Source organism: Myxococcus llanfairpwllgwyngyllgogerychwyrndrobwllllantysiliogogogochensis, from assembly GCF_006636215.1.
GTDB lineage: Bacteria > Myxococcota > Myxococcia > Myxococcales > Myxococcaceae > Myxococcus > Myxococcus llanfairpwllgwyngyllgogerychwyrndrobwllllantysiliogogogochensis.
On the sequence record NZ_VIFM01000029.1, the window covers coordinates 1 to 57,237 of the forward strand.

At 67.2% G+C, this 57,237-nt stretch carries 48 protein-coding genes (1 of these 48 only partly in view); 34 read left to right on the forward strand and 14 right to left on the reverse strand.

Going from position 1 to position 57,237, the window contains the following annotated elements; all coding sequences use genetic code 11:
• Positions 1 to 183 precede the first annotated feature (183 nt).
• Positions 184 to 678, forward strand: a complete 495-nt coding sequence (locus FJV41_RS09855) for an SgcJ/EcaC family oxidoreductase (protein WP_371746186.1) — start codon at positions 184 to 186, stop codon at positions 676 to 678.
• A 22-nt stretch (positions 679 to 700) separates the two neighbouring features.
• Here FJV41_RS09855 and FJV41_RS09860 read toward each other — a convergent pair whose 3' ends face one another.
• Complete coding sequence (locus FJV41_RS09860; protein WP_141642185.1) at positions 701 to 2,053, reverse strand: sigma-54-dependent transcriptional regulator; 1,353 nt, start codon at positions 2,051 to 2,053, stop codon at positions 701 to 703.
• Positions 2,050 to 3,261 (reverse strand): sensor histidine kinase, encoded by a 1,212-nt coding sequence (locus FJV41_RS09865; protein WP_141642186.1) that lies wholly within the window; start codon positions 3,259 to 3,261, stop codon positions 2,050 to 2,052. The genes FJV41_RS09860 and FJV41_RS09865 overlap by 4 nt, the downstream gene beginning before the upstream one ends.
• Before the next feature lie 137 nt (positions 3,262 to 3,398).
• On the opposite strand from FJV41_RS09865, the gene FJV41_RS09870 reads away from it, so the two are divergent.
• The 3 genes from FJV41_RS09870 (at position 3,399) to FJV41_RS09880 (ending at position 8,098) form a co-directional block, all read left to right on the forward strand.
• Positions 3,399 to 4,547, forward strand: a complete 1,149-nt coding sequence (locus tag FJV41_RS09870) for a hypothetical protein (protein ID WP_141642187.1) — start codon at positions 3,399 to 3,401, stop codon at positions 4,545 to 4,547.
• A 14-nt stretch (positions 4,548 to 4,561) separates the two neighbouring features.
• Positions 4,562 to 6,730: a bifunctional alpha,alpha-trehalose-phosphate synthase (UDP-forming)/trehalose-phosphatase gene (locus tag FJV41_RS09875; RefSeq protein ID WP_141642188.1), complete on the forward strand. Its 2,169-nt coding sequence runs from the start codon at positions 4,562 to 4,564 to the stop codon at positions 6,728 to 6,730.
• Between the two features lie 159 nt (positions 6,731 to 6,889).
• Positions 6,890 to 8,098, forward strand: coding sequence for a serine hydrolase domain-containing protein (locus tag FJV41_RS09880; protein WP_141642189.1), 1,209 nt, complete (start codon positions 6,890 to 6,892; stop codon positions 8,096 to 8,098).
• Between the two features lie 53 nt (positions 8,099 to 8,151).
• Here FJV41_RS09880 and FJV41_RS09885 read toward each other — a convergent pair whose 3' ends face one another.
• Entirely contained in the window at positions 8,152 to 11,811 is a 3,660-nt protein-coding gene (locus FJV41_RS09885) for a DUF3857 domain-containing protein (RefSeq protein WP_141642190.1), read from the reverse strand.
• A 302-nt stretch (positions 11,812 to 12,113) separates the two neighbouring features.
• Between FJV41_RS09885 and FJV41_RS09890 the strand changes: the two genes are divergently transcribed.
• Positions 12,114 to 13,085 (forward strand): DUF6624 domain-containing protein, encoded by a 972-nt coding sequence (locus tag FJV41_RS09890; protein WP_141642191.1) that lies wholly within the window; start codon positions 12,114 to 12,116, stop codon positions 13,083 to 13,085.
• A gap of 13 nt (positions 13,086 to 13,098) precedes the next feature.
• On the opposite strand, the gene FJV41_RS09895 is transcribed toward FJV41_RS09890, so the two are convergent.
• The 4 genes from FJV41_RS09895 to FJV41_RS09910 form a co-directional block, all read right to left on the reverse strand.
• Positions 13,099 to 13,842, reverse strand: coding sequence for an arylamine N-acetyltransferase family protein (locus FJV41_RS09895; RefSeq protein ID WP_141642192.1), 744 nt, complete (start codon positions 13,840 to 13,842; stop codon positions 13,099 to 13,101).
• 116 nt (positions 13,843 to 13,958) lie between these two features.
• Positions 13,959 to 16,682, reverse strand: a complete 2,724-nt coding sequence (locus tag FJV41_RS09900; RefSeq protein ID WP_141642193.1) for a M1 family metallopeptidase — start codon at positions 16,680 to 16,682, stop codon at positions 13,959 to 13,961.
• Positions 16,683 to 16,780: 98 nt separating this feature from the next.
• Positions 16,781 to 18,052, reverse strand: coding sequence for an SBBP repeat-containing protein (locus tag FJV41_RS09905; RefSeq protein ID WP_141642194.1), 1,272 nt, complete (start codon positions 18,050 to 18,052; stop codon positions 16,781 to 16,783).
• Between the two features lie 253 nt (positions 18,053 to 18,305).
• Positions 18,306 to 18,701: a ComF family protein gene (locus FJV41_RS09910; RefSeq protein WP_181790531.1), complete on the reverse strand. Its 396-nt coding sequence runs from the start codon at positions 18,699 to 18,701 to the stop codon at positions 18,306 to 18,308.
• 209 nt (positions 18,702 to 18,910) lie between these two features.
• Between FJV41_RS09910 and FJV41_RS09915 the strand changes: the two genes are divergently transcribed.
• Complete coding sequence (locus FJV41_RS09915; protein WP_246137119.1) at positions 18,911 to 20,008, forward strand: site-specific integrase; 1,098 nt, start codon at positions 18,911 to 18,913, stop codon at positions 20,006 to 20,008.
• 247 nt (positions 20,009 to 20,255) lie between these two features.
• Here the strand turns inward: FJV41_RS09915 and FJV41_RS09920 are convergent, their stop codons facing one another.
• The 3 genes from FJV41_RS09920 to FJV41_RS09930 form a co-directional block, all read right to left on the reverse strand.
• Positions 20,256 to 20,639 (reverse strand): hypothetical protein, encoded by a 384-nt coding sequence (locus FJV41_RS09920; protein WP_246137120.1) that lies wholly within the window; start codon positions 20,637 to 20,639, stop codon positions 20,256 to 20,258.
• A gap of 232 nt (positions 20,640 to 20,871) precedes the next feature.
• Positions 20,872 to 22,884, reverse strand: a complete 2,013-nt coding sequence (locus tag FJV41_RS09925; protein ID WP_141642197.1) for a DNA polymerase — start codon at positions 22,882 to 22,884, stop codon at positions 20,872 to 20,874.
• 78 nt (positions 22,885 to 22,962) lie between these two features.
• Complete coding sequence (locus FJV41_RS09930; protein WP_141642198.1) at positions 22,963 to 23,493, reverse strand: hypothetical protein; 531 nt, start codon at positions 23,491 to 23,493, stop codon at positions 22,963 to 22,965.
• 275 nt (positions 23,494 to 23,768) lie between these two features.
• Here FJV41_RS09930 and FJV41_RS09935 point away from each other — a divergent pair, with 275 nt between their 5' ends.
• On the forward strand, positions 23,769 to 24,503 hold the full coding sequence (locus FJV41_RS09935) for a hypothetical protein (protein ID WP_141642199.1): 735 nt from the start codon (positions 23,769 to 23,771) through the stop codon (positions 24,501 to 24,503).
• On the opposite strand, the gene FJV41_RS09940 is transcribed toward FJV41_RS09935, so the two are convergent.
• From FJV41_RS09940 to FJV41_RS09950, 3 genes are all read right to left on the reverse strand, one after another.
• Positions 24,463 to 26,343 (reverse strand): DEAD/DEAH box helicase family protein, encoded by a 1,881-nt coding sequence (locus tag FJV41_RS09940; RefSeq protein WP_246137121.1) that lies wholly within the window; start codon positions 26,341 to 26,343, stop codon positions 24,463 to 24,465. The genes FJV41_RS09935 and FJV41_RS09940 overlap by 41 nt on opposite strands.
• An 11-nt stretch (positions 26,344 to 26,354) precedes the next feature.
• Entirely contained in the window at positions 26,355 to 27,821 is a 1,467-nt protein-coding gene (locus FJV41_RS09945; protein WP_246137122.1) for a PD-(D/E)XK nuclease family protein, read from the reverse strand.
• 310 nt (positions 27,822 to 28,131) lie between these two features.
• Positions 28,132 to 30,393 carry a virulence-associated E family protein gene (locus FJV41_RS09950; RefSeq protein WP_497812657.1) on the reverse strand — a complete coding sequence of 754 codons (2,262 nt, stop codon included), beginning with the start codon at positions 30,391 to 30,393 and terminating at the stop codon, positions 28,132 to 28,134.
• Positions 30,394 to 31,051: 658 nt separating this feature from the next.
• Between FJV41_RS09950 and FJV41_RS09955 the strand changes: the two genes are divergently transcribed.
• From FJV41_RS09955 to FJV41_RS10010, 12 genes are all read left to right on the forward strand, one after another.
• Complete coding sequence (locus FJV41_RS09955; RefSeq protein WP_141642201.1) at positions 31,052 to 31,819, forward strand: sigma-70 family RNA polymerase sigma factor; 768 nt, start codon at positions 31,052 to 31,054, stop codon at positions 31,817 to 31,819.
• Positions 31,819 to 32,127 (forward strand): hypothetical protein, encoded by a 309-nt coding sequence (locus FJV41_RS09960; RefSeq protein ID WP_141642202.1) that lies wholly within the window; start codon positions 31,819 to 31,821, stop codon positions 32,125 to 32,127. Before FJV41_RS09955 ends, FJV41_RS09960 begins: the two co-directional genes overlap by 1 nt.
• Before the next feature lie 219 nt (positions 32,128 to 32,346).
• Positions 32,347 to 32,817 carry a hypothetical protein gene (locus FJV41_RS09965; protein ID WP_246137124.1) on the forward strand — a complete coding sequence of 157 codons (471 nt, stop codon included), beginning with the start codon at positions 32,347 to 32,349 and terminating at the stop codon, positions 32,815 to 32,817.
• Positions 32,807 to 34,222, forward strand: a complete 1,416-nt coding sequence (locus FJV41_RS09970) for a terminase large subunit domain-containing protein (protein ID WP_141642203.1) — start codon at positions 32,807 to 32,809, stop codon at positions 34,220 to 34,222. Before FJV41_RS09965 ends, FJV41_RS09970 begins: the two co-directional genes overlap by 11 nt.
• 8 nt (positions 34,223 to 34,230) lie before the next feature.
• Positions 34,231 to 35,535, forward strand: a complete 1,305-nt coding sequence (locus FJV41_RS09975; RefSeq protein ID WP_141642204.1) for a phage portal protein — start codon at positions 34,231 to 34,233, stop codon at positions 35,533 to 35,535.
• Between the two features lie 75 nt (positions 35,536 to 35,610).
• A complete protein-coding gene (locus tag FJV41_RS09980; RefSeq protein WP_141642205.1) occupies positions 35,611 to 36,822 on the forward strand; it encodes an HNH endonuclease in 1,212 nt (403 codons plus the stop codon).
• 101 nt (positions 36,823 to 36,923) lie between these two features.
• Positions 36,924 to 37,586 (forward strand): HK97 family phage prohead protease, encoded by a 663-nt coding sequence (locus tag FJV41_RS09985; protein WP_141642206.1) that lies wholly within the window; start codon positions 36,924 to 36,926, stop codon positions 37,584 to 37,586.
• Positions 37,583 to 38,686, forward strand: a complete 1,104-nt coding sequence (locus FJV41_RS09990; protein WP_141642207.1) for a phage major capsid protein — start codon at positions 37,583 to 37,585, stop codon at positions 38,684 to 38,686. The genes FJV41_RS09985 and FJV41_RS09990 overlap by 4 nt, the downstream gene beginning before the upstream one ends.
• Positions 38,687 to 38,713: 27 nt before the next feature.
• Positions 38,714 to 39,157: a hypothetical protein gene (locus tag FJV41_RS09995; RefSeq protein WP_141642208.1), complete on the forward strand. Its 444-nt coding sequence runs from the start codon at positions 38,714 to 38,716 to the stop codon at positions 39,155 to 39,157.
• Between the two features lie 3 nt (positions 39,158 to 39,160).
• Complete coding sequence (locus tag FJV41_RS10000) at positions 39,161 to 39,826, forward strand: hypothetical protein (protein ID WP_141642209.1); 666 nt, start codon at positions 39,161 to 39,163, stop codon at positions 39,824 to 39,826.
• The gene (locus tag FJV41_RS10005) at positions 39,826 to 40,149 is read left to right on the forward strand and encodes a hypothetical protein (protein ID WP_141642210.1); all 324 of its coding nucleotides are present in this window, start codon (positions 39,826 to 39,828) and stop codon (positions 40,147 to 40,149) included. The genes FJV41_RS10000 and FJV41_RS10005 overlap by 1 nt, the downstream gene beginning before the upstream one ends.
• On the forward strand, positions 40,146 to 40,580 hold the full coding sequence (locus tag FJV41_RS10010) for a minor capsid protein (RefSeq protein ID WP_141642211.1): 435 nt from the start codon (positions 40,146 to 40,148) through the stop codon (positions 40,578 to 40,580). Before FJV41_RS10005 ends, FJV41_RS10010 begins: the two co-directional genes overlap by 4 nt.
• A 24-nt stretch (positions 40,581 to 40,604) precedes the next feature.
• Here FJV41_RS10010 and FJV41_RS10015 read toward each other — a convergent pair whose 3' ends face one another.
• A complete protein-coding gene (locus FJV41_RS10015) occupies positions 40,605 to 41,378 on the reverse strand; it encodes an AlbA family DNA-binding domain-containing protein (RefSeq protein ID WP_141642212.1) in 774 nt (257 codons plus the stop codon).
• 107 nt (positions 41,379 to 41,485) lie between these two features.
• Between FJV41_RS10015 and FJV41_RS10020 the strand changes: the two genes are divergently transcribed.
• The 15 genes from FJV41_RS10020 to FJV41_RS54935 all read left to right on the forward strand — a co-directional run.
• On the forward strand, positions 41,486 to 41,899 hold the full coding sequence (locus tag FJV41_RS10020) for a hypothetical protein (RefSeq protein WP_141642213.1): 414 nt from the start codon (positions 41,486 to 41,488) through the stop codon (positions 41,897 to 41,899).
• A 13-nt stretch (positions 41,900 to 41,912) separates the two neighbouring features.
• Positions 41,913 to 42,338, forward strand: coding sequence for a phage tail tube protein (locus FJV41_RS10025; RefSeq protein ID WP_141642214.1), 426 nt, complete (start codon positions 41,913 to 41,915; stop codon positions 42,336 to 42,338).
• A 34-nt stretch (positions 42,339 to 42,372) separates the two neighbouring features.
• Entirely contained in the window at positions 42,373 to 42,756 is a 384-nt protein-coding gene (locus tag FJV41_RS10030) for a phage tail protein (protein ID WP_141642215.1), read from the forward strand.
• A gap of 14 nt (positions 42,757 to 42,770) precedes the next feature.
• Positions 42,771 to 42,953 (forward strand): hypothetical protein, encoded by a 183-nt coding sequence (locus FJV41_RS10035; protein ID WP_141642216.1) that lies wholly within the window; start codon positions 42,771 to 42,773, stop codon positions 42,951 to 42,953.
• A gap of 39 nt (positions 42,954 to 42,992) precedes the next feature.
• On the forward strand, positions 42,993 to 45,578 hold the full coding sequence (locus FJV41_RS10040) for a phage tail family protein (RefSeq protein WP_141642217.1): 2,586 nt from the start codon (positions 42,993 to 42,995) through the stop codon (positions 45,576 to 45,578).
• Between the two features lie 11 nt (positions 45,579 to 45,589).
• Positions 45,590 to 46,426, forward strand: a complete 837-nt coding sequence (locus FJV41_RS10045; RefSeq protein ID WP_141642218.1) for a hypothetical protein — start codon at positions 45,590 to 45,592, stop codon at positions 46,424 to 46,426.
• 2 nt (positions 46,427 to 46,428) lie between these two features.
• Entirely contained in the window at positions 46,429 to 48,831 is a 2,403-nt protein-coding gene (locus FJV41_RS10050) for a fibronectin type III domain-containing protein (RefSeq protein WP_141642219.1), read from the forward strand.
• Between the two features lie 98 nt (positions 48,832 to 48,929).
• Entirely contained in the window at positions 48,930 to 49,436 is a 507-nt protein-coding gene (locus tag FJV41_RS10055; protein WP_246137125.1) for a hypothetical protein, read from the forward strand.
• Positions 49,433 to 49,732 carry a hypothetical protein gene (locus FJV41_RS10060; RefSeq protein ID WP_141642220.1) on the forward strand — a complete coding sequence of 100 codons (300 nt, stop codon included), beginning with the start codon at positions 49,433 to 49,435 and terminating at the stop codon, positions 49,730 to 49,732. The genes FJV41_RS10055 and FJV41_RS10060 overlap by 4 nt, the downstream gene beginning before the upstream one ends.
• 66 nt (positions 49,733 to 49,798) lie before the next feature.
• Entirely contained in the window at positions 49,799 to 50,746 is a 948-nt protein-coding gene (locus tag FJV41_RS10065; protein WP_246137128.1) for a DUF2381 family protein, read from the forward strand.
• A 10-nt stretch (positions 50,747 to 50,756) separates the two neighbouring features.
• Positions 50,757 to 52,568 carry a serine/threonine protein kinase gene (locus tag FJV41_RS10070; protein WP_181790537.1) on the forward strand — a complete coding sequence of 604 codons (1,812 nt, stop codon included), beginning with the start codon at positions 50,757 to 50,759 and terminating at the stop codon, positions 52,566 to 52,568.
• A 163-nt stretch (positions 52,569 to 52,731) separates the two neighbouring features.
• Positions 52,732 to 53,988, forward strand: coding sequence for a serine/threonine protein kinase (locus tag FJV41_RS10075; protein WP_141642222.1), 1,257 nt, complete (start codon positions 52,732 to 52,734; stop codon positions 53,986 to 53,988).
• Between the two features lie 120 nt (positions 53,989 to 54,108).
• On the forward strand, positions 54,109 to 55,527 hold the full coding sequence (locus tag FJV41_RS10080) for a hypothetical protein (RefSeq protein ID WP_141642223.1): 1,419 nt from the start codon (positions 54,109 to 54,111) through the stop codon (positions 55,525 to 55,527).
• 256 nt (positions 55,528 to 55,783) lie between these two features.
• Positions 55,784 to 57,142 carry a Tox-REase-5 domain-containing protein gene (locus FJV41_RS10085; protein WP_438616736.1) on the forward strand — a complete coding sequence of 453 codons (1,359 nt, stop codon included), beginning with the start codon at positions 55,784 to 55,786 and terminating at the stop codon, positions 57,140 to 57,142.
• A gap of 14 nt (positions 57,143 to 57,156) precedes the next feature.
• Positions 57,157 to 57,237: the 5' end (the start) of an immunity 52 family protein gene (locus FJV41_RS54935; protein ID WP_141642225.1), read on the forward strand. 687 nt of this gene lie beyond the right edge of the window; the window shows 81 of its 768 coding nt (coding positions 1-81); its start codon is at positions 57,157 to 57,159; its stop codon lies off the right edge, out of view.

A 57,237-nucleotide genomic window follows, 5' to 3' on the forward strand; every position in this document is an offset into this window, starting at 1 on the left:
GGGCGGCTCTTCCTGAAGGGGCGACCTGGGGGTGGGTCCGGAGGGATTATCGCACCCAGGGCTTTCGGGGTTTCCTGCTCGCTGAGAATCGCGCGGGGAGTGCGGGTGCGGGTGACTCTGGAACCCGGCTTCACTCGGGCTTGTGGCAGGCTGCCGGGCCCTCTTCCAGCAAGGAGCTTCACCGTGAATCGCAGTGTTCCCACCCGGTTGGCCCTGGCGTGCGCGTTGCTGCTCATGCCCTTGGGCTGTGCGCATGTCGACCATGCGAGGGACGAGCAGGCCATCCGCCAGATGGTGGACGTGCAGACCCAGGCGTGGAACCGCCAGGACGCGGTGGTGTGGTCCCAGGACTTCGCGCCCGACGCGGACTTCATCAACATCGTCGGGACGCTGTACGAGGGCCAGCCGCAGATTCAGGAGCGCCACGCGGCCATCTTCCAGACGCTCTTCAAGGGCAGTCAGAGCAAGGTCACCATTCGTCGGGTCGCCTTCCCCGCGAGCGACGTGGCCGTGGTGGACACCACGCACGAGGTGACGGGGCATCAGGGCCTGCCTCCCGGCGTGCAGAACACGGAGCCAGGACTGCTGCGGACCCAGATGCGGTACGTGATGAATCGCGTGGGCGGCACGTGGCGCATCGTCGCGGCGCAGAACACCGACGTGAAGCCCCGGCCGTAGCGCGGGGAAGGTGTCGAGGCGCTCAGCTCACCGGGAGCCCGAGCGCCTTGATGCGTCGGTAGAGGTTGCCCCGGTCCACCTGCAACAGCCGCGCGGCCCCGGCGATGCTCTCGCCTTCGAGGAGCGCGGCGCGGATGAGGTCCCGCTCGAAGTCCTCCACGTGCTCGCGGTAGCTCTTCTCTCCGAGGCTGGGGCGCGCGGCTGTCGCGGGGGCCTGGGGCGCGGAGACTGCCTCGGGGCCGAGCGTCAGCGGTCCGCCGCCTCGCAGCAGGTTGAGCCGCTCGATGACATTGCGCAGCTCGCGCACGTTGCCCGGCCACGGGTACGCACGCAGCGCGGTCTCCGCGCCGGGAGCCAGCACCAGCGGTGCTTCCGGTCCGGCGAACTCGGCCGCGAAGGCGCGCGCCAGCGGGAGCAGGTCCTCGGGGCGCTCGCGCAGGGGAGGGATGTGCAGGGGCATGACGTTGAGGCGGAAGAAGAGGTCCTGACGGAAGCGGCCCTCCTTCACCGCGCGGGCCAGTTCCTGATGGGTCGCCGCGAGGATGCGCGCGTCCACGGGCACGGGCACCGAGCCACCGAGTCGCTCCACTTCGCGCGTCTCCAGCACGCGTAAGAGCTTGGCCTGGAGCTCCAGCGGCATGTCTCCAATCTCGTCGAGGAGCAGCGTGCCGCCGTGGGCCTGCTCGATGCGCCCCGCGCGTCGATTCACGGCGCCGGAGAACGCGCCCTTCTCATGGCCGAACAGCTCGCTCTCCAGCAGCGTGGCGGGAATCGCGGCGCAGTTGACGGCGACGAGCCGGCCCTTGCGTCCCGACGCCAGGTGCAGCGCCCGCGCGACGCGCTCCTTGCCTGTGCCTGTCTCGCCGGTGATGAGCACCGCCGTGTCGCTGGGACCCACGCGTGTGATGAGCTGCCGCAAGGCCCCCATGGCGGGGCTGTCGCCCACGAGATGACCGGGGCGCGCGAGCGCATCCAGCAGTCGCTCGCGTTCCTCCTGGAGCGCGCCGAGCGCCAGGGCATTGCGCAGCGCCGTGACGAGTCGCTCGGGGGACGGCGGCTTCTCCACGAAGTCCGTGGCGCCAAGCTTCAGGGCCTGTGCGGCCTCTGATGGTGACGCCTCGCCCGACAGCACGACGACGGGCACGGGCAGCGGACGCGGCAGCCGCGCGAGGAACTCCAGGCCCGTCTCGCCCGGCATGCGCAGGTCGAGCAGCATCATCGCGGGGAGGCCCTCGGGGGCTTCGAGGACGCGGGTGGCCTCGGCGGCGGAGCGGGCCTCCACGGAGGTGAAGCCCTCGTCGCTCAAGAGGCCGCGCAGGGCCTTGAGGACGCCAGGGTCGTCGTCGACGACGAGGATTCGGGGGCCGGGCTTCATGTCGTGGGCACGGGGGACGAAGGAGGGAGGAGGGGCAGCTCCACGCGCGCGAGCGTACCGCCGCCGGGCGCGGGCTCCAGTCGGAGCGTGCCGCCATGTTCGTGGGTGATTTTCTGGGAGATGGGCAGCCCCAGCCCACTGCCTTCGGGCTTGGTGCTGAAGAGACCGCGCGTGAGGGCCGCTCCCTCCAGCACGGTGGGCACGCCGCTGCCACCATCGGTCACGGTGATGCGCACGGCGCTCTCCGTCGCGGGCTCCAGCGCGACACGGACGGGTGGCGCGCCTTCGGGGGAGGCCTCGGTGGCGTTCTTCACGAGGTTGCCGAACAGCCGGCGCAGGCCGTCCGGGTCCGCGCGCAGCGAGACATCTGGACCGGGCACCAGCTCCACCGGCACGGGCGAGGTCTCCGCATACAGCGCGCAGATTTCCGAGAGCAGCGGGCGCAGAGGCACGTCCTGGAAGCGCGGCGCGGGCAGGCGCGCGAAGGTGGAGAAGCTCTGCGTCATCCGCATCAGCAGATCCACTTCCTCCTGGAGCAGGGCGACGGACTCGGTGACGCGGGTGGCGTCAGAGGGGGAGCCTGTGTCCGCGCGAGACAGCCGTGCGAGCGAGAGCTTCATCGCGGTGAGTGGGTTCTTCAGCTCGTGGGCGAGTGAGCGGGCGACGTCCTGCCACGCGGCGATCTGCTCGGCGGACTTGAGCCGCTCGCGCTGGGCGACCAGTTCCTGGCCCATGCGGTTGAACTGGCCCAGGAGGAACTGGAGTTCGTCGCGAGGCGGGTCCGTGGCGGGCAGTCGCATGGAGAGGTCGCCTCGTGCATAGGCCCACATGCCCTCGGTGAGCGTCGTCACAGGGCGGGTCAGCGCACGGCCGAGCAGCACGGCGGCCACCGCCAGCACGCCGCCCGATACGAGGACGAGGAGGGTGATGAACGCGGGCACGCGCCGCACCAGGGCCCGACGTGTCAGCTCCGCCTGGGCCAGATGCAGCCGCGCTTCATCCAGGGAGCCGCGAGGCAGGCCCCGGCGCTCCAGGTCCAGGGACACGTCATCCAGCACTGCTTCCACGGGAGCCACGGAGACGGACAGCACCCGCTCCAGCGCGCCCTGGGCCACGATGCCCAGGAGCACCAGTGGGACGAGCCCCGCGAGCAGCATCACCGCCAGCAGCCGGCGACGGAAGCGAGGGGGCGGGGGAGTCGAGGACATGGCGGACGCGGGTGGGCTCACGGCAAGAGGGCGACAGGCGCACTACGCGGGACGCGCGCCGCGCTTGCCTCGGGTTGTACCGCTCCGGCGGCCCGTCGCCCAACCTGGGCTTGAGTGCTGATAGCCTCACGGGCCGGATGCCCCGCTTCCTCGCGCCCTCTCAGAGCTGGTTGTTCGGTCCGCGCGTGGACCTCGCCGTCTTCGCCGGCAGTGCGCTCGTCTCCGTGGCCATGGTGCTCGCCGCGCCCTGGCTGGGGGCCGTGGGTGACACGCCTCTCTGGGCGTGGCTCCTGCTCGTCGTCTGCGTGGACGTGGCCCACGTCTGGTCCACGTTGTTCCGCACCTACCTGGACCCGAACGAACTGCGCCAGCGGCCCGGCCTGTATCTGGGCGCCCCCCTCGTCGCCTGGGTGGTGGGCGTGCTGGCCCACCACGTGTCACCGGGCGCGTTCTGGACGCTGTTCGCCTACGTGGCCTTGTTCCACTTCGTCCGTCAGCAGTACGGCTGGGTCGCGCTGTACACGCGCAAGGCGCGAGCCTCCGACGTCGAGCGTCGCCTGGACGCCGCCGCCATCTACGCGGCCACCGTGGGCCCCGTCGTGTGGTGGCATGCGAACCTGCCGCGCGCGTTCTGGTGGTTCGTGGAGGGCGACTTCCTCCCGGGCCTTCCCGCATGGATGGGCACGCTCGCGCTGGCGCTGCACGCGGTGGTGCTCGTGGCGTGGGTCGCCTTCCAGAGCCTGCGCGTGTCGCGCGGCGAGGGACTCCAGGTCGGCAAGGTGCTCCTCGTCGGCGCCACGTGGGTGACGTGGTTCGGCGGCATCGTCCTCGCGCGCGATGACTTCACCTTCACGGTGATGAACGTGGTGCTGCACGGCGTGCCGTACTTCGCGCTGCTGTTCCGCTACTCGCGCGGGCGCGGAGAGGAGGGCGGATATGGCGCCGCGGGCACCGTGCTGCGCGCGGGGCTGCCCGGCTTCCTCCTGTTCCTCGTGGCGCTGGCGTTCACCGAGGAACTGTTGTGGGACCGCTTCATCTGGCATGACCGCCCCGGCTTCTTCGGAGGCGCGGACGTGGGGCTCTCGCCGGACCTGCTGGCGCTGGTGGTGCCGCTGCTCGCGTTGCCGCAGGCCACGCACTACGTGCTGGATGCGTTCATCTGGAAACCGGGCCGCCAGCCCGCGTTGTTGGCCCGGCTCGGTTGGGCGCCGCGCTCCGTGCAAGAGGGTCCACCAATCGCCACCTCGCGCGATTCGACGATGGTCATTCGCGGAGGGAGTGAATAAGGGTCAGAGGCTCTATGCCTCGACTCCTGCTCGTCTCCAATCGTCTCCCTGTCACCGTCAAGGTGGAGAAGGACAGCGTCGCCGTGGTGCGCAGTGCCGGCGGACTGGCCACGGGATTGCGCCGACCCCATGAGCGCTCCGGCGGCCAGTGGATTGGCTGGCCCGGGGACATGTCCCGGCTGTCGGAAAGCCAACGGACGCGCGTGGAGGAACAGTTCGCCGAGCAGCGCTACGTGCCCATCCACCTCACCGCGAGCGAGGTGAGCCGCTACTACGAGGGCTACTCCAACCGGGTCCTCTGGCCGCTGTGCCACTACATGCTGGACCGCATCCCCCGTCAGGACCGTGACTGGGAGGTGTACCGCAAGGTCAACGAACGTTTCGCGGACCTCACCGCGAAGCAGTACCAGCCGGGCGACACCATCTGGGTGCATGACTACCAGCTCATGCTGGTGCCGGGGATGTTGCGCGAGCGGCTCCCCGAAGCCCGCATCGGGTACTTCCACCACATCCCGTTCCCCTCGTCGGAAATCTTCCGGACGCTGCCCCGCAGGGAGGCGCTGCTGAAGGGCCTGCTCGGCGCGGACCTCATCGGCTTCCACACGGTGAGCTACGTGCGGCACTTCTCCGGCTCGCTGTTGCGGCAGCTCAGCCTGGACACGGATGTCGACAGCATCATGTGGCAGGGGCGGCAGGTGCGGGTGGGCGCCTTCCCCATGGGCATCGACTCCGACTCCTTCGACTCGCTCGCGAAGGAGGTGAGCGTGCTGGAGGAAGTGGCCTCGCTGCGGCGCACCGCGGAGGGACAGCGCATCCTGCTGGGCATCGACCGGCTCGACTACACCAAGGGCATCCCCCGCAGGCTGCTGGCGGTGCAGCGCCTGCTGGAGCGCGAGCCCGCGTGGCGCGGACGCCTGCGGTTCATCCAGGTGGCCGTGCCCAGCCGCACCCAGGTGGAGGCGTATGCCACGTACCGCGAGCAGGTGAACGAGCTGGTGGGCCGAATCAATGGCCAGTACGGCAGCGTGCAGAACGTGCCGGTGCATTACCTCTACCGCTCCTTCAACGAGAAGCAGCTCGCCGGGCTGTACCGCGCCGCGGACGTCATGCTGGTGACGCCCGTGAGGGATGGCATGAACCTGGTGGCCAAGGAGTTCTGTGCCTCCCGGCCGGACGAGGACGGCGTGTTGGTGCTCAGCGAACTCGCCGGTGCCGCCGACGAGCTGAACAAGGCGCTCACCGTCAACCCTTACGACGTGGAGTCGACGGCGGACGCCATCGAGCAGGCGCTGGAGATGGGCGAGCACGAGCGCCGCGAGCGCATGCGCGCCCTGCGCGCGCAGGTGAAGGCCCACGACGTGCACTGGTGGGTGTCCCACTTCCTGGGCCGGCTCCAGGGGCTGCCCTCGGTCTCCGTGCGTGACGTCAAGGGCGGTGATGAGGCGCTGGAGGTGATGAAGTCGGCGGAGCGCCTGTCGCTGATGCTCGACTATGACGGGACGCTGGTGGGCTTCGCGCCCCGGCCGGAGCTGGCCGCGCCGGATGATGCCCTGCGGGAGTTGCTGGCGAAGCTGGTGGCGAGGCCGAACACCACGGTGAGCGTGGTCAGCGGCCGGCCCAAGGAGACGCTGGAGTCGTGGTTCGGGACGCTGCCCATGGGGCTGCACGCGGAGCACGGCCTGTGGTCCCGCTCGAGGCCGGGGGATGCGTGGCGGATGCTCGACGGGGTGACGGCGGAGTGGAAGGACGCCGCGCGCCCCATGCTCGATGAGTTCGCCGCGCGCGTCCCCGGTTCGTTCGTGGAGGAGAAGTCCGCGTCGCTGGCGTGGCACTACCGCCAGGTGGACCCGGAGTTCGGCGCGCTCCAATCCCGTGAGCTGCGATTGAAGCTGGCGGAGACCTTCGCCCGGCGGCCCGTGGACATCCTCCCCGGTGACAAGGTGGTGGAGGTGCGGCCTCATGGCGTGAACAAGGGCCGGGTCGTGGACGCGGTGACTCGCCAGTTGTCGCCCGGCACGCTGGTGGTGGCCGTGGGTGATGACCGCACGGATGAGGACATGTTCGCGGCCATGCCCGAGGGCGGGCTCACGATTCACGCGGGCAACAAACCCTCGCGCGCCACGTACCGCGTCAGCGGCCCGGAGGAAGTGCGCAAGTTGTTGGCCGCGCTCGTGGAGACCTGACCGCGCGGCCTCCGCACCCGGGGGCGACGTCGAGGCCGGGGCTCGACGGTTTCGTTGGCAAGTCGTAGGACATTCCACGAAATGCCGAGGAGTCGGGTGACAGGCTCCCTCTCCGCTGGTGTTCTGCTTCCGGGCCGGATTTTCACGGGGAGATGGAACATGGATGTCCCGCGCCGTGGTCTGCGGGTGGGTGCAGCGGTGCTGGTGGTGAGCTTCTCCGGGGCGGGATGTGGCCCGGGTGACGATGCCGTCGCCAACGAAGTGGAGACCAGTGAACAGGGCCTGGACTGGGAGCAGTCGCTCCTGGCCCCCCTGGACCGGGATGCGCTGCGGCAAGCCATCGCCGGCTTGCCGGACGCGAAGACGACAGCGGCGCAGGTCCGCATCAATGGCACCGCGGGACGCTGGCTCGGCGCGTCCGGTGTCGCGGATGTCCACGCGGGCACGCCCGTGCCCACGGATGCGCGCTTCCGCATCGGCAGCATCACCAAGACGTTCACCGCCACCGTGGTGTTGCAGCTCGCCGCGGAGCGCCGCGTGGACCTGGACCGCCCGGTGCAGCACTACCTGCCCGGGTTGCTGCCTCCCAACTTCGGCCTCATCACCGTGCGTCAGCTCTTGAATCACACGCACGGCCTGCCCAACGTCCCGCTGCCGTCCAAGGACCCGGAGTGGTTCTTCGACAACCGGTTCCGCCGCTGGTCGCCCCGCGAGCTCGTCGCGCTGGCGCTGCCACCCGGGCCCCGCTTCGTGCCGGGCACCCAGCAGGAGTACGGCAACATCGGCTACCTCGTCGCGGGGCTGCTCATCGAGAAGGTCACCGGCAGGCCCTACAGCCACGCGGTGCGCGACCGCATCCTCGCGCCGCTCGACCTGCGGGACACGTCCGTGCCCGGCAATGACCCGACGATTCCCGGCCCTCATGCCAGGGGTTACGAGGCCGTCACCAAGGCCGACGGTACGGTGCACCTGGTCGACATCACCGAGGCGAACCAGTCCATCCCCTGGGCCGCCGGGGAGATGATCTCCACCACGGCCGACCTGGACACGTTCCTCTCCGCGCTCTTCCGGGGCCGGCTGCTGCCACCCGCGCAGCTCCAGGAACTCTTCACCGTGCCGGACGTGCCCACCCTGGGCGGAGGGCGCGCGAGCTACAGCGCGGGCCTGACGCGCTTCGAGGTCAACGGCCTGACGCTGTGGGGCAAGAGCGGAGACCGGCACGGCTACAACAACGGCATGGGGGCCACGCGGGACTTGCGCCGGCGCCTGGTCTACTCCGTCAACACGCTGCACATGGGACAGGAGCGGCCGGCCATCGCCGACCGCATCGTCGCCACCACCTTCGCCGCCCGTTCCCCCCGTCCTTGAACGAAGCGAACGGCCTCCGCGCGCGTGAAGCGAGCGGAGGCCGCGGCGGATAACTACCGCACGAGGGACGCGGTGCGACCGCCGGGGCCCTGGATGATGACCCGGCGCGCGAAGGCGCGGTCCACGCGGCCGAGGAAGTCCCTGAACGCCGGGTACTCGTCCGCCTTCACGCGCGCGACGGAGAGCTTCACCTCACCCTCGGCGACGAGCTTGCCCTCCTCCACGCGGTAGGTGAGCTTGAGGCGGCCGAACGCGTTCGTCTCCTCCACCGCCTGCGGCAGCTCCGTCACGGACCAGCCCGCGGGCAGCGTGTAGCGCAGGTTGAAGCTGTTGACCCACGGGCTCTGCATCACCAGGTCGAACCGGCGCTCCGCCAGCGGGGCGAAGGCCTGCTGGTAGGTGCGGCCCGTGCCGAAGGGCAGGAAGCGCACCGCGTTGGGCATCACCTCCGCGTAGCGGGGGATGCTCATCCGGAAGTCCATGGACACGTCATCGTCCAGCTTCGTGGTGTCGCTCAGCGACACCTCGTTCACCGTCAGGCCGGGGAAGCTCTGCGCCCACGCCCGCTCGAAGGTGGACTTGCGCGTGGCCTCCGGACGGTACGCCCGGCGGTACTCCGGCGCGCTCTGGCCGCTCACCGTGCTGGCGCCCGTCACTTCCGCGCTGCCATCCGCGCGCAGCGCCACGTCCATCTTCAGGCCCGTGGCGTTGTCCTCCGCCCTGGCCTCCGGCGTGGTGAGGAAGGTGCTCTTGCCGTCCGGCTCCACCACCAGCACGTTGGCGACGCGGTCCGCGCTGGGCAGCTCCTTCGCCCCGTGGAACTCCGCCGTGCCATCCAGGTACAAGTCGAACTTGGGGACATACGCAATCGCGTGGTTGAAGGCCGCGAGGCTCGCGGGCTCCGCGTCCAGCGCGCCCAGGTTGCGCATGCGCAGGAGCACCAGCCGGCTGTCCACGCCCGCCACCCGCAGCATGGCGTGGATGAGGCTCGCCTTGTCCTTGCAGTCACCGAAGCGCCGCGACAGCACCCGGTCCACGCGGTACGGCTTGAAGCCGTGGATGCCGAACTCCAGCGCGACATAGCGCGTGTTCGTCACCACGAAGTTGTAGATGGCGCGCACCACCGCCAGCTCGTTCTTCCGGTCCACGCCCGTGAGCACCTGGTCCACCGTCTGCTTCAGCTCCGAGTTCGGCTGGAGCTGGTCCCTCACGAGGCCCCACCAGTAGCGGCCCACCTGGTCCCACGTCTGGTAGGTGGAGACGTGGAGGTTCTGGGCGACCTCCGCCCAGCCCGGCATGCCCGGCTCCGGCACCACCTTGGCCACGTGCTTCGCGTTCCAGCGGTACAGCACGCGCCCGCCGTCCACCGACTCCTGCGCGCTCTCCACGCCCTGCAGCCGGCTCTTGTTCCAGTAGAGCGGGCGCTCCTTGGGCATCTCCACCAGGTACTGGAAGCGCAGCTTGGGATAGACGCCCTGCACGCTCTCCACGTCACCCCAGTAGTCCGACAGGAGGTTCTCCTGCGCGGTGTCGTCCAGGCGGTACGTCACCTCCAGCGTGTCGCCGGCGGCCAGGGACGGGAAGGAGAGCACCTTGGCGCGGGCGTCGTAGTACATGCCCGTCCACGGCTCGTTGATGTTGCGGTCGTTCTCCCCGTAGCTCTCCACCACGGAGCCGTCCGTCTTCGTCACCCGGGCGCGCAGCACGCGCACCTCCTGGCGGTCCGGCGAGTAGGTGATGGGCATGGTGCGGAAGGCGTCCACGCCCCGCGCGTTCTGCACCTTCACCACCATCTGCATCAGCCGGCTGGACAGGCCGCTCTTCTGGACGTGCACGAAGGTGTTGTCGACCAGGTAGATGGCGTCCTCGTGGACGTACGCCTCGGCCTCCTTCGCCAGGGGCCTGGCGTCCACCACGTGCTGCATGCCGGCGCCGGCGCCCTCGCCCTTGAGGGCGCGCAGTGCCTCCTTCAGGCCGGGGTTCTGCGGACGCAGCACCAGCGAGCGCTCGAAGGCGGCCAGCGCGGGCTCCCGGCGGCCGGCGGCGAGCAGCGCGCGACCCTCGCGCTCGTAGACCTCCGGCTCATCCGGGGACAGGGCACGGGCCTCCGCGAACAGGGCCACCGCCGGCTCCACCGCGCCGTTGCTGGCCTTCAGCTCCGCGAGCCTCACGCGGGCGCCGTTGTCGAACGGGTTGAGGGCGACCAGCTGCGAGTACTCGCGCTCGGCGGCCTCCACCTGACCGGAGTCCGCCAGCAGCGCGGCCAGCGCGCGGCGCGTGCCGGTGTCGTCGAAGCGCAGCGCCAGCACCACGCGCATCCGGTCCATGGCCTCGCGATGGCGGCCGAGCTGCCGGGAAATCTGCGCCGCGGTCCGCACCGCGCGCGGCTGCCGGGGCTGATGGCGGAAGGCCTCCTCCACCAGCGCGTGCGCGCGCGGACGCTCACCCAGGGCCTCGTAGGCGCGGGCCAGCGCCAGCCGGGCGGAGGCCTCCTCGGGCGTCTTCTCCAGCACGGGCGCCACCAGCGCCATGACGCGCTCCGGGTGTCCGCGCTCCATCTCATGGTCCGCCAGGGCCACGCGGGCCTCGGGCAGCGTGGGGTCGGCGGCCACGGCGGCCTCCAGGAAGCGGCGGCGCTCGTTCAGGTCATCCCGCTGCAGGCTCGCCGCGAGCATCTGCAGGCGCGCGTCCTTGGGCGCGAGCTCCGCGGCGCGCGTGGCCTCCACCGTGGCGGTGTGCTCGCGGTCATCGAAGCCCCGGTAGAAGCCGAGCACCCGCGCGTAGTCCCCATGCAGGGTGGCGTCGTTGGGGTTCTTCTCCACCAGGGTGCGCAGCGCGGAGGTCAGCGTGGGCAGCGTCTGCGGAGCGGGGGCCGCGCCGCGCTCGATGGCGGGCGCCCTGGCCGGCAGCGACGCGCGCACGGACGGCGACTCCTGGCGCAGGTAGAATCCCAGCGGGCCGGTCTCCTGGCACACCTTGAGGAGCACGCGGTTGAGGCCCTTGCGCAGCTTCACGGACACGCGGGACTGGTCCGGGCGCGGCAGGTTGTAGCGGTCCTCCTTCGCGGCCAGCTGCCCGTTCACCCACAGGCGGAAGGCGCCGGAGGTGCCCAGGCCGAGCGCCACGCGCGTCTCCTGTGAGGACTCCAGCCAGGTGACGGCGTAGGCCACGGCCTCGCGGTTGGGGCGCACGGCGGTGGCCAGGTCCACGTAGCCGTCCGCGGTGGTCGCGGTCAGCTTGCGCCAGGACACCTGACGGCCCTTGGCGCCCGCGTAGTTGGCGGCCAGGTCCAGGTTGGCGGCCTCCGGGCCGAAGTCCGTGTCACACCCGGACTTGCCCTCGTTGTCGAAGCCGCCGACGACGTAATAGTCGCCGAGGAAGCCCATCCACTGCTTCACCTCGCCCGCGCGCGTCAGCCGGCCCCGGGCGCGCTCGGTGTCCAAGAGGAGCAGCTGCGCGGTGGCGCGCGTGTTCGCGTCGAACTGCCGCCGCGAGGCCACGTAGGAGTAGGTGCTCACCAGCGGCGTGAGGTCTTCCACCTCGTCCACCAGCGAGTGCAGCCGGAGGAGACCCGCGGCGCCCCGGGGCGAGGAGGCCTGCTTCAGCGCCTCGGCCGCGTACAAGCGGGCCGTCTCGTCCGCCGCGGGCCGGGCCTGCACCCAGAGGGGGCAGGTGAGCACGAAGACTGCGGCCAGCCATGTGAAGCGGGACATCCGTTCTCCTCGGTGCGACATGCGTGTAGGGCGAAGGCCCCGCGCATTCCGGGGCCGCCGACGCCGATGAACAGGCGGGCCCTTTGGGGCCTTCCCCTGCATGCGGCCCTGGATGGCGGACAGGCAACCGAAAACGTCACCCAGCGTGCGGAGGGGAACGGGGTAGGTGCGGGTGGGTTTGGAGTGGCGCGGGGCAAGTCAGGGGCTTGGGGTCTCGAAAACCCCGCCTACACTGCGGTTCCCGGCGCCCCCGAGGAAGCCCCTGGAGCGCCCGACTTCGTCCTCACACCCCCCGGAGCCCCATGCGTCGTCTCGTCATCCTGCTCACCGCGCTGAACCTCATGGCCTGTGCCCACGGAGGGAGCGCCTCGGAGCCTGCTGCTCCGGAGGCCGCCTCCGCGAAGCCCCCGGCACCCAAGCCCGTCGCCACGCCGGAGGCGATGAAGGCGGCCTCCGAGGGGTATGCGCTGTCCCGGAAGGGCGACAACGCGGGCGCGCTGGCCCTGTTCCGGACGGCCTGGGAGGGCGGGGCGCGGGGCAAGAGCCTGGCCTACACCGCGGCTTGCGTGGCCTCCCTCGCGAAGGTGAACGAGGAGGGGCTGGTCTGGTTGGAGCGCGCCGTGGACGAGGGCTTCAATGACGCGAAGCACCTCGCGAAGGACCCGGACCTGGACAACCTCCGGAGCCTGCCTGGCTTCGCGCCGCTGGCACAGCGAGTCGCCGCGGCCGACGCGAAGCAGTACGAGGCCGCGGACCCGGCGCTGCGCGACGAGCTGCTGAAGCGCGCGGACGAGGACCAGGACGTGCGCAAGCTCCTCGTGGCCTCGAATTTCAAGGACGAGGCCGTCAAGACGAAGATGCGCGAGGTCGACGCCAGCAACACCGCCTTCCTCAAGGACGTCATCGCGAAGCGGGGCTGGCCGGGCAAGGCCCTGGTGGGCGCGCGCGCCACCTTCAGCGCGTGGCTGATGGTGCAGCACGCGGACCAGGACGTGGCGTTCCAGGAGCAGGTCCTGCCGATGCTGGAGCAGGCCGTGGCGCGAGGCGAGGGGTCGGCCAAGGAGCTCGCGTACCTCACCGACCGGGTGCTGGTGAACACCGACAAGCCGCAGCGTTACGGCACCCAGTTGGAGCCGGTGGACGGGAAGATGGTGCCCAAGCAGTTGGAGGACCCGGCGAACGTGAACGCGCGTCGCGCCGCCGTGGGCCTCGACTCGGTGGAGGAGTACATCCAGAGCGTCGAGCGGATGAAGGCCGCGATGAACAAGCCGTAAGCTCGCGCGGGCCCTAGAGCACGACGCCGAAGTATTCCGCGAGCGCCCGCCGGCGAGAGTCCTCGTCCAGCACGGTCAGCTCGCGGCGCTCCTTCCCCTCGGTGATGACGAGGGCGCCTTCCTTGAGGGTGACGCGGCCCTTCGGCGTCGCCTTCGTGCACAGCCGTCGCTGCGTGAAGATGGACTCCGGCGAAGTCTGGTGGTGGTGGCACATGCCGGTGAAGTCCTCCAGCGCGCGCGGGACGAGGGAGAGCGCGTACTGCGCCTCCCAGCCCTGCTCCGAGTCGCGCCACAGCAAGAGCCCCGCGCCGTCGGCGGCCAGCCGGTAGTCGCGTCCGGCGCGTGTCTGCACGCCGCGCTCGTCCAGGCGCAAGGGCTCCAGGAAGCCCTCTCCGAAGCCGACGTCGACGAGCCACTTCTCGCCCCCGTCCTCCACCTGGAGCGTCAGGTGGTCGAACTCCGGGCCGAACGTCCCGTCCCTGGCGTCGGAGGCGACACGCGCGGACAGCGGCGTGACGCGGTAGCCACGCGCGGTGAGCAGCCGTGAGAACAGGCCGTTGAGCTCGTAGCAGAAGCCGCCGCGGCGGCGGGTGACGACCTTGTCGAAGAGGGCGTCCGTGTCGAGCCGGATGGGGCGGCTCAGGTGGATGTCCAGGTTCTCGAACGGCACCGACTCAAGATGCGCCCGGTGCAGCGTGGCCAGCGACGCGTCGGCGGGGGCCTGGATGCGTTCCATGTATCGCGCGGCGTCGAACATGGCGCATGTCTAGCGCGGTCCACCCGGTGGGTGGAACGGGCTTTCCGGACGGGGCGTTGTCGGCCTGACGCGGCGGGAGGCTCCCTCCACCGACGAGGGAGCCTCTGCGGTGAATCCTACTTCGCCGGGGTGCTGGTGACGGGAGGCGGGCGGCGCAGGAAGGACCGCACGCTTTCGAGCTGCAGGCGGTCCGACTCCACGCACAGGCGGATGGACTCCAGCGCCCGGGCGTAGGCGCGCGGCGCGCCCTCCAGCTTGTCGACGCGGGGGCCGAGGAAGGCCTCCAGCTCCGCGCGGTGCTTGTCGTCACAGAGCGAGCCCGTCATCGCGATGAGCCAGCCCAGTTCGTCCGAGCGGACGCGGGTGGCGAGCGTGTCGAAGTGTTCGCGGTAGAAGCTCCACGCCACCTCGCGCGTCTCCGGCTCGGAGAAGGCCCCGGCGAACAGCGGGCGCGCGTCGCGCACGTCGAACTCCGTCATGGCCAGGGTCAGGTTCTCTTTCACCAGGGCCGGGTCCCGGAAGCTGGCGAGCACGTTGATCATCTGGCTGCGCTCGTTGCGGTCCTCCGCCTTGCGCGCGCGGGCGAGCAGCGTGTCGTGGAGGGCGCGGTCGGCGTTGCGCGCGGCCACCGACAGCACCAGCGGCACGGCCTCCGGGTCCACGCTGTCGCGCTTGGCGAGCCACTGGGTCGCCAGGCCCTGGGCCTCGCGCACCAGCGCGGGGTGGTGTCCCGTCATCGTCGCCAGGGCGAGGTGCAGCGAGCGCGTCTGCTTCAGTTCGTCGCTGTCGTTCTTCTTGGGCAGCCAGCCCAGCGCCTTGGCGCGAGCGCCGTAGAGCTGCCCCACCCAGGTGCGGAAGCGCGCGCGCTCGGCCGGGGTGAGGTGGTCCTCGTTCACCAGGTAGAGCAGGCGGGCGCCGCCCATGACGAGGGAGCGGCTCGCATCGGACGCGGTCGCCGGCACCATCTTCAGCGCCTCGCCGAGCGGCAGGTCACCCCGGCGCACCGACGCCTCCACGTCCGCGAGGAGCGCCAGCCGCTCCGGCACCGACAGCGTCTTCTGCGTCGCCGCGAGCACCTGGGTGAGCTGCTGGGACGAGTAGCCCGCGCGGTAGTAGCCCATGCCGCCCGCGTTGAGCAGGACCCACTGGGGACACTTCTCGAGCGGCAGGTCCAGCTCTCCCGTGCTCTCGGAGAGCAGCTGGCAGACGCGCACGTCCTCCGCCCCGACACCCGCGCGCACGCACACGGGGACGGACCAGGTCTGGTCCTTGGAGGCGTTGGAGCCCGCGGGCAGGTAGCGCTCCTGGGACAGCTTCAGCTTCGGCCGCTTGCCGGCGTCGCACTGCACCTGGGCGGAGACGCGGGGGGCGCCCGGCTGGTCGATGAAGCTGCGGAAGGAGCGGGCGACGTCGGGGCCGGCGGTCTCCGAGAGCGTGGTGGCGAAGTCGTCGGACGTCGCGGTGCCCCACTCGTGCTTGCGCACGTGGGTGCGCAGCATGTCGCGCATCTTGTCCGGTCCCAGCCAGGACTCGAACATGCCGATGATGGCCGAGCCCTTGGCGTAGGTGGTGGAGTTGTCGAAGGAGCCGATGACCTCGTCATGCGTCGTCGCGGGCTTGCGCACCGGCAGCGCGGCGGCGAGCTCGTCCGCGCTCATGGCTCCGGACAGCGCGTGGGTGCTGGCGTCCTGGCCGAAGCCCCAGCTCGGGTCGAACCCGTCCATCTGCTTGCGGTCCAGCCACGACGTCAGCGACTCGTTCAGCCAGATGTCGTCCCACCAGCGGCAGGTGACGATGTTGCCGAACCAGTAGTGGCCCAGCTCATGGCCCGCGATGTTGACGTACCACTTGCGGCGCTGGAGCGTTTCCTCGCCGGGGCGGATGAGCGTCAGGGGCTGGCCCAGGGCGACGAGGCCCGGGTGCTCCATGGTGCCCCAGTAGCGAGGCACCACCGCGACGTCGAGCTTCTCGTACGGGTAGGCCTGGTCGAAGAAGTCCTCGAGCACGGTGACGATGCGCGGGGTGACGCTGGCCGCGTACGCCGTCTCAGGGCCGCGACCCTTGGGGACGATGAAGCGCAGCGGCACCTTGTTGCGGCCAGTGGTGCCCGCGTCCACCACGTCGAAGGGCCCCACAACGAAGGCCACGAGGTAGCTGGGCATGGGCTTGCTGTCGCGGAAGGTGATGCGCTGGAGCCCGTCGGGCAGCGTCTCCTTCGCCTCGATGGCGTGGTTGGCGAGCGCCACGTCACCGGCCTTCACGGTGAAGCGCAGCCGCCAGGGCACCTTGAAGGTCGGCTCGTCGAAGCAGGGGAAGGCGCGGCGCGCGTCCACCGGCTCGAAGAAGGTGTAGAGGTAGTTGTTGCCGCCTTCCTCCTGCGAGTAGATGCCCCGGCTGCGCTCGGCATCCACCTTGCCGGAGAAGGTGATGACGATGCGCGCGCGTCCGGGCGCGAGCGTCTCCGGCAGCAGCAGACCGAGTCGTCCGTCGCTCGCGGTGACGGCCCGGGCCTCCAGCGTGCGCGCGTCCTTCTCCACGCGGGCCGCGCTCACGTCCAAATCCTGTCCGTGCAGCCAGACCTGGCGCACCGGCTCGCGCACGTCCACGTCGATGGTGACGGTGCCCGAGTACGTCGGCTCCGAGGACAGCAGCTTCAGGTCCAGCGTGTAGTGGGTGGGCTGGATGGTGTCCGGGAGCCGCAGCGCGGGGGGCTGGGCTTCGGGCCACTCGGGCGTCGCCGCCGCCGTGGCCTCGGGCTTGGACGGGACGGTGGTCTCGGTGGCGTGGGTACAGTGAAGCGAGACCAACGCGGGGACGAGGAGGAGGAGGTGCCTGCGCATGCCGCGAGGCTACCGCGCCCCTCGCGTTTGGCTACCGAGAAGGGCACGGCGATGCGTGTCTATGAATTCCGCGTGGGTTCCGGCAGAGCCGGATTCCTTCAGAAGCGGCAGAGGAACGCGTCGTAGCCGCCGGCGCTGGGGTTGCCCGCCAGGCCGCCGAAGGTGAATCCGGTGACGTACGTATTTCCCGAGGCATCCACGGCCACGCCCCGTCCGATGTCCGAGCGGTTCGTGCCGAGCGTGCGGGTGCCAATCTTGCTGCCGAGGGCGTCGAAGCGGGAGAGGAACACGTCCTGGGAGCCCGCGTAGGCGTTGCCGTCCAGTGAAGCGGTCGTGTAGCCCGTCACCTGCACGGTGCCATTGGGGGCGACGGCGACGCCGAACGCGTAGTCGGTCTGCGTCCCGCCGAGCAGGCGGCTCCACTCGCGATTGCCGGAGGCGTCATAGCGCGCGAGCAGCACGTCGATGAGGCCATTGTTGGTGTTGCCGTCGAGCGTGCCGAACGTCTCACCCGCGATGTAGACACCGCCGTCCGCGCTCACGGCGACGCCCTTGGCGTCGTCGAGGTCGGAGCTGTCGACCTGGCGGACCCACTGCTGGGTGCCGAGGATGTCGAGCTTCATGAGGAAGATGTCGGTGCCCACGGGCGTGGTCACGCCGTCGAGGCTGCCGAACGTGTTGCCCACCACGTAGACTTCATAGGTGGACGTCACGGCGATGCCGCGCGCCATGTCGCTGCTGGGCGAGCCGAGCTGCTGGAGCCAGTACGGGTTGCCGCCGTCGTCGTAGAGCGCAACGATGATGTCGTAGTTGTTGGGGTTGCCGCCGTTGGCGAAGCTGCCGCCGGTGTAGCCGGAGATGAAGACCTTGTCGTTGTCGGCGACGGCGATGCCGGTGGCGAAGTCATCCATCTGCGTGCCGTTCTGCCGCAGCCACTGCTGGTTGCCCTGCGCGTCGTACTGGGTGACGAAGTAATCGAGCCCGCCCGCGTTCACGTAGAAGCCGAAGCCGCCGAAGGTGTGGCCGGTGACATAGACGTTGCCGGCCGCGTCGGTGGCCACGGCCGTGGCGCGGTCATCCTGCGCGGTGCCCAGCTGGTGCACCCACTGCAGCGTGCCGGCGGTGTCGTACTTCGCGAGGAAGACGTCCAGGCCACCGGCCTTCGGCTCCGGGCCGAGCTGGCTGGAGGTGTGGCCCACGACGTAGACGCTGTTGCCGGAGACGGCGACAGCCTGGGCCTGCTCATCGATGTTGGCGCCGAGCTGGCGGACCCAACTCGGAGGAGGGACCTGGGCCTCGGCGGAGGAGGGGGCGCCCAGCGCGCAGACGGCACCAGCCACGGCGAACGTGCTCAACAGGGGGTGTTTCATCTCGGACTCCATTCTCAGTGGGGGAACTGAGCCGTGGAGCGGATGGGAAATCTGTCACCACGGCAAGTATGCAAGACCACGGGACGCGTGCGCGTGGAAGATGGGTAATGAAAGACAGCCCGAAGCTGTGTTTGACCCGGGCGTGAGTTGTTGTTGACCCCGTTGCAGATGACGCGGTGTGACAGCTTCAGCACGTGGTGGTCTGGTGACGTGCGGGTGTCTCAACGTGACACGTGGGTTTCGGGCGGCTCGCTCAGGTGAGGGTGAAGGCGCGCGCGAGCGTCAGCACTTCGACGCGGGTGGCGCCAGCCGCGTGCAGGGCGATGGCCGCGGCGCGGGCCGTGGCGCCAGTGGTGAAGACATCGTCGAGCAGCAGCACGTCATGTCCCGTGACGTCGGACGACGCGGTGAAGGCCTCCGCGACGTTGTCGGCGCGCTCCGCTTCGGTGAGACCCACCTGTCGCTGTGTCTCTCGCGTGCGTATGAGCCAACCCACCGGGGCTTGTCGGCCCACGCACTTCGCCAGCGAGCCCGCGAGCAACTGGGCCTGGTCGTACTTGCGCGAGTGATACCGGCGCGTGTGCAGGGGGAGGGCCACCACGCGGTCCGGAGCCCGGGAGAGGAAGCTCCTCGCCTCGTCCGCAAGCAACTCCGCGAGGGGCTCGGCGAGTTCCGGATGGTCCTCGTACTTGAAGCGATAGACTACCGAGGAGAATTCGGATGTTTCGTGTCAGGTAACAACGAGATAACGGGACTGGAGGAAGCATGGCTTCAGGTGGTGCGAAGTGGCGTTCCAAGTGGGCAGGGGGGAGGGTTCGTGAGTCCCGAGGGCGACCGGTATGGGTGATCGAGCGGCGCGTGAACGGGGTCGTCCGAGCAATCACCTTGGACGTTTCCATCGAGCGCGAGGCCCTGGCGGAGCTGGCGCTCTTTGAGCGTGACCCCGCTGGGTACAAGACAAAGAAGCAGTCTGCTGCCGAGGCTTCAGCGAAGACTGCGAAGAAGGGAGTGGCGCTGGATGTTCCGAACTTCGAGGCGTTCATTCGCCACGTAAAGAACGAGGGGCTTACCGACAACTACCGTCGGTACGTACTCACGCCCTATCTGACCGCATGGGGGGTAGCTCTTGCCGAAAGGCAGCTACGAGATGTGACCCTCACCGAGCTGTACGAAATCTTGGACCGGTGGTCGACCGCGCGGACCGCACGAATCATCGCACTTAAGGCGTTCACAAAATGGCTACGTGAACGGGACATGCTCCGGCTTGCCGAGGACCCCACGGCAGAATTGAAGGTCCCGCCGTCTAAAGCAGAGAAGAGTGTACGTCCAAAGGGGTATGTCTTAGCGGCTGTCGAGCAGGCGTACGCAGAGGCGAATAGTCAGCGGCTCCGCGACACGTTGCGCATCCGCGCCACGACAGGGATGCACGCCACCGAAATCGACAGGGTTGCGCGTGGCGATGGCATTCTGACGGAGGTCAACGACCCGTGCGGTATCAAGGGAACGGTCACGTTCCGCCAGCTCAAGGCGGATATGACGCACACCATTAGCCTTGATTCCGAGACCTTCGCGGCCTTTCAGCGATGCCAGATAGTGGGGAGGGGGTTGGGAGACTCTGGTGTCGTTCAGATGCTCCGGCGGATTGCAGACCGCCTCAGGTCGAAATGCACGAACGAGGAGGAGCGACGGTCAATTGTGCCGCTCCACCCGAGCCAGCTTCGGCACAGTTTCTCAACTTGGGCCCGAACGAATGGAGAGCTGGTGCGGCCGACAGGCAGGGGCTTGCCCATCGAAGAGGTTGCGGCAGTGATGGGACACACGAACATCAAGACGACGAAGAAGTTCTACTTGACTGAGCGCGTCCCCCCGATGATTCGCCTGCCTCTTCGGCTCGTTCATCCGGCCGATCCTTCGGCTGAGAGTGCTGCCGCGCGAAAGGCAGCCTCCAACGACTGAGGATCCCGACCCTTTTGCTGGTGCTTGCGATGCCGGCGAGACTCAGGCTTCTCACCCGTATCAAGGCACGCGAGCACCGAATCGAGGAGCACCGTTGTCTTCCTTCCGAGCTTCGGTGCTCGCTTCAGTCGACCTTCGGCAAGTAGCTCGAACACGCGCGTCCTTTTGCAATGCAGCAGCTCGGTGGCACGTTCGACCGTCACGGCGGGACCATCGAGCCCGGGGCCAGTGTGGTTTGCGAGCATAGCTACCTCGGGAAGACGCGGCGGGGCGCGAGGCGACCGAGGGCGTGGAGCCCGATGCCGATGGCGTCCCAGACGTTGTGATGGAGGCTGGTGGCTGAGGGCAGCTCGACGCGCAGGTGTTCGACGGGGGAGAGGCGCTGTTTGATGCGCTCGATGAACGCGTCCGCGTCGACGGTGCCCTTCCAGTCGCGAGGGTAGACGCTGCGACGGCTGGCGACGTTCGGAAGGTAGCCACCGAGCATGCCGACGACGCCGGCCAGCTGGATGAGATCGTTCTGGTCCCCCTTCTGGTGCGCGGCGGAGTAGACGCGGGGCATCTCGATGACGAGCTGATGTGGTTCGTTGCCGAGGCGAGGCCAAAGCCACTCGCGGACCGCGAAGGCCATGGAAGCCCACGAGGCCAGCGACAGCTCTCCAACCTGAGGCTCGGGATTCTTCGGCAAGCCGGCGGCCAGGAGGGGGGCGTGGTCGTGAAATGGAATGCCGAACACAGCGACGCCGCAATGACGGAGGCCAGGGTCGATGGAGACGAACTTCGCGGCGCGATGCTCGGGGGAGTTCTCGGAAGGGTGTGTTGTGCTCACTCCATCTTGAATGGGGACACTTTCCGCGACTGGTTCAGGCAGCCTTCTCCGCGACCGGTTCCCACACCAGCAGTCGCCCCCGCTCGTCCCTCACCGTGGCCGCGTCCTTTGAGAGCACGCGCGAGAGGGCGGGCTCGGCTTCGATGGCCCCTGCGAGGTCCGGCGTCACCTCGCGCATCGCCTGCCGCATGAGTTCCGCCATGCGCTCGGCGGCATCGTGGAGCCGGTTGGGGCAGTCCCCGCGCAGCTCCGCCACCAACTCGTCGTGCACCATGAGGATGAGGCGCGAGCCCCAGAGGGGAGAGCGACGGTCCGCGTACATCTCCCGGGACACGCGCCACGTCGCCAGCTTGGCGCCCACGGCACCGAGGCCCTGGAAGGGCGTGTTGAGCCACTGCGTGTAGCTGCACCCTCCCCGGAGGATGTCGGCGCCCGGAATCATGACGTCCACGAGCTGGCCATTGCGCGTGTACGCGCTGGCGCGGGCGAAGAGGGCGCGCTGCTCGGGCCACGCGTCGAGCCACCTGTCGCCGTAGCGGCGCGACACCTCGACGCACGCGGCGCAAACCATCTTCACCTTGCCTTGGACGCGCACGGGGACGCGCTCTACGCCGCACGTGTCCGCCACCTTCGCCAACAAACAGAACCGGACGCCGTCCTTGGCGCGTGCGTGGTACGCCATGCCGCCGGCTCCGAGGCCCCCGCCCTTGCCGAAGTTGAAAATCTTGGCGAGGGAGCGGAAGGACGTGGCCGTTGCCTCCTTGGCCTTCACGCGCGGCAGGAGGGCGTCGTAGCTCTCCCCCAGGAAGGTGGCCGCCGCCGAGGTGTGGACGTCCTCCTTGGCCAGCAGCGCATCCGCCATCCGCGAGTAGCCCACGTCCCAGATGGCACGCTGGGCCATCGTGCGCAGCTCCAGGCCGCCATAGTCCACGGAGCAGAAGACGAAGCCAGGGCGGGCCTCGTGGCACTCGCGTACGCCCCCGCGCTGGGGAAGCTGCTGGTAGTCGCTGGAGACGCGCGTCGTGGACACCAGCACGTTGAAGCGTGGGTTGAGGGGAGTGGCGGTGCCGGCCTCCAGCTTGCCCAGGTAGGTGGAGCGGTACTTGTCCACCTTGCCGGCCTTGCCCAGCTCCTCCAGCACCGTGTCGCCCGAGTCCAGAAGCGTGTCGCGGTCCGTGGCGACCTGTCCCTCGGGGAAGCGGGAGGACGGCGGGGTGACGGGAGGCGAGCCGTTGTAGGCGGCGGTGACGAGCTGGGCGAGGCGCTTGGAGTCCTTGGTGCCGTTAGGGCGGAAGATGCCGGCGGCCTGGAAGTGCGCGCGGTTGGCCTTCCACTCTTGCTCGACGCGGCGGCGCAGCTGCTCGACGCGTCCGGCATGGGTGCGCAGTCCCCAGATGGAGGCGAAGTGGAGAGCGATAGCGGCGCGGACCTGGTCCCCTTCGGCGTGGAGGTTGCCGCCGTTGGCGATGGTGGACGCGGCGCGCGCTTGGGACAGGTGGACGTCCAGCGTGAAGCGCGCGTCGCGTAGCGGGTACTTCACGGCGCCTTCGGGCCACTCTTCCAGCGGCACCCCATCCAACTCGCCGTAGCGCAGGCGCCACGCGTCCGGGGCGTGCTTGTCGGCGCTGATGTCGAGGCCGAGGTGTCGCCTCACCAGAAGGGCCAGCGGGTAGCGAGCGCCCTCGTCATCTCCGAGTGGGCGTCCCGTCTCCGGGTCCACACCATGGAGTCCCCGGGCAATGTCCAAGAGGGCTTCGCGGATGGCCACGTCATGGAAGCGGCCTGCCTCGGCGGCGGCGAAGACGGCGTCCACAAGTCGCGGGTCATCCGCGCACATGACGCCCAGGTCGTACGGGAGATTGGCGCCCGTCAATTCGACGTCCGGCGCGCGGAGGGCCTCGCGGAACCACGCGCGGGCCTGGGCGGCGGAAAGGAGCTGCTCGCTACCAGCTGCCTCCAGGGCGATGGAAGCGCAGACGAGCGGCGGCGCGAGAAGGCCGGGTTGAATCGGGTACGTCTCGGTATCGAAGCTGAAGAGGACGGGCACAACACCGAAAGGCCCGTGACGTGGGCCAGCCGTGGCGCCCTGGGGAGAGCGCCAAGAAGTCCAGAGGTGAAGGGGACGTCAGCCCAGGGCGTCCGCGAGCGGCGGGAGCTTCGCGGCGGCGCGCTTGGCCTCGATGGCGGCCAGCTCCGCGTCCGTGGGACTCACGTTGCTCCAGCGGTAGCCCTCGATGACCTTGCCGGGCCTGCCGTCCTTCTCGGGGAGCGTCTTGGGGAAGACGTCGCAGTCCACCAGGAGGAAGGCTCCGGCCTGCTTCGCCTCGGTGAACTTGGCGATGAAGTCCTGGGAGACTTCGTGCTCCTCGGCACCGGCCAGTGCCATGAGGAACGCCTTGAAGCGCCCACCGCCGTTCTTCTTCGAGTCGGAGACGTTCTCCACGTAGCTGGCGACGAGGCCGGGCCGCGTGGGCTCGGTGTTGGGCTGGGTCCGCTCCGACGTCACCACCTTCACTTCAGCGATGGCGGACAGGCCCTTGAATCCGTCCTTGGTGCGGATGGCCTGCACCTCCAGGCGGTAGCGGCCTGCCTTGAGATACTGCGCGCCGAGGGCGGCCTGAGAGGTGGCGATTCGTGCAAGTGCGGCGTTGCTCATGTCCCGTGTTCCCGTTCGATTGGAGGGACGTCGAGAGGACGTCCTCTCCTTCCTTTATGGGGACACTTTCCGGGAGCGGCCCAGCCATGGAGAAGCACGCGTCCGGGCGACAGTCGCGGCAAGACGGCCCCTCAATTATCGCGATTCCATTCTGTCGAGACTTTGCTGCTATCCCTGCGCGCTGGAGGCATTTTTGTGGAAGTTGCGCGCCACTTATAGCGGGTACAACGCGCTTGGTAGGCTGAGCGCCAGTCCAAACCGGAATAGAGGGCACCGTGATTAGAGCGATTGAAGACGACATCCGGAGGCTGGCCCCCAAGGAGTGGGGTGCATACAGCAGAGCCACAGCACTCGTAGAGGCATTGCTCGTTATTGCCGGAACATTTGCTGTCGTTGTTCATGTAGACGAGTGGTGGGCCAAAGCCATCGGCTGCTTGCTGGTGACTGTCGTCCCGCTCGTAGCGCTTGGGTGGCGTATCAGGCGAGCCAAAAGGCTCTGGCGTCAGCGAACAGGACTTGAGATTAGAACTCTTGACGACATCCAAAGATGCATTGCAGAGGAGAAGGCGCGGTTTGTTCTTGAGCACTCAAGTGTCAAAAGGAATCCAAGAATCATTGAGGCCGAGATTTCAGCCATCAAGGCACACAAGGAAGTAGGAAAATTGGACCCATTCTTTCCGAAGGGTTCGCTAGGGCTTCTGGCCTTCTTTGGAGCGAGTTTCCATGTGAACACATTGAGCACACTCTTTAGTCAGGGGAAGATCGAAGTCGCGGTGGCCATGACCGGCAGCATGGTCATAGTTGTTATCGTTGGCATTGTAACATACACACATGTTCGAGACTTCTTGCTTCAACGTGAGATTCGTCTTGATGGAATTCTGCGCGCCCTGATCGATGCAAAAGCCTCACTTGAAGGTACAGGAGACCTTGCCTCTTGGTGGAAAGGTAGTGAGGTCCCACAGCTGGCAACTAGCGCAAATACGGACGGAATTCCGCCTCTTCCTCAATAGGCACATGGGACATCGCAACGCGCTCGTGACCGAGAGATAGCAGCAGCTTTTGCGGTTGCCCATCTGTCTGTTGGATGAACCGCGCTCGCTCGCGAGCCGTGGTGAACGCATCTGCGAAGTCCTGTGTGTGCAGGCACACGTCCACCTCGACGCAGGGCGCCTGCTGACCGGGGCGATGCGTGCGCGCGAGCAGTTGCTCCCACGTGGCGCCGTCCGAGGGCGGCGTCACCACGAGGTTTCGGGAGAACTGCTGGAGGTTCTTCCCCGTGGCGTGAGCTTTGATGCTGGCAACCACGGAGCGCGTTCCCGTCTCTCGGAGGATGGCCTCGGACGCCGCCCTGCCCCCGCCGTAGAACGGCACACCCGCCGCCTTCGCGATGCGCTCCCCCAGCTCCGGGTATTCGACCCAGACGATTCCCACCCGCGAGCGCGCCCACTCTGCTGCGTCCTTCACGAGAACGTCCGACACCCAAACGGCCTGGGGCTCGGGCTGCACGGCGGCATGAATCTCTGCCCACTCTGGCCACGTCCCCGCGTGCCAGACGGGCTTGTCGCCCTGATAGGGCGGCGTCATGTGCGCGCGGATGGCGGCCTTGGTGAGCAGCCCTGGCGAGTCCATGTGCTCGCGCCGTTCGCCCTTGAGTTCCTCCCAGACTTCCTTGTTCCACGCCTTGCGCCGCGCGAACCACTTCTCAATCAGCTCCGGCGGCTCGCCCCTCGGGTAGCGCCAGCGATGAAAGAAGCCGGCGGACAACTGGCGAGCGCACGCAACGGATTGGAGCTGCTCCTGGAATTGCTCTCCGTCCGGACGTTCGCCCGCGTGCGCCAGCTCGATGAGGGCGAGGAGCTGCGCCGGAACGGGCCTGATGTGGCGCTCTCGGATGATGAGCGGCTTATCCAGTGCGCTCTCTTCCGTGGCCACCACTCCGCGCGTCGCGTTGCGGCGGCGCTGGAAGCCCTCGCGCACGTGCTCTCCCGGTTCGCAGAGCTGCTCCAGCGAGCCAGGAGGGGCCACCACCTTGCCCGGGTCCAGGGCTGTTCCCCACTCCTCGACGACGTGGTGAGCGAGCGGCAAGGGCGAGCCCTCACCGAGCGCCAGGCGCGACAGGTGCGCGTAGTCCTTGATGCTCTTGGATGCGAAGGTGCCGGAGAGCGCCACGAGGCGCGTCCGTGGGTTCTCCTCGAAGTAGCGGAGGAATCGGCCCGTGCGCGTTGACTTCGGGTCCTTGAGGTTGTGCGCCTCGTTGAGAATGACGAGGTCCGGGCGGATGCGCTCCAGGAGGTTCGTTGCTTCCTGGCTGGAGAGCTTGTTGTACGAGACGACGTGGAGCACCGGCAGGCCGACGCGGAACCATCTGCCGCCCGCGAGGTTGGGAAGCCGCCAGTGCGCGCCGTAGTAGCTCCACTCGACTTGGAACTGGGGCAGGAGGTTGGCGGGGATGAAGAGGACGGCCACGCGGCAGCTCGGCATCACCATGGGCATGAGGAAGGTTGTCAGCTCCTTGCCATGGCCCGTGCCGATGGGCGCGAGGAGTCCGCCGACGCGCGAGGACTCCAGGAGCGCTTGGGCTTGCACCCGACGCAACCGCGTAGGGCACGGGCGCAGCGGGGACATGCTCGCGCAGCTACACGGGCCGGGTGGCGCGCGTAGCTGGGCCTCCAGGGCCTCGATGTCCGCCGAGGTGTACGCGGTGGCAAGCTCCCGCCGAGGCAAGGCGAGGATGCGGCCGAGGTCCGCCGAGTAGCCCACGGGAGAGCGTCCGTAGACCGGAGCACGCTCCACGGGCGGCGGGGGGCTCGCGGGCGTGTGTGTGACGCCCAGTCGTTCAAGAAGCCGCATCCCCACTCCCTTCAGCGAGCACCGCGCACGAAGTCACCAGGGCCGCACAAGGGCTCCAGGGCCTCGACGGCGAGTTGCAGCAACTCCGAGTGGGCGAGGCCGAGGGCCGCGTAAGCTCCCGGCACGGGCGGCGCGTTGCGGATGGCCATGGAGAGCGCTCCCTTCCACCTGCCGAATCCCAGCGTGCTCTCGGCTCCCGCGAAGCGCAGGTCCGCCACGCCGCCGGCCTCACTCACCTGGGCGGCAACCTTCGCCACGTACTCGGACAGTGATTCCGCGGGCATGTTGGGAACGCAGTCCACGAAGAGGCGCAGGCGCTCTCCCTGGGGGCTGGGTGTTGCCGGCGGGCTGGTGGCGGGCTCCTGGTCCTCGACGCGCGGCGCGGCGACCGGAGCGTTCAGGGCCTTCGGCTTGCGTCCACGTCGCTTCGGCGCGACTTCCGTGGCGATGGTGGGCGATGCGGCGGGAGCGTCCGGGGGCAGCACGGCGGCCACCTCGGCACCAGGGCAGGACACATGCAGCACCTCACCCGAGCGGAGCTTGCTGGTGTTCTCCGAAGTCAGGGAGGCGCCGCACCTGTCGCACGTCCCCAGAGCCTCGGGGGCAGTGGCCTGGGGCGGTGCCGAGAGCGGCAACTGCGCGGCGGTGTCGGGGGACTGGAGCTTGGGAACGAAGCGGTTCAACAGGGACATGGTGCGTTCTCCTGAAAGGCACTGCGCTTTGAAGGGGCACCCGCCGTACTTCTCGCAGGCGCCGAAGTTGGGCGGCGCGTCGGCGGTGCGCGTGGCTCGGGCCACCTCGCGCATGCGACGCACCATGGGGACGACCTTTTGTGTCCACTCACGCGAGACGTGCTCGACGCTCACCGAGGCAAGCACGCTCGCTGCACGTCGCGCGCCGCGCGTCTGGAAGTAGAGGTGCTCCAGCTCCAGCACGCGGACGCCTGGGAATCGCGCGTCCGAGAGGGCCGCCCAGACGCCGTAGCCCACCATCTGCAAGCCGGCCTCGGTGTTCGCGTCCACCAGCTGCGCGGGCGTTGCTGCGTAGCGCCCCACGTTGGACGAGAACTTGTGGTCCGTGACGCGCAGCACACCTTCCGCGAGTCGGCGCGGGTTGATGAGGTCAATGTGTCCGATGAACGGGACGCCATCCGCCGACAAGGGAGAAGGCGTGCCGAAGGACTCTTCAACCAGGAGGTCCGCGCCCGGAGCTGGAAGCAGATGGCGCCCTGCTCGCGCGACGTCGCCCAGTACGTCCTCGCCCGTGCGTAGGTAGTGCTCCAGTTGCGCGTGCCCTTCAACGCCCAGGGCTTGCGCCTTCGTCTCTGGCTCGGGAAGGCGCAGCACCTTGACGAAGTACCAGCGGCGCGGACACAGGCTGAATTGCTTCAGCTGCGAGACAGAGAGGAAGTTGAGGACGCCCCCGTCCACGGCGCGACGACGGGGGCCCTCGGCGGGCTGCATGACGGAAGTGTCCACACTCTCTTCAATGGGGACGCTTTCCGCGCGTGGTCCGCTGCTCGCCTCTATGCCTTGAGTAGTTCCTCACCCAATGCGTGGAGGGCGGTCGCAAGCCCCTGTCGTTCAAGCGCCCCCTGGACGAGCAGGCGAATGCAGCATCCATGGGGGCTTTCAGTCATCTCTACGGTGGGCTCAAGTCCTCCCTCGAAGTGCAATTCAATCAACGTCGTGGTTCGGTCGCCATCGGCAGGGCTAAGCACCGCGCGCGCTCTCACGTGTTCAGACAGGTGGCTGTGGGTACGGATGACGGTTGTGCACTCGGGCTGTTTCATGGCTTCACCACCTTGGACGTTGAGACGAGATGAACAGGCGAGGAACGTGCAATAGAGGGGCCTGTCTGCTGGGGCGCGGTGCGGATGTTCTCCGGCGGCAGGTAGACCCACGTCTGGACGCCAGCAATCCGCCGCTGGGTGCGCTGGAAGCCCAGGCGTCGCAAGGCGCGGCCAATGTCGAGGCGGACGCCGCGCGGAATCTGCCCAGGCGTCGTGAGGAGTAGCGCGTCGCGGGCCACCAGCTCGGTAGTCACCTCGTTGCGCCTCTCGGGAGGCAAGCTCAACACCCACTGGAGAATCGTTTCGTCGGGGCCTCCGTCCGATTCGCTTCGCTCCTGGGCATGCAGCTCCGCGCGCTGCGCTTGCTTCTCTTCAAGCCACCACTCCTCGCCATTGCGGAAGCGCGCCACGGCTTCCGCCCAGAGCTGGCCCCTGTCGCGCTTCAGGCCCGCGATGTCGATGTGGGTGCACTTGACGGGCCACCACCGTCGATAGCCGCTCGAATCCGCGCGCAGGTACTCGGACGAGTTCGTGGTTCCGACGAAGACGCAACGGCGCGGCGTCTTCACTGTGACGCGGCCATAGGGAGGGCGGAAGGTGTCCTCGTTGCGAGAGATGAAGGCTTTGAGGTCTTCCGCCTCGGACGCGCGCAGCGTCGTCACCTCGGCCAGCTCGATGAGGAAGTTCCGGCCCGCGAGGGAGGTGCTGTCCTTGTCGCGGATGTTGATGGGGGCATCGCAGAACCACTCCCCCGCGAGGACGCGGAAGGCCGTGGATTTCCGAATGCCTTGGGGCCCTTCGAGGATGAGCACCGTGTCCACCTTGCAGCCCGGCTCCAACGCGCGGGCCACGGCGCTGATGAGCCACTTGCCGCTGATGGCGCGCAGGTGCTCGGCATCGCCTTCGGCGCCGAAGTAGCGCTCCAACATGGCGTCTGCGCGAGGGACTCCGTCCCAGACGAGGCCCTCCAGGTACTCGCGCAGCGGGTCATACGCGTTGGTAGAGGCCACTTGTCTCAGAACGTCGCGGACATGCGCGGCGCGAGGGTCCATGCCGAGGCGGCCGTACTCGCTTTGCTGAATCCAACAGGCGATGCGGCCGTCCAGCTCGTCAACGGGCGTGTCGTCCGGCAGTGGGCCGCCCGCGTACTCCATGTGTTTCGTCACTTCGTTGAAGCGGATGGTGTCTCGCCACTCGGGAGAGCGCGTCAGCACGGTGAAGAGGTTGGCCTCGTTGTTCTTGAGGCGCCTGCCGTCCTTCGTCTCGTATGAGAGCAGCGCGCGCGTCCAGTCTTCTTCGGTAGCAGTAGAGGCGTCCTCCTCGGTGGATACGGGCGTCTCGGCTTTCGGCCTGCCTTGGAGTGAGGTCCACAAAGCCTGGTTGTCCGCGACGCGCTTGGCATCCCCCTGGACGCGGCGCTCGCGGTGACGGCGCAGCTTGAGGACGGCCTGCTCGCAAAGGTGCGCGGTGCCCTCGCCCCAGGCCGTTGCCGCGAAACAGGGACGCAGCACCTCCAGGATTGCCTCCTCGGGCGTGGCCGGTGGCAGCACGTGAGCCACGCAGGACATGAGGGTGTTGAGCGTGTTGTCCTGCATGCCCACCTCGGCAAGAGGCTCCCCCGACAGCACGCGGCGAATGAGCGCGCTGTGCTCGGGCTTGCGGACGCGGCGAAGCTTGGCGCGCAGTGCGTAGAGGTCCGCCGGGCCCGACTCCACCGAGGGCCTGGGGCTGGGGGGAGTGGCAGGGACGGCAGGTGTTGGGCGCACAGAGGCCAGCAACGCGTCGACATCGAGCGCGCGGCCCTCGCTGACGTTGGTGATGGCCTCGTGTTCGCCCGAGTGGTTGGGCAGGAAGTAGATACGCGACAGGTTCCGCGTGTTGGGGTCCGCCGGTATCTCCAGCAGTCGTTCCGCTTCTTCCCGCACGCGCGGCCACTCGGCGGGCAGCACTGGACGTGTCAGTGGGACGACGATGCGCAGGCTGGTGTGGCCGGGCCGGTGCCCATGGGTGGTGTGGACAACCGCCGCGTAGCCTTCGAGCTTCTCCGAGGCCCTGACAGTCTGCTCCGTGGACACTCCGTCCAAGTCGAAGACAGCCACCGTGACAGAACGGACTTCGGCATCATTGCGGCGCGGTCCAATGTCGACGGGTGCCCAAGCCCGTTGGGACAGCTTCGTGGGGCACCTGTGGCCGACACATGGGGCGCAGGCCGTCACTGCATGCGTGGTGAGCAGCTGTATCAACTCGCCCCATGTCACCTCTTGGGACTGGGGTCTGTTGTCCTGGACGCCGTCGAAGAAGGCGACTTGGACGAGGGTGTCTCCGCCGACAGGGGCGGCACTTCGGGCGGGGGTCTGGTCGGAATGCGGGCTCACGCACTTACTTATGGGGACACTTTCCGCGACTGGCCCAGCCAGGGCTCATTTTTCGCGTCTCGGCACGTCCCCCGTTGAAGGGTGTCCCCGTCACTGGCTCCGCTCCATCTGTCCTCTAGAACTACTCCAGTGTGTCTTTGTCATGTCCTCTGATACCTCAACTTTTCTACCCTCTTTATAGAGAAGAGTCAGTGACAGTGACTCCTTGTTGGTGACCTCTGCCGCTGAGGAATCGGCACGCGGCCTGAGCCACTCGCGGAAAGTGTCCCCATAAAAGAAAGGGACATGGGCTTTGTCCTCCCCAGCATGGTTGAGACTTCGTGTCAGACGCGGGCACTACGTTGCGTCCGTCGAGTCCCCCTCGTCATGGGGTGCGGCATGCCGCGCGTGCGGGCGTTTCATTCGCTCGCCCTGGTGTTGCTCGCAGCGCGAGCCACTGTTCTCCGCGTGAAATGGCAGGCGCTTTGCTTAGCGATGCCTTTCCCTTCGGGTTCTTTGTTCCGTGAGTGTTTCACAACGAGGCGAGTCGCAGGGGGCAGTCATGCTGTGCGGTAGCGAGCCAGTGAAGCGAGAGGTTTCCCGAGACGGTGAGAAGTCGGAGCGCAGGAGAGCGCCAGAGTCCCGGGAGTGGATTGATACGACGGTCCTCGCGATTCGCGCGTGCCGAGTAGAGGGCGACGCCAAGTCCGAGCGAGAGCTTTCCAACCGGCTGGTGGACATGCTGATGCCCCTGCTGCGAAAGCTCGCGGGGGAGTTCGATAAGTCACGCGGCTCCCTGTCGCGGGAAGACCTCTTCCAAGTCGCGGCGATGGAAGCCATCAAGGCCGTGGAGACGTATCAGCGCGCGAAGCGCGGAGAGCAGAGCTTCAGGACGTGGGTGAAGTGGCGAGCGCGGCGCGCCATCATGGACCAAATCCGGGTGCACCGAGCGGACGTGTGCCTGCCGGACCGGGCCCAGCGCGGCAAGGGTAAGTGGCAGCGGGCCGTGGACCTCATCAGCCGAGACGCGCCAGAGCAGGAACTCTCCAGGTCCGCGACGCGCAAGCATGACGAACGACTCGCCCAAGAGGTGGACAGGCTGGAGGACTTCCTCATCGCGCATGAGCGGTGCGTCCTTGTGCAGCGCGCCCTCTCGGAGCTGGAGCCCCAGCTGGCGGAGGTGCTCTCACGCACCTACGGCATCGGCATGCCGCGCGAGGGGACACGTGCCCTGGCTGCGCGGTGGTGCATGTCCCGTCGACGTGTCGAAGAACTGCTGGCCGTGGCTCATGACGAGCTGCGCGAGCATCTGAGAGAGAGGCTCCGCTAGTGACAGTGCTCGTCGCCAGGAAGGGCGGGCCGTGCGCGGCATGTGGCGCGCCCATCCTGGAGGGCGAGCGCATCTCCTACGAGCTGGCGATAGGCCCGCGTCACCTCGCGTGTGCGGACCGGACGCCGGAGCTGCGTCGCAACAGGTACGCGGCCCGGTGCTCCGTCTGTGGCTTCCTGGTGCGCAAGGGACGGGGAAGGCTCGACGTCTCCGAAACGTGCGAGGACGGGGCCTTCTCGCGCGTCTGGCGCGTGTTCTGCTCGGACGTCGCGGCCTGCAACCAGCGGCTTGCCCCGAGTCCGCGGTGAGATCTTGTCCCACATCCAAAACCTGTGGCTGGACTTAGCGAGCCCCCCGGGTCCGGATTTTGGACGGCGGGCCCGTTCCTGTCTTGCTCGGCGGACCCCCACGCTTGAAAAACTTCAAGAAAACGCCAGGGCACTCTCGGGTTTTGTTCGGCCCGCTGAATGAAAGTTTGAAGAGAACTCCGGACCAGTCGCGGAAAGCGTCCCCATTGAAGGGGATGAATGGCTCGTCCAACAAAGCTCACCCCCGAGTTGCAAGCCGACATCTGCGCCCATCTGGAGCGCGGCCTGTTCCGCCGCGCCGTTGCCGGCCTCGTGGGCGTCGAGGAGCACACCCTCTCTCGCTGGTATCACCGAGGCGCTGGGGAACAGCGCGGCCTGTATCGGGACTTCTTCCTCTCGGTGAATGAGGCGGAAGCGAAGTTCATGGCGGGGGCAACGGACATGCTCCAGGCCGCCGCGTCGCACAACCCCAAGCACGTCCAGTGGTTGCTGTCACGTCGCTTCCCGGACCTCTACGGGCGGCGCGACAACGTCGAGGTGCAGGCGCCCGAGGACAAGGCAGCCGACGAGAAGGCCCTCCGCGAGCTGCTGATGGAGCGCCTGGGCCGCTTCCTCCCGGACGAGCCCGAGCCCGAGGCGAGCGCCTCCAGCGCCACCGACACGGACGAAGGGGACGGCCATGTCTCGTGACACTCGGTGCTCGCGCTTCTCGGTGATGGTGGACCAGCTCGCCCCCGACGAGTCCCCGGCCGCGTTCCTGGTGAAGCAGGCTCGCACCCGTCAGGGCCTCGCGCGTCTCTTCGGTCGGCTCACCCATCCCGAGGTGGAGACGCTCGTTCATGACCTGGACTTCTGGGCGCGCCGCGAACAGATGCCGCCGGCCTTGTTCGCCACGTGCTTCATCATGGCGGGCCGGGGCTTCGGCAAAACGTGGAGCGGCGCTCGCTGGGTGATTCAGAAGGCCCGCGAGGCCAAGACGATTGGAGCGCTCATCGGCCCCACGGCGGCGGACGTGCGCGACACCATGATTCGCGGCTCCAGCGGTATCCTCGCCCTGTCGCCCCCGTGGTTCATGCCGGTGTACGAGCCCAGCAAGCGGCGCGTCACGTGGCCCAATGGCGTCTACGCCATCTGCTACTCGGCGGATAAGCCGGACCGGTTGCGCGGGCCCAACTGCGGCTGGGCCTGGGGCGATGAGCCCGCCTCGTGGAAGCATGAGATGGCGGCGCTGGACCAGCTCCCCATGGTGCTGCGCATCGGCACCGCCGCGAACCCGCCCCAGTTGCTCCTGACGGGGACTCCACGCCCGCTGAAGAAGCTGGAGGAGCTTCTCTTCTCCGACGCAGAGACGAAGGCGCTTCGGCCTGGCGTGGTGCTGCGGACGGGCTCCTCGTTGGCCAACCGCGCCAACCTGGCGCCCAGTGCCGTGGCAACCATGAAGGCCCTCATGAACACGCGCTGGGGCCAACAGGAAGTCCTCGGCAAGCTGCTGATGGATGTGCCGGGAGCCATCTTCGGCTCGGCACGGTGGGGCCGCGTGGAGGCGGACGCTCACGAATACGCGCGCAGCTTGGAGCGTCGCATCGTCTCCGTGGACCCCGCGCCCACCAGTGAGACGGGCTCGGACGAGACGGGCATCATCGTCCAGGGAGTGAGAAACAGTCCCGTGGTGGGGACGGACGGCGCGTCACTCAAACGCGTTTCGGTGCTCAAGGACGCAAGCCTCCGAGGTTCGCCGCGCGAGTGGGCCGCCGCCGCGATTCGCGAGTATCTCGCCTTCGGGTGTGACGCCCTGGTGGCCGAGGTGAACTCGGGCGGGGAGATGGTCGAAACGACGATTCAGACGGTGGCTTCCGAGATGGGCGTCCACGTCAACGTGAAGCCCGTGCGCGCCCGCGAGGCCAAGTCCAAGCGCGCCGAGCCGGTGAGCGCGTTGGCCGAGACGGGGCGCATCGAGCTGGTGGGCACCTTCCCGAAGCTCGAGGGCCAGCTCTCCAAGTTCAGCGGCATCAACGGCCGCCGCGATGACCGGGTGGATGCCCTGCTTTGGGGCGTCCACGAGCTGGTGTTCGCGGATTCCTTCTTCTGTCTGTGAGGTTGGCGATGAGCTTCTGGGGACGGATGAAGGCGGCGGTGAGTCGTGAGCCGCGCAAGGGAACGGGGCTGGAACTGGCGCGCTGGCAGCAGGCGCCGCCGCGTCGGGGCACCGCGCAACTCCTCGCCGCGTATCGGGAAATGCCGTGGCTCCGCGCGTGTGTGGACGTGGTGGCCGACTCGGTGGCGGGCGTGCAGTGGCGTGTCTACCGGCGCGTGCAGAAGGACGGGCAGCCCGTGAAGGACTATGCGCTGCGAAGTGCGACGCGAGAAGTCCGGGCTGGGCGACTGAAGGCGATGCTGGAGGCAGGCGAGGCCCAGGAGGTTCCGGACCACCCCGTCCTCAAGCTGCTCTCAGACCCGAACGACCATCTCACCGGCCGTAGCGTGACGAAGCTCGTTCAGGTGTACCTGGATTTGGTAGGCGAGGCGTTCCTGGTGCTGGAGCGCGTGGGCGGTGTGCCGGTGGGCTTCTGGCCGGTTCCTCCGAGCACCGTCACGCGGCTGCCCGCTCTGGACCTGCCGCGCGAGCAACGCACGTACACAGTGACGGTGGGCAAGGTGTCGCGGGAGATTCCGGCCAGCGACGTGTTGCACCTGCGCAGCTTGGACCCCGAGGACCCGCTGGGGCGCGGCATCGGTCCGGCGTACGCGCTGGGGGACGAGCTGGATACCGATGAGTACGTGGCCCGGTTCCTTAAGACGTCCTTCTGGAACAACATGCTGCCGCCGGCCATCGCCTCTATTGAGGGACTGTCCGATGCGAACAGCGCAGGCGCGAAGGCGTTCAAGGAGTCGCTGGCCCGCGAGCACCAGGGGCCGGACAAGGCGGGAAAGCTCCTCATCACCAGCGGGAAGGTGACGTTTGCTCGCCTCGACACCAGCTTCAAGGACATGCAGTTGGTGGAGCTGCGCCGCTTCCTGATGGACTTCGTCCGGATGACCTTCCGCGTGCCGCCCGAAATCGTCGGGGACATCTCCAGCTCCAACAAGGCCACGGCCTTCGCTGCGAGGGAAAACCTTGCCGAGCAGGCGACGCTTCCTCGCATGGAATTCCTGCGCACCGAGTACCAGATGCGACTGATGCCTCTCCTGGGCGACGAAGGGGCCATCCTCGACTACGACAGCCCCGTGCCGGCGGACCGAGAACACCAGCTCCGCGTCATGGGCACCATGCCGGAGGCTTTCAGCTATGATGAGTGGCGAGAGTTGGCGGGGCTCCGGCCGGACCCGAATCGAACGGGCTACCCATTGCCAATGCCGGGCCAGACGTCTGGAGATGCTCGTGTCGTCACTGGTCCTGGAGAGGACTAGTGCTCGCAGGAGTCAATCTGGTGTGCTTGAATAGGAAGGCCGTCTATTCGGCTTGTTTGATCGGAGCGTCACTCGATGTTGATTGATATTTACTCGAAGAGGAGCATCGAAGAGAGAAGCCTCGAACATGTCATTCCCAACTTTCTAGGTGGCAGATTGACGTCCGATTGCATCGTTGACGGTGCAGTGAATCGGCATTTCAGTGCAATGGAGGCAGTGCTGGCTGAGGAGCTTCGCTTCTTCACGGCATCACTGGATGCTCGCTCGCATAGACGGCCAGGTGACCACCCACCCTCGCTTGAGGTGCAGAGTGTGGATGGAGAGAAGCTGGTAATTGAATCGGGGCGCGGCATTCGGTTGGTCCCCGGGCCTCTCAATGTCGAGATTGTTGGGCGAAAGGTGACAATAACTGGAGCTCCACCAGATGAGCAGGTGGTTCGTAAGGCACTGGAGCGAAAGCTTGCGAAGGCAGGCATCAGTTTCGATATTGAGAAGGCCATGGAGACGATCCGGCCTCAGATTGTTCCTCGACTGCGGCCGGCTCCAGCGATTCGTTCGAGCTTCAACATTTGGCATGATGTGCCCTATAGGGTTGCCGCGAAAATCGCCTTCAATCTGCTTGGGGCGAATGAGCCTCAACTTGTTCTGGGTGATGAATTTGATTCAATAAGGCAATTCATTCTGAATGGAGCCCAGCCGACTGTTCATCCCGTGGAAGTGTGTTCGTTGGATTTAAGAGGGAGTGAGACCAATCCCATTGGCGAGTTGGATCATTTGGCAATGGTCTGCGGCGACGCAAGTACGAGGGAAGTAATCGGTGTCGTGACATACTTCGGGGTTCTTTCGTTCCTTATTAAGCTTGCAGATTGCAGTCTGAATGGCGACTTCTGCTACAGCTATCGTGTCGACCAGTTCGGTCGCCGTGATCGTGTGAACGGGGAGAGTGAAGCCCGCCTTCGAGTTCCTCGCTTTGGAGAGTGCTCTCGACTCAGTTTTGAAGAGGGGTGCGACTTGGCTATTGCGCAGGTAAAGAGCCTGTTCGTCGACGTGCATCGGCTTCAATTGGACGGTTGGTTCGGTTCGGTTACCGAGCGTCATTGGGCGAAAGCACTATCCGGCGCCCCTGGGAAAGAGCTGTCTGACGAAGATTTGCAGCGCATCATTGCACTCTACGTTGAGGAAATTACGACGGGACTGATGCCGCGTATTGAAGCGGCGTCTCGACGAAGAAGAGAAGAGGCAGAAGTGGAGTTCTTCGAGATGCTCAAAAAGAGAGATGAGACATAGCTTGCTGCGTGGACGGAGCGTCGTGTGCATGTCGAGGTTGCCTGTGGGGAACGTGTAGCCCTTGGGCCACTTGCGAAAAGCGTCCCCATAAAGAGAGGTGAATGCCCTGCCCTCTCTCCAGAGCCCGCCTCTTCACCGTCCAGAAGGACGCCGCTGCGCCCATCGACGGTGCGCCGAGGCTCCACACCTTCCGCGCCAACGACGGCGACTTCGACCGCTACAACGACCGTCTGAGCGTCCAGGGCTGGATGCTGGACGCCTTCAACGTCAATCCCGTCGTCCTCTACAACCATGACGACGGTTCCGGTGGCTTCTTCGGTACGGGCCGCAAGGACGTGTTGCCCATCGGCAAGGGACGCGCCTACGTGCAGGGCGATGCCCTCCTGGTGGACATCGAGTTCGATCAGGAAGACGACTTCGCTCGGAAGGTAGAGAGCAAAGTTGCGCGCGGCATCCTGAATGCCGTGTCGGTACGCTACCTCATGCACCGCTACCACGAGAACGAGCGCGGCGGTTTCGACTGCGAGCAGCAAGAGCTTCTCGAAATCTCCGTCGTCACGATTCCGGGCAACCAGCGCGCGGTGAGGGTGAAGGAGCTGGCCGACGAGCGCGCCGCCTTCATCCAGGACGTGGCGAAGGCCGTGGTCGCCATTCTCGATGAACGCGAGCGGAGCAAGGCCGCGCCCTCTCCAGCCCCCGACGTCAACGCCCTGGCCAAGCACACGGCCGAGGCCCTCTTGCAGCATTTCAAGGAGATGCGATGACCCCCGAGCAGATGCAGGAAGTGGCGAAGTCCCTGGGCCCTCTCGTGGCCGCGCAGCTGATGGAGCAGGCCAAGGGCCAGCGTGAAGGGCTGGCGGGCCTCATGGGCTCGAAGTCCAAGCCCGAGGACAACCAGGTCCCCGGCATCCTGAAGAGTCTGAACGGCTTCGGCGCGTACCTGAAGGCCGTCGTCAACGCGGGCCGCAACCCGACGCGCGAGGCGGTGCTGGAGCAGGCCAAGCGCTTCGGTGGCGCGGACGTCCAGAAGGCGGTGCAGGAGAGCGTCTTCAGCTCGGCGGGCGTGCTGGTGCCGGTGCAGGAAGCGGGGGAGATGATTGAGTTCCTCCGTCCTGACTCCGTCGTCCTGGCGCTGGGCGCTCGCACCGTGCCTTTCAAGGGCGAGCTCCACTTCGGCAAGAAGACCGGGAGCGTCACCTTCAAATGGATTGGCGAGGGCGAGAAGGTGGAGAAGTCGCAGCCCTCGCACGGGAAGGTGGTGCTCAAGGCCCACAAGGCGATGATTCTGGCCGACATCTCCAACGACCTCCTGCGCAACCCGGCGGTGGGTGACGCGGGAGTGGCCGAGGACTTCCGCGAGGCGACGGCGGATGGCATGGACGAGGCGGCTCTCAACGGGGACGGCCAGGGCCCCAACCCCAAGGGTGTCCTCGCGCAGATGGACTCCTCGCACTCGAAGGCCCGGAGCGGAACGAGCGCGGACCACTACCTCGCGGACGTGGACGGCATGGTGGAGGACGTGCTCAAGGCGAACATCAAGCTGCGGCGTCCGGGCTTCCTGCTGCACCCGACACGGGAGACGGCACTGCTGGGACTGAAGGACGGCGGCACCTGGATTTTCCGGGACGAGATGCTGAACCGGGGCACGCTGCGAGGCTTCCCCTACAAGGCCTCCACGCGGATTGCGCCGAGCCGAATCCTCTTCGGCACGTGGGACCAGCTGCTCTACGGCGTGGACACGGAGCTGGTGCTGTCCGAGCACGACGTCCGCGCCGAGTACGACGAGACGACGCTCCGGGGCATCTGCCGAGGGGACTTCAAACTGCGGCACGACAAGGCGTTCTCGGAGCGCAAGGGCTACTGAGCCCGCGGAATCACCAGGAGACACGACATGCACGCAATTACGCAGGACTTCCAAGTCTTCTACAAGGCCGTCGGGGTGGCAGGTGGCGCGCTCACGGCCGGCGGGACGGGTGACGCCGCCGAGGTGACGAGCGGTGCCGTGGACCGCAACGGGTTCGACTCCGCGCAACTCCTCTTCACGGGGAGCACCAACTGTGCGGCCGGCCAGACGCTCAAGGCCACGGTGAAGCTGGCCGAGTCCGAGGACGGGGTGACGTTCGGCGCGGACGAGACGCTGGCCAATGCCGTAACGGTGGTGGCCGGTGGCGCTGCGACTCAACCCTTCTGCCTCCGGGTGGACTTGCGCGTCGCCAACCGCAAGCGCTTCCTCCGTATGAGGGTGACGCCCGACCTGTCGGCGGCGAACACGGACACCGCGCAATGGGGCGCGGCCCTTGTTCTCGGCGGCGCCGACGAATTCCCTGTGCGGTGAGCCATGCCTTCAGCTGCGGACCTCTGTCTTGCCTCCACTGTCGCGGATGACTTGGGCATCCCCGTGTCTCCGCGCGTGGAAGTGCTCGTCACGGCGGCAAGCCGCGCCGTGGCGGGCTACTGCGGCCGAGTCTTCGAGCGTGGCCTGGGCCTCGTGGAGTATCCAACTGGTTACGGGCGCCCCCTGCTTCTTCTGGAGCGCCCTCCCGTCCTGGCAGTCTCCGGCGTCTGGGAGGGTGGCAGCCAGGTCCCCGCCGAGGAGTACGAGCTTGCGGGCGGATTGGCCGAGTCCGGCATGTTGAGGCGACGGCGCGGCGTGTGGCAGGCCACGGTGCGCGCGGGCAGTGGGGTAACGGGGATGCTCGGGGACTTCCATGGGGACGGTGGCGAGGATGGACTCCGCGTCGTCTACGACGGGGGCTACGTTACTCCAGGACAGCGCGCGCTCGATGGTTCCCTGGCGGTGACACTTCCAGAGGACGTGCAGGAAGCAGCGGTCCTCACGGCGGTTCAGCTCTACCGCTCGCGAGGTGTCGACGCCATGGTGGCCAGTGAGTCCATTGGCGACTGGAGCGTCAGCTACTTCGCGGCGAAGGCCGAGGGCAAGAGTCCCATTCCGGGTGCAGCGCAAGCCCTCCTCGCCCACTACGCTCTTCATCGGGTGAGCTGATGGCGTCGCCTTCGGACAGGTTCCGTCAGATCATCTCGTACGCTCTGGTGACGGGACGGGATGCCCACGGCAAGCCCACGCTGGGGGCCGTGACATCGGCGCGTGCGCGCGTCCAGCCGAGCAGAAGACTCATCCGCGACGCGGGAGGAAACGAGCACCTTGCCTCACACGTCATCTACACGGACGCGCCGTTGACGCTGCTGCACCGCCTCTGGTTGCCAGGAGAGGACACGTCCGATTTCAACCGGGCTCGGCGGCCGGTGGCAGTGGACGAACTGGTGGACGGCGCGGGCATGGTGCGCTTCCGGAAGGTGTGGCTGTGAGTCGCGACCTTGCTGCGGAGCTGGCGACAGTGCTGGAAGCGACAGGGCTCGGCTTGGTCCGGCCTCCAGCTTCGGGCGCTAACCTCTTCACGGCCCCCATGCCCGAGGTGGATGGCGGTGTGCCGGATAAAGCCATGGCGCTGGTGGTGACAGGTGGCTCTGGACCTCTGCCGTACCTGGGGCTGGGACGTGCGGCGTACCTGTCCCCTGGCTGTCAGGTGCGCATCCGCTCGGCGCGGGAGGACTTCGAGGGCGGGCAATCTCTCGCGCACGCGGTCTTCGCAGCGCTTAACCAGACGCCCGATGTGTCGAGCGTCACCGTGCGCGCCGAGGAGAGCGCCCCGGTGTACCTGGGGACGGATGGAGCGGACCGACACCAATGGATCCTTAATCTTGAGCTTGGATACCTATACGCCGCTCCCCGCACTTAAGGACAGCGTCGGGGCTGAGTTGTTCTAGTCGAAGATGTCGGTCGAGCCGTCGTCATTGATGATGAATTTCGTTGTTGTGATTTTCCATGTTCCGTCCGTGTTCTTCCAGATATATTTGATTGTGTCGATTGGAAGGGTGAATGTGAGTGCGGGGGAGTTTCCTTTTTCCCATTCAACGGTAAAGGTGTTGGCGAGATGGTTGACGGTTGCGAGTTTGACGCGGCGAATGACGGTCCCGCAGACTATCTTCAGGGCGCTGCGCTCCATCGCTGGTATTGATTCGAGCATGATTGCACGTCGCCGCACCTCTGGAAGCATGAACATGGGCAGTTGGTCCGGTCGAATGAAGTTAGTGTCGACTCCTGAGCGCACTGGGAAAACGTACGAGTCGCCGCCGAATCCGTCGATTTTGTCTGCTCGCGTCTTCACTCCGACTGGCTGGCCAGGGAATGCCCAGATGTTGATTGCTATGATGTGGCCATTGTTGAGCGGTATCGATTTGGAATCGATAAATGGAGCTGGGAAGCATCGGTTTATGACTGTTTCGCTGTAGGCTTTTATTGTTGTGGCGGCGTCAAATTCGGATAGCGGCCTGTAGGCTGCGAGTGTTCCTGTTGCTTGGTCTTCTACTGCTCCAATTAAGAGCGTTCCTCCCATGCTGTTGGCGAAGGCTGCCATATCCTTCGCCATTTCGAATCGCTTCGAAGTGTCCATTACGGCCTTCATGTCTAAGGAGTAGTGCTCCCTGGTCGCGCCAATGGGAGGGAGGTCGGTCGCTGTCAATATTGGCTTGAACATGGGGCGGTCATTCAGCAGAAGGCGCGTCGCGGACGGTTATCGGTCTTGGGTGAATTTCATTCGGGATGCGGGCCAGTCGCAGAAAGTGTCCCCATAAATGTAGTGTGATGCCTGTCCGAGTCAAAGTCGATGTCGTGAAGCTGGAGCGCCTGCGCCGCTCTCCTGCCGAGGTGCTGCGCGCGCTGGACGTGCCGTGTCGGGACATCGCGCGGCTCGCCCTCGACTACTCCCTGTTCCTGGTGCCGGTGGGCAAGGACGGGGCGGACGGCCACCTGCGCGACACGGCCTTCCTTGACGGTCCTCGCTACAACCTAGGGCCTCCCCTCTCCACCACGTGGACAGCGGGCTACTCGCACCCGTCCGCCGGCCCCATTCATGAGGGCTGGCACTGGGGCGCGCCCATCTTCAACCCGCCGTCCCACTTCCTCCGGAAGTCCTTCCGACGTGCCCGAGGAAGCGCACGTCGCCGCGTCGCCGCCGTCCTCCAGGACTTCCTCGCTCGCCGCTTCCCCTCTCACTGAAGGAGACACACCCATGGCCCAGCCCCGAGAGGCTTTCTTTGACAAGCTCTACATCCGCGCCACGGAGACAGCGCCCACTGAGGTTGACGCGCTGGACGGCGTCACCGAGGCGCCCGTCAACCGCGCCAAGGACACCGTCGACACCAACTACTTCGGGGGCGACGGATACAAGCGCAGCAAGGGCACCCTCAAGTCCTTCACCATCCCTCTGTCTGGCCACGTCCTCCAGGGCAGCGCGCCTCAGAAGGTGTTGCGCGATGCCTTCGAGTCAGACGCCACGGTGTTCTTCACCATCATCGAGGACGAGACGGCACCCGTGGGAAGCCAGGGCTACCGCTACCCTGTGACGGTGACGTCCTACGAGGAAGGACGCACCTCCACGGACGTCGTCACCTTCTCAGTCACTCTCAACGGCCAGGGCGCTCCTGTTGCCGTGTAGCTGGCCACTGCCTTCCACCTTCGAGGAGATACCCATGTCCGCACCCGCCATGCACCGCAAGCCCCTGGGCACCCGCCGAGCCCTCCACAAGCGCGTCGCTCTCGACGGCGCCGACTACGACATTTGCCGCCCCACGCTGGGCGAGAAGATGGACGTGCTGTCCGCGTCGCGCGACGCCAAGGAGATGGGCGACAACCGCCATCCCGTGGACGAGGCGGCGGGGATGATGATGATGGCTCGCATTGCCGTCGCCTGCCTGTACTTCCCGGGCACCGCGACGCGCGTCTTCACCGAGGCCGACGTGGCGGCGGTGAAGAACGAGCCCTGGCTGGAGGAAGTGCAAGGCGAGCTGGCCTCGGCCTTCGCGGGCCCGACGCTGGAGAGCGCGAAGGGAAACTCCGAGACCACCCCGAGCTGAAGGCCCTGCATGGGGTGGTGAAGCTGACGGGCCAGTCTCCGGACGAGGTGCGTGGGTGGGCCTGGGACGACGTCGTCCACCTGCTCGCCTTCTGTGAGCTGGAGGCCGACGAGCTGCGCACGGGGCGTCCCCAGGCGGGGCCCGGGAGCGGCGGCCACACAGTGACGACGGTTTTCCGGAAGCGTCCGAAGAGGTGAGGCATGTCAGGCGGCGGGCTAAAAGTTGGGGGACTCTACGTGGCGGTCACGGCCGCCATTGGCGAGGCCATGGCCAACCTCGCCAAGCTGGTGAAGGGCGTGGAGAAGGCCGCCAAGGAAGTGAAGGAGAAGGCCGGGGACCTCGGGGACATTGGCGCGGTGGTGGCGGTGGGACTCGCGGGCGCGGTGGCCGCCGCGTCCCAGTCCAACGCGGCCATGTCCGAGGAGGTGGAGCGGATTACCTCGCTGCTCTACACCCTGGCCGCCGACATTGGCGACGCGCTGATGCCGGTGGCGAAGCAGGTGGCGGACGGGCTGGAGAAGCTAGTGGCCAGCTTCCAGTCCCTCTCGCCCGAGGTGAAGGCCAGCGCCCTGGACATGGCTGTCTGGGTGGCGGGCGCGGGCCTCGCCTTGGGTGCCTTGGGGAAGATGGCAGGCGTTGTCGAGGCCGTGGCCGCCGGGACTGGCCTCTTGCTGTCGGCCTTCAATGCGCTGAACAAGTCCACGGCGCTGGCCTCGCTCGCGGGCAGCATGGACAAGGTGACGCAGTCCATGGGCGGCATGGTGGCCACCGCGCCCTCGGTGAAAGGCAGCCTCTCACGGCTGGCCTTGTCCTTCGGAACGCTGCTGGTGCCGCTCGCCGCCGTGGCCGCTGCGTTGGCGGGAGTGGTGCTGCTCGCGGGAGCCGTCTACGCGGCCTGGGCGGACTCCAGCACGGGCCTCGCGGACTTCTTCCGGGGCCTGGGCGAGAAGCTGGGGCAGCTGGCCGCGCGGATTGTGGACGCCTACGCCCGCGCCTTCGCTGCCCTCGGGGACTTCCTCGGGCGTGCCGCCGCTTCCATGCTGGAGCGCGTGGCGGCCCTGGTGCGTGGCGTCTCGCGCCTGCTGGAGCCGGTGGCGAGGGCGGCGGGCTTCTCCCAGCTGGCGGACACCTTCGCGGCTGTCTCCACCCTCACCGGCCAGCAGCTCCTCGACACGTTGGGGCAAGGCGCCCAGCTCCTTTGGACGGGGGCGAGGGAGACAGCGGAAGCGGTGGGCTCGGCGGTGGCCGGGGCCGGGCGCACGTTGGCCGAGGGCGCGGCCTACGGGTTGAACTCCAGCGCGGCTGGGGCCAAGCGCCTGGGGACAGATATCGCCCGTGCGATCAACCTGGAGCACTTCACCGAAGCCATCCAGGCGCTCGTCGCGCAGCTGACGGGCGTGGCGTCCACCGGCAAGGCCCGCATCCGCCAGCCTACGGACAAGGCCGCATTGGAGTCCTCGGCGCGCGAGGAGGCTGCACGGGCGCGCGAGCTGGCGAAGCTCCAGGAGCAGGCCGCCGAGGAGTCGCACCGCGAATTCGTCGCCAGCGTCCGCGCCGAGGAGGCCGCTGGAGCTGCCGCGTTTCGCGAGGTGCGTCGCGAGTCCGAGGCTCTGGCCGATGCGGCCAAGGCCACCATGGAGAGCGCCCGCGCGGCCATGGAGAGCGCCCGCGAGGGAATCGTCAACCGTCTCCTCGGCGGACTGGGCCAGCTGGGCGACCTCATCAACGCGGGCCTGCAAGGGTTTCAAGCGGGTGGTGCCTATGGCGCCATCATCGCCGTGGTGTCGGAGCTGCTCATGCAGTCCGAGGGATTCAAGGGCGTCATCGAGGCCACCAACGGCATCATTCAGCAGGTGGCCGATGCGCTGGGGACGCTCCTGGAACCGCTCCAGCCGCTCTTGGGCGCCATCTCCCTCGTCATCGACGGCTTCTTCTCCGCGCTGACACCCGTCTTCGAGATGATGGGGAATGCGATTAAGCCTCTCGCGCCGCTGATTGCTCTTGTCGGGCAGCTGCTGGAGGGCCTCGCGCCTCTCTTCGAGCAGATGGGCAAGTTCTTCGTCATGCTGATGGACCCGCTGGGCCAGCTGGTGGGGCCCGTCATGAAGGCCCTGTTTGGCGTGTTGAAGTTCGTGGCCACCGTCATTCTCGCCGTGGCTCGGGCGATTGGCTGGGTGTGGAACCTCATCGTCGGGGCGGTGCAGAAGGTCATCCACGCGTTGAGCAGCCTTATCTCCTGGACGGGCTTTGATGGCCTGGCGCGCTTCGCTCGCAGCCTTGACGGGTTGAGGGTGGACACGGACGCAATGCGTGCCTCTCAGGACGCCCTGGAGGGGACGACGTGGGAGTCGGCCATGGCACGGGCTGAGGAAACGGCGCGAGTGCGCGAGCACACGCAAGCGGTGTCGCGTGCCACCGAAGCGTTGACCAATGTCCCGTCCGCCTGGAAGCGCGCGCTTCGCACCTTCGAGTCGGAGAACGCCCAGGAAGGGCCGACGCGTCCGCCCACCCCGACGTCGCCCACGGCTCCCGCGCCCGAGGAACCCGGGGACGACGAGCACGCGGCGACGCCCATTCAAGGGGGCGCCGTGCCGCAAATCCCGCCGGCAGTGCTGGAGCACTACGAGCGGATGCGGCGCCTGTTCGGCTTCGGCGTTGGCGCGACGTCCCAGTCCGCGCCCGTCACCTACAACATCGTCGGCTACGACATTGACGCCGCCATGGAACAGACGCGCCGCGACGAGACGTTGCGCCAGCAGCGCGCGGGCGTGCGCACCAGCGGCAGCCGCATCCGTCTGACGTCCCGCTTCTCCCCCGTCTGAGGACTCCCACCATGGCTGCGCTCGCCCTCTCTGGAATCCCCTTGCCGGTGCTCACCGAGCGGGGCCTCACGTACACACCCACGTTGCTGGGGGAACACCGTCGCGCCTTCTCCGGGTGGTTGCGCACCAGCGAGCGGCGAGAAGTCCTCACGTACGCGGGCAACACGGGGCCGCTCTCCCAGGAGGACGCCCGCGCATACCGGGGGCTCCTCAAGGGCGAGGGCCACGTGTGGAGCTTCGAGGCGGGCATGCGCAGCAACGCCTTCCTCCTGCCGAGCGCCACCACGGGCACGGTGACGGCGGGCGTCGCGGGTGGGCGCTATGGCGCGTGCCTTCGCATGGCCGCCAACTCCAGCGCCACGTTCCTGACGGGCATGGGCTCGAAGTGGACGGTGGCCTACTGGTGGAAGCTGGAGGGGCAAGCCAGTTGGACGCACTTCATCCACCGGGCGGGCCACTTCGTTTCCAGTGATGGGCGCGTCGACTCCACTACGCCCAACAGTGGCGCGCTCGTCGTGGACGGGGCTGGAGCGCTTCCAGCGGGGGACGTGACGCTGCGAATCCTCGGCGGGTTTGGCGGCGGCATCGGCAACCCCACCAATGCGGCGCTGCTGGTGGATGACCTCGTCATCCTTCCGTGGGTGGCGCCTTCCGCGTGGGTGACTCCCTGGTACGCCACTGGCCAGCCCTTCGGCGCGCCGTATCCGTACCACGTGGCCTCGGGCCCCGCGCTGTACGAGCCGCGCGTGGTGCTGGGCAAGGTGGGCCAGGGGCGCGCCGTGGAGTGGTGGCAGGCCGGGGCGCGCGTGCTGGGTCAAGAGTTCGACTTCGAGTTGCAGGAGCGCTGAGCATGCGTCCGCTTTCGTCCTTCCAGGCCGCTCTCCTCACCAGCCCCACGGGCTACTCGACGCATCCCCGCGTCTGGGTGCGTGACGGGCAAGGCGTCTGGCTCAACCTGCAAACGCTGTTCGGCGCCGATTGGGTGCTGGGCGTGCGCATCAACGAGAAGCTGGACGCGCCCGTGGCCGAGGCCGAGGTGGCACTTGCGCGCAATGGGGCAGGTGGGGGGCGCATGTCCCTGTCGCCCCTGGTGGTGCAGTCCCTCGCCAACACCACCCGAGGCAGCTTCGCTCCGTTGCTCGTGGAGGCGGCCTACTTCCGCATCGAGCTGGGACTGGCGGCGCCGGGAGGCGTGCCGAGGGAGGAGGACTACTTCGAGGTCTTCCGGGGCCGCATTGACGAGGTGGACACGGGACCCGAGGAGTTGAAGGTGGTGGGTCGCGACTTGGGCGGCCTGCTCCAAGACACCTTCATCGAGGTTGAGCGCGCATACGGCGACGACTCCGCGGGCGTCCCCGTGCAGGCCATCATTCAAGCTATCTGCAACGACAACGGCATGGCCAGCTTCGGCCTCTACGTGCCGGTGGACCCGCTCTCCCAACGCGGGAAGTACGCGCAGAAGGTGGAGCCCATCCTCGATGCGGTGCGCACCCTCGCGCAGCGAATCGGCTGGGACTGCCGCATGAAGTGGCGGGCAGCCACCGGGGCCTACGCGCTGACGCTCTATGCGCCGGACCGGCTCCAGATGGCCGAGGAGTGGGCCTATGGCCCGGACGAGTACGCGGACCTCACTTCGGTGACGCGCCAGCTCGTGGACATCCGCACGGACGTCGAGGTGGTTTACAGCGACAGGGCGGACCTCGACGCGTCGGGAGTGCCGAAGCGCAAGAAGGTGACGGCGAGCAACCCCACGGCGCGCGCCCAGGTGGGGCGGCGGTGGATGCAACTGGCCGAGGGCGACTCCAGCAACATCAACACCGAGGCCGAAGCGCAGCGCCTCGCGGATGCGGCGGTGGCGGACCTCTCCGTCTCGCCCCTCACGGTGAGCATGACGGTGGACCCTCACCCGGGCATGGAGCTGGGGGACCTGGTGCGCGTGGAGCCGGATGGCGTCCGCCTGGACACGGCGCAGCGGCTCGCCGTCCAGGAGCTTGAGCACGAATGCGCGACGGATGGCACCGCCCGCATGAAGCTGGTGCTGCGCGGGCAGCCCTCGACGTCGGTACGCGAGTGGCTGGAGCGCGACGCGCGTCCCGGCATCGCTCCGAGCGCGCCTTTCACCGGCCCGGCGGCGCCCCAACTGCTGAAGACAACGCCCATCGTCAACGGCTTCACCGTGGCGTGGACTCCCGCCCCCTCAGGCCCCAAGTGGGACGAGTACGAGCTGCACGTCTCGCGGGAGCCGGACTTCGTCCCTTCTGCGGACACCTTCCAGGAGCGCGCGAGGACGACGTCCTTCCAGTTGTCCAACTTGAATCCGGGCGTGACGTACTTCTGCCGGGTGGTGGGGCGGGACGTGAAGGGCAACATCGGCGCGCCTTCGGAGGCGGTGCCCGTCACCACGGCCTACCTGACGCCTGCCACGTTGATGCCCGGCGTGGCCTTTGGTGAGTCACCACCCAATCCGGACTTCGAGGCATGGAGCGTGGAGTCCTCGCCCCCGGATGCATGGGCCATGGGTGCGGGACTGTGGGCCGGACATGCCCAGGTGACGCAGGACGCGTTCACCGGCCAGCGCGCGGTGCGGCTGCTGGCGAGCGGGACGCGCCTCGACTCCCAGGCGATGATTGCCCGCCCCGGGGACAGGTACAGCGTGGACGCCTTGGCGAAGACAACGCAGCTCGGCACCGTGCTGGCCGTCCATCTCGTCTGGTACGACGGCGCCTTCAACGCGCTGTCCACGTCGAGCACCAGCCGCGCGTTGCCGGCGGCCAGCGGATGGCATCGCCTCACCGGCTTCCATGCCGCGCCGACAGGGACGCGTTACGTGCAGGTGCGCCTCTTCGTGCCGCTCACCACCGGAGAGCCTTGGGTTTACGTCGACTCCGTGAGGCTGGAGCGCGTGGGCGGCCTCGTTGAACCGTGGATTGGCATTCGCACGGACCAACTCAACGACTTGGAGAATGGGTGGACGGCCTGGGACACCACTGCGTGGCCGCTGGGCTACTACAAGAACAGCGACAACGAGGTGTCCATGCGCGGTGCCGTGCGTCCGGGGACGGTGGGCTACGTCACCGTCTACCGACTGCCGGTGGGCTACCGTCCCAGCAGTCCGCGCGTCCTCGCGCTTCCCACGAGCAACGGCTTTGGGCTTGGCCAGCTCAACGCGGATGGCACGTTGCAGGTGTACGCGGTGCCGGTGGGGGCTGTCTGGGTGAGCCTGGACGGCGTGCGCTTCCGCGCGGAGCAATAGGGAAGGCGTGGGCCACGGCTGGAAAGCGTCCCCATTGAAGAGAGGGAGAGTGGGAGCTGTGCGGCATGGCGCTGCGAGCCCCGCTCGAAAGGCTCACCATGCCCCGTCCCTCTTTGCTCCTGGCCGCTTCCCTCCTGCTCGCTTCTTCCGCCCTGGCCGCCGAGTCGCCCGGTGTCCCGGACCCGAGCCGCATCGAGGAGTTCGCGCGCCTCGTGTTCGACGCGGTGACTGCGCGCAACTGGGCTCTCGTTGCGTCCCTCGCGGTGGTGGCTGTCGTCTACGCGCTGCGCCGCTTCGGTGGCAGCATCTTCCCCTGGCTGGCGTCCTCGCGCGCTGGCGCGGTGCTGGCGCTGCTGGTGGCCGTGGCAGGTGCGGTAGCCAACGCGCTGGTAGCGGGCGAGTCCTTCACCTGGACGCTGCTGCTGAAGGCCCTGGGCATCGGCCTGGGGGCGGCGGGTGGCTTCTCCGTGCTGAAGGCGCTCCTCTTCGGTGACGAGGTGGTGCGCAAGGCCGAGGAGGCGGGAGAGCTGGCCGCAGGGGAGATTGCCGGCAAGGCGGCGGCGGTGGCCGTCCTGGAGCAGCTCCACAAGGGCCGCAAGCCGTGAGGTGGTTTGGCCTGGCTCTGGCCCTCGTGCTCGCGGGGCCGGTACGTGCCGAGGACGAGGTGCTGGACGTCGCCCATGCCACCGTGACGCTTCAGGACGGGCGCACGGTGGCGGTCTCCGAGGGCTGCTGGGTGTCCACGAGAGCGTGTCTCGACACAGCCAGGGACGTGCGTCGCCTCCAGGTGGAGAACGAGGAACTTCGCCAGCATGCGGGAGACGCGCCGTTGGTGAAGGTGCTCGTGGCGCTCGCCCTTGGGGTAGGGCTCGGCTTCACGGCGGCGCGGTTGGCGCACTAACGGGGTCGCAGGTGCAAAGCTCCTGGGTCGTCCGGGACTTGACTGTCTCGGATGGCTTTCCCGGCGATGGTGTCTTCCAGGTTTGGTAGGGTCGGCGCCGGAGAATCCGCGTTGCTTCGACCCGTTGCCATCCTTTCCGTATTGCTGGGAGTCGCCGCTTCGGCGCAGCCCCTTCCTACTGCTCGCGAACGCCAGGAGCGGCGCGTGGCTCTATCAGGCAGCCCCGCCGAACCTGTGCCGGAGCTGCGCGTCGCGGCGGGTGTCCTAACCTCGCTTGTCTTCGATGTCCCTCTCGACCGTAGCTCGGTGGAACTGGAGGGGCGCGAGCGCTTCCGCCTCGTGGACGTGGGGGAGCGAATCCTGGCCTTGGAGCCTGCCGTGGACCTGGGGCCCGGGGAGAGGCTCGGCCTCCGGGTCCGGTTTGCCGGCAGTCCCGCGCAGGACCGTGGGGTCTTTGTCCTCGTCTCCCATGCTGCGCAGGTGGACACACGCGTGGAAGTCTTTCGTCGAAAGGACTCCGTCGAACTACTCCAAGCCGAGTTGATGGACACTCGCGCTCAGCTCAAGGCACAGACGGAAGAGCTTCAGGCACTTCGGGCGCTGCGGGATTCAGGCGGGCCTGTCGGGCTAATTATGTCTGGCATGCTGGACCACTGGGGGATAGATGCAAACCGCATCAAAATAGCGAAGGCAACGAACCATGCAGAATCGCTCAAGCTTGTGGGCGGTACGACATTCCGAGCTTCAACATGGGCCGCTATAAGCGTCGAAGTCAGAAGCACCGGGAAGAATGCCTGGGCTCCATCATCGGCCCGTGTTGTACACACTAAAAGCGGCACTGTCTTGAACGTGCTTGGCGTGCGATTAGTCTTTCCACGGGTAGAGCCCAACGAGGCTGGCCTAGTGGTGATTGAAACAGAGGTGCCGTCGTGGTTGCCGGGGGAAACGTGTCTCCTGGAGTTGCTTGACAGTAATGGCGCTTCGCAAGTGCTCATTCCAGGGATAGCGTTTTAATGGATGCGCCATGCTGACAGTCATTCATCACCCTGCACAGTTCCCGCCCGGCCATACGGTCCATGGTTGGCGTATCGTGAAGCTCGTTGGCGCGGGCGCCTACGGTGCCGTCTACAAAGTGGAGATGAACGGCAAGCATTTCGCGATGAAGGTCGCGATGCACCGTGCCACGAGCGGAGATGAGGAAAAGGCCGATGCACGGCTGAAGCGCGAGTTGGGGTGTCTTGTTCATCTTCGCCATCCCAACATCATTGCGGCTCACGCCCATGGGCGATGGCCGGACTTCGAGAGTGGCTGGCTCTACGTCATTCTTGCTTTCGTGGACGGGTACACGCTGGCGGAATGGGTGGAACGGGTACACCCCACTGCGCAGGAAGTCGTCCGCCTCTTCGTGAAGCTGTCGGCTGCCGTGGACTACATGCACGGGCGTGGCGTCTTCCACCGCGACTTGAAGCTGAGCAACGTCATGGTGCGCGCCTCGGACAATGAGCCGTTCATCATCGACTTCAGCGCGGGAGACTACACGCACGCCGAAGACCTGACGGATGCTCCGCTTCCACCTGGAACCCGACGCTATCGCTCTCCCGAGGCGTCCCGGTTCCTCCGGGAGAATGGCGACAACCGCGACGCTCGCTATGAGTTCAAAGTCACGGACGACGTCTATGCCCTGGGCGTGTGTCTCTTCGATGTGCTGACCGCTCCCCAGCCCGCGAGCGACTCCGTGAAGACGCCCGTCGAGGGCAGAATGATGCCGCCGCACCCTCGGCGGTTGAACGAGCGGGTTCCAGGCGCTCTGAGCGATGCAGTGATGCGCTTCATCGCGCGCAAGCCTGAGAATCGGCCCCCCACGGCTGAGGCGGTGCGGCGTGAGCTGGAGGCCCTCGCGAAAGAGACGGGCCCCGAGTGGGTGACACCGCTTCACACCCTCACGGCAAAGCCCCTGCTCACTCCTGCGACCGGAACGGAAGATGCCGCCAAGCCGGCCCGACCTCGACGTGGAATCGTGTTAGGTGCCCTCGGGGCGGTGCTCACTCTGGCGGCCTTGGTGGGCTTCTTCGCGCCGAGGCAGTCCGGGCAGGAGTCGAGCGCGATGGCATCCGTCGAGCCCTCCGCGCAGAGAGACGCCGGAACGGGCGCCCCATTGCTCGTAGTGGCCCCGCAGGAGGATGCCGGTATGCCCCTGGGAACAGGCGTCGTTTCTCCCGCGCCTGTTGCATCATCCCCTGGGGTAGCGTTGTCCCCTCAAGGTCCAGTCCAGAAGGAAAGCCCCTCCGTGAAGCGTGCCCCTATCGTCGCCAGTACGTCCGAGTCTCCGGCCATGAAGGCCCCTGCATCCAGTGGCGGCCGGGCCGAGTTCCTCAAGAAGTGCGCTGCGGCCACTGCCGTCGTGGCCTTGCAGATGGGGTGTCCGAGCAGTTCCCAGGTACGTCCGGGTCCAAGCGAATGCCCCGATGAAGCGCGCGAGGCAATGTTCGAGGTGCTCCGTATTCGGGAAGGAGACTCGGTGGTGGTGACCCTCGACAAGAGCCAGCCGGGGGCGATGAATGAGCGAGGTGACTATTCGGATGGTCCGGTAAGAGGCGTTGTCCTCAATGGGAATCGAGAACTTCCAACGGGAACAGTGCTCCTGGGTCGATTGTGGACACGCGGCGGAGCCTTGTTGGCACGCTACACCGAAGCAAGGTATTCGAATGGGCGCACATACCCCGTTTGCATCGTCATTGGTGAGAACGGTGCCGAGGAGGCAGAGGAGGGAGCCCAGCCCGGAACCGTCTATTTCCCCCGGAGCGCCTACGGCTATGCTGTAAAAAACTGGCCCTAGTCTCTCTTTGTAAAGAGGCTTTGCGGTGCCTGTAGTTTTTACCGGATGCGGGCTTTGCGCGGCCTCCAACCTATAGCGTCGTTCACGTCTTACGTGACTGGAGTTACCTTCCGTCTGCCTTCACGCGAAGTCATTCGCGGAGGGCTATCAGGAGACTCCCGCCATGTCTGATGATTCCGACCCTCGGCTAACCGAGGGTGTGGTCCTCTTTTCTCAAGGGGATACCACGTACTTTCTCTTCCAGATTCTCGGAGAGGGCCGCAACGGGGAGCGCATCCTCTACGCGCGGCCCCGCACTCCCGCAGGGCTTCAAGGCAAGGTCTTGGTCAAGTACGTGGCGCTCCCCCAGGGTGCGGCCCCCTCGGAGAATCAACAGCACGCACGCGTTCGACTGGAAGAGGAAGTCAGGCTGGCGCGGTTCCTCCAACACCCCAACATCGCCCGCGTTCTTGGCCTCTTCGAGATGAAGCACGCTCTTTGCGTTGCCAGTGAATGTGTCGATGGCTTCACGTTGGATTCGCTGCTTGCCATTGCGCAGGCGCGCGGGCGCTACTTCTCCGAAGCCTTCGTCCTGTACGTCTTCGCAGAGGTCGCGGCAGCCCTGGCCTACGCTCATGCGCGCACGGACGATGCTGGAATCCCGCTGAACATCGTGAACCGCGACGTCAACCCCATGCGGATTCGTCTCACTCCTCGGGGGGGCGTGAAGCTGACGGACTTTGGTGTTGCCTTCTCGCGACTGGCGGGGCGCATTGCTACGACGCTTCCGCGTCCCAAGGGCGACGTCATCTACTCTTCTCCGGAACTGCTGCTGGGAGAGGACATTGACGGACGCGCGGACATGTTCTCCCTGGGCTTGACGATGCTGGAGTTCGCCACGGGCCGGCACCTGTACGACCCGGGTAACTTGAAGCTGTCGGATCTGGAGGCGCGCATGTCCGAGGAGGAACGGCGCCGCGTACTGAAGGCGACCGTCAGAAGCATGGACGCGGGGCTGACATCGCTCGCGGAGGATGCGATCTGCTGGGCCATGGCGTACCGCCCCCTTGATGTGGATGTCGCGGTCCTGGGAGTGCCCGAGCAGCTCCGCGCCATTCTCCGCAAGCTGTTCCACCGCAAACCGTCCGAGCGCTTCGAGACCGCCGCTGATTTGGAGAACGCGCTTCGAGTTCGGCTCGCGGAGCTGGGCCCCTTCAGCGCAGCGGATGCGGTGGCGGAAGTCGAGCAGGCACTTTCCGACGCGGGCGATGCGATGGAAGAGCTGAACTTGCTCGACGACGAGGGCGGCTTCATCCCTGCCGATTGGCGGGCGCACCCGGACCAAGTCGAGACGCAGCCCGAAACGCGCAACGAAGACGAGCTGACGACGGACCCCCGTCCTGGTGCCCGTCGAGCTGTGAAGGCGCTGCCGACCGCCTGACGTCGGCACCTATCTCCACTCACCACTGCTGATTCACCACCGGCCCGACGCAAGTCGCTGCGCCGACCGGGAGACGTGTGTCTTTCGTGCCTCATTCCGGGGCACGCATGGGGGACGTGTATGCAAAGGATGCGAAGCTGGTTTGTCTCGCTGTTGCTGGTGCTGCCTGGAGTGGCCGGGGCGGAAGAGATTGCGGACCCACCGCCGCCCGAAGAAGAGGAGACCGTGAACCTGCTCCCACCCGAGGGGACGGTGCAGCCGTTGCCCCTTGAGGGCGAAACGACCGAGGCCGCGTCGGTGCCGGTCGACCCCTCCACGCGATGGGCCTCCCTGCTGCGAGTCGAGACGTCTGCATGGGCGCTGCTGCCCCGCTCGGGCATGGGCACGGATGAGGGCTACTTCCAGGTTGAGCCCACCATTGTCTTTGAGCGTGGCGAGGAGTTCGGCGTCAACCTCGGGGCTCCGCTGCGGTTGCGCGTGTGGGGGCCGAAGGATGGTGGGGTTGTCCGGCGCGAGGACTGGGACGAACTCTCGGACTGGGGACAGCTGGTGAGGAGTCTCAAGCTGGGCTCGGACAACTCGCCGCTGGGCGTGTGGTTCGGGAAGCTCGATAGCTACAGCCTCCTCTCCGGGCATCTCGTCCGGCGCTACGCCCACCGCGCGAATCCGAATTACCACCCGGCGGCGGGCGTCCTCACCGGCACACTGGGGCCCGTCTACGTCGAGGCGTTCTCTTCGGACGTTCTCGGTGCTCGGCTGATGGGGGCAGAGGCAGAGCTGGATGTGGAGCACGTTCTCTTCGGCAAGCCCAAACAGAAGGGGCGCTACACACTGGGCCTGTCGGCCGTACATGACTGGGGGCGTGCCGGTGGGCGTGCGGCCTCGGTGACGCTGGCGCACATGGACGCGGTGGCCGTGCTGTTGGTCCGGCCGGGGTATGAAGCGCATGTCTTCGCGGGCTGGGGAGGCAGGCCAGGGGAGGCAGGCGCATGGGGCGCGGTGGTCGGCGCGGGCGCGGATGTACTCACGCAGACACTCAACATGGCGTTGAGGCTAGAGGCGCGGCGGCAACACGGTGGCTTCCGGCAAGGGTTCTTCGGGCCAGATTACGAGCTGGCGCGCTTCCAGGCAGCGGGCCCTGATGGCGTACCGCTCGCGGATGCGCCCTTCCCGGATGGCTACTCCATTCATGGCGAGGCCGTGGTGGGCTGGGATGCGGTCAGCTATGGGGGCCTCTACAAGCACCTCAAGCTGTCGCTGGGCGCGGAAGCCTTCACCTGGGGCCGCTTCGATGTGGACGGGCGCGTGGCGGTGCAGCTGTTCGAGCGCGCCCTTGAAGTGGCGTTGACGGGCCTCGCGGCGGGCGCTGGCAAGCCCGGGGCGCGCTACCTGGGAGCGGCGGAAGTGCGCTGGCGGTTCCTGGGAGGGAAGTTCTACGCGCTCGGGACGGGCGGCACGCTGCTGTTCCCCACGACCGAAGGAACGTTGCGGCCTGGCGCCTTCGCATCAGTGGGACTGGGGGTGGACAATGCGCGCTAACGCCCTGCTGCTCGCCGTGGCCCTGCTGGCGGCGGGATGTGCCTCCGTGTCGCGCGCTCCCGGGCGTAGTGGAACCTTGAGCTTCGCGTCGCAAGGGACCCGTGTGGAGCTTCCCGCCGAATCCCCGCGCCTGACCGCTCCTCGCGTGGCGGCCTCTTCGTCGGACGAAGACGCGCGGTTGAGGCACCGCCGAGATTTCCGCGATGGTTCCGCGAGTGGGGCGAGTAGCTCGACCGGTACTTTCGTGGGGGGCTCCATGGGTCGCCCCCCCTCAAAGGAAGATGCCTGGGAGAAGCTTCTGACGGATGCCGGGCTGGAGGACCGGGACGAGCGGCCCGTAGCGGGCAGCTCGCTCACGCCCGCACAGGCCGCACGGCTCTTGGAGGCGTTGCTGAGTAGGGACGTGACGCTGGGCCAGTTTCCGGCACGGGTCGCGGTGGGCTTCATGCTGCGCGAAGTGCTCGACACGGGCGAGGTGTCACGCGCCGAGTTGGTGCAGAGGGTGGAGCGCTTCAATCATCTGGCGGTGCTCCGGCCTGACGGGTGCCTAGCCTGGGTGCGCAGTGGCAGGACGCAGCAGCGAGTGGCTCCAGTGGAGTGGAAAGATGGAACCTTCCGCGCGCACGGCTTCGAGCTGGGTCGCTTCTACAATGGGCGCACGGGCGTCTTCCGTTTGCTGGACGACGAGCTGCGGGAGGTCAACGGTTTCGCCATCGCGGACGTCCACGACGATGCCGACGTCATCAGTCGCACGCTGGACGGGGCAGAAGAAGCCTTCGTCGGGCTGGCCTTGGCGGTAGGGCAGTTCTTCTCGACGTCGCCCGCTGACAACCTCGCGGCGCTGCGACACATGCCTGCCGCTGTGGCCGCGCTGCTGGCTTCGTCGCCTGAGTACATGGAGCGCTTCCAGTACATGACACGCGGCGAGCAGATTCAGTCCGTCTCCAAGCTGGTGACGAACATCATCGCCACTTGGGGCACGGTGTCATCCGCAACGCGCACGCTTCAAGGTGCGTCGCTCGCAACTGCGGAAGTGCCGGTGTTGTCCCTGTCCGCACAAGGGGCGCTCGCCATGGAGCGCGTAGCGGTGCCGGTGGGGCGCGCGGCGGCGGTGCTGAGCGGCGGTCCAGGAGCCGCCATCATCCTTCAGCGGGCGAGCACGGCCGCGAAGCAGGGTGGACCAGCCAAGGGCCCCGGCCAGTGGGGACCCTCTGGAGAGAAGGGCGCTTCTGCTCGTGCTCGGGCGTACCAGGAACAAATCTCGGGCCGTTCGTACGACGATGCATACTGGGTAGGAGGTGTTGGCAGAAAGAGCGGTGGGACGAAGTTCGATGGCTTCGAGGATGGAGTGCTACTGGAAGCCAAGGGACCCGGTTACGCTGAGTTCTTCGAGGCCGACCTTGCCCCCAAGGATTGGTTCAGGGCATCAGGAAAGGCCCAGGACCTCGTTGACCAAGCCCTGCGGCAAATCGGCAAAGTCAAGGGCAAGGGCATTCCCATAGAGTGGCATATCGCGGAGAAGCATGCCGCCGATGCCATCCGCAAACTCCTCAGTGGCAGAGGCGTCAGGGAGATTGCCGTCATTCACACCCCAGCACGCGTCCTGGTCCCCTGAGGCGAGGGAGCATCATGAACACTCAATCTGCGTCCAAGAGCTACCCTGAGATTTACTATGCCGGTGCCTACTGGGGGCCGCGTAGGGAGTCTCCC

Excerpts from the sequence above, each read along its gene's own strand:
- FJV41_RS09860 (WP_141642185.1), bottom strand. The coding sequence starts at position 2,053 with ATGAAGCCCGGCCCCCGAATCCTCGTCGTCGACGACGACCCTGGCGTC.
- FJV41_RS09865 (WP_141642186.1), bottom strand. The coding sequence starts at position 3,261 with ATGTCCTCGACTCCCCCGCCCCCTCGCTTCCGTCGCCGGCTGCTGGCG.
- FJV41_RS09870 (WP_141642187.1), top strand. The coding sequence starts at position 3,399 with ATGCCCCGCTTCCTCGCGCCCTCTCAGAGCTGGTTGTTCGGTCCGCGC.
- FJV41_RS09875 (WP_141642188.1), top strand. The coding sequence starts at position 4,562 with ATGCCTCGACTCCTGCTCGTCTCCAATCGTCTCCCTGTCACCGTCAAG.
- FJV41_RS09880 (WP_141642189.1), top strand. The coding sequence starts at position 6,890 with ATGGATGTCCCGCGCCGTGGTCTGCGGGTGGGTGCAGCGGTGCTGGTG.
- FJV41_RS09885 (WP_141642190.1), bottom strand. The coding sequence starts at position 11,811 with ATGTCCCGCTTCACATGGCTGGCCGCAGTCTTCGTGCTCACCTGCCCC.
- FJV41_RS09890 (WP_141642191.1), top strand. The coding sequence starts at position 12,114 with ATGCGTCGTCTCGTCATCCTGCTCACCGCGCTGAACCTCATGGCCTGT.
- FJV41_RS09895 (WP_141642192.1), bottom strand. The coding sequence starts at position 13,842 with ATGTTCGACGCCGCGCGATACATGGAACGCATCCAGGCCCCCGCCGAC.
- FJV41_RS09900 (WP_141642193.1), bottom strand. The coding sequence starts at position 16,682 with ATGCGCAGGCACCTCCTCCTCCTCGTCCCCGCGTTGGTCTCGCTTCAC.
- FJV41_RS09905 (WP_141642194.1), bottom strand. The coding sequence starts at position 18,052 with ATGAAACACCCCCTGTTGAGCACGTTCGCCGTGGCTGGTGCCGTCTGC.
- FJV41_RS09920 (WP_246137120.1), bottom strand. The coding sequence starts at position 20,639 with ATGGCCTTCGCGGTCCGCGAGTGGCTTTGGCCTCGCCTCGGCAACGAA.
- FJV41_RS09930 (WP_141642198.1), bottom strand. The coding sequence starts at position 23,493 with ATGAGCAACGCCGCACTTGCACGAATCGCCACCTCTCAGGCCGCCCTC.
- FJV41_RS09940 (WP_246137121.1), bottom strand. The coding sequence starts at position 26,343 with ATGCGGCTTCTTGAACGACTGGGCGTCACACACACGCCCGCGAGCCCC.
- FJV41_RS09955 (WP_141642201.1), top strand. The coding sequence starts at position 31,052 with ATGCTGTGCGGTAGCGAGCCAGTGAAGCGAGAGGTTTCCCGAGACGGT.
- FJV41_RS09965 (WP_246137124.1), top strand. The coding sequence starts at position 32,347 with ATGGCTCGTCCAACAAAGCTCACCCCCGAGTTGCAAGCCGACATCTGC.
- FJV41_RS09970 (WP_141642203.1), top strand. The coding sequence starts at position 32,807 with ATGTCTCGTGACACTCGGTGCTCGCGCTTCTCGGTGATGGTGGACCAG.
- FJV41_RS09975 (WP_141642204.1), top strand. The coding sequence starts at position 34,231 with ATGAGCTTCTGGGGACGGATGAAGGCGGCGGTGAGTCGTGAGCCGCGC.
- FJV41_RS09980 (WP_141642205.1), top strand. The coding sequence starts at position 35,611 with ATGTTGATTGATATTTACTCGAAGAGGAGCATCGAAGAGAGAAGCCTC.
- FJV41_RS09985 (WP_141642206.1), top strand. The coding sequence starts at position 36,924 with ATGCCCTGCCCTCTCTCCAGAGCCCGCCTCTTCACCGTCCAGAAGGAC.
- FJV41_RS09990 (WP_141642207.1), top strand. The coding sequence starts at position 37,583 with ATGACCCCCGAGCAGATGCAGGAAGTGGCGAAGTCCCTGGGCCCTCTC.
- FJV41_RS09995 (WP_141642208.1), top strand. The coding sequence starts at position 38,714 with ATGCACGCAATTACGCAGGACTTCCAAGTCTTCTACAAGGCCGTCGGG.
- FJV41_RS10000 (WP_141642209.1), top strand. The coding sequence starts at position 39,161 with ATGCCTTCAGCTGCGGACCTCTGTCTTGCCTCCACTGTCGCGGATGAC.
- FJV41_RS10005 (WP_141642210.1), top strand. The coding sequence starts at position 39,826 with ATGGCGTCGCCTTCGGACAGGTTCCGTCAGATCATCTCGTACGCTCTG.
- FJV41_RS10015 (WP_141642212.1), bottom strand. The coding sequence starts at position 41,378 with ATGTTCAAGCCAATATTGACAGCGACCGACCTCCCTCCCATTGGCGCG.
- FJV41_RS10020 (WP_141642213.1), top strand. The coding sequence starts at position 41,486 with ATGCCTGTCCGAGTCAAAGTCGATGTCGTGAAGCTGGAGCGCCTGCGC.
- FJV41_RS10025 (WP_141642214.1), top strand. The coding sequence starts at position 41,913 with ATGGCCCAGCCCCGAGAGGCTTTCTTTGACAAGCTCTACATCCGCGCC.
- FJV41_RS10030 (WP_141642215.1), top strand. The coding sequence starts at position 42,373 with ATGTCCGCACCCGCCATGCACCGCAAGCCCCTGGGCACCCGCCGAGCC.
- FJV41_RS10045 (WP_141642218.1), top strand. The coding sequence starts at position 45,590 with ATGGCTGCGCTCGCCCTCTCTGGAATCCCCTTGCCGGTGCTCACCGAG.
- FJV41_RS10050 (WP_141642219.1), top strand. The coding sequence starts at position 46,429 with ATGCGTCCGCTTTCGTCCTTCCAGGCCGCTCTCCTCACCAGCCCCACG.
- FJV41_RS10055 (WP_246137125.1), top strand. The coding sequence starts at position 48,930 with ATGCCCCGTCCCTCTTTGCTCCTGGCCGCTTCCCTCCTGCTCGCTTCT.
- FJV41_RS10065 (WP_246137128.1), top strand. The coding sequence starts at position 49,799 with ATGGTGTCTTCCAGGTTTGGTAGGGTCGGCGCCGGAGAATCCGCGTTG.
- FJV41_RS10070 (WP_181790537.1), top strand. The coding sequence starts at position 50,757 with ATGCTGACAGTCATTCATCACCCTGCACAGTTCCCGCCCGGCCATACG.
- FJV41_RS10075 (WP_141642222.1), top strand. The coding sequence starts at position 52,732 with ATGTCTGATGATTCCGACCCTCGGCTAACCGAGGGTGTGGTCCTCTTT.
- FJV41_RS10080 (WP_141642223.1), top strand. The coding sequence starts at position 54,109 with ATGCAAAGGATGCGAAGCTGGTTTGTCTCGCTGTTGCTGGTGCTGCCT.
- FJV41_RS10085 (WP_438616736.1), top strand. The coding sequence starts at position 55,784 with ATGGGTCGCCCCCCCTCAAAGGAAGATGCCTGGGAGAAGCTTCTGACG.